Origin of the sequence: Jeotgalicoccus sp. S0W5 (assembly GCF_011634875.1) — a bacterium.
Lineage (GTDB): Bacteria > Bacillota > Bacilli > Staphylococcales > Salinicoccaceae > Jeotgalicoccus > Jeotgalicoccus marinus.
On record NZ_SIRQ01000018.1, the window covers coordinates 115,343 to 173,013 of the forward strand.

The 57,671-nt window shown below is 36.6% G+C and carries 57 protein-coding genes, 1 riboswitch and 1 other annotated feature (2 of these 59 running past the window's edge); of the genes, 15 read left to right on the top strand and 42 right to left on the bottom strand.

The window, feature by feature from the left end; genetic code table 11:
* Window positions 1-265 carry the 5' portion of an ATP-binding cassette domain-containing protein gene (locus tag EYB29_RS10450; protein WP_026867405.1) on the bottom strand. Its footprint begins 668 nt before the window's first position, so only the first 265 of its 933 coding nucleotides appear in the window; it begins with the start codon at window positions 263-265; its stop codon lies off the left edge, out of view.
* Window positions 262-1,305 (bottom strand): ABC transporter ATP-binding protein, encoded by a 1,044-nt coding sequence (locus EYB29_RS10455; RefSeq protein ID WP_166627209.1) that lies wholly within the window; start codon window positions 1,303-1,305, stop codon window positions 262-264. Before EYB29_RS10455 ends, EYB29_RS10450 begins: the two co-directional genes overlap by 4 nt.
* 301 nt (window positions 1,306-1,606) lie before the next feature.
* On the opposite strand from EYB29_RS10455, the gene EYB29_RS10460 reads away from it, so the two are divergent.
* The 3 genes from EYB29_RS10460 to EYB29_RS10470 all read left to right on the top strand — a co-directional run bounded on the left by EYB29_RS10460 (window position 1,607) and on the right by EYB29_RS10470 (window position 5,071).
* Window positions 1,607-1,804, top strand: a complete 198-nt coding sequence (locus EYB29_RS10460; protein ID WP_026867403.1) for a YjzD family protein — start codon at window positions 1,607-1,609, stop codon at window positions 1,802-1,804.
* Between the two features lie 91 nt (window positions 1,805-1,895).
* A complete protein-coding gene (gene glpK, locus EYB29_RS10465; RefSeq protein ID WP_166627210.1) occupies window positions 1,896-3,392 on the top strand; it encodes a glycerol kinase GlpK in 1,497 nt (498 codons plus the stop codon).
* Between the two features lie 23 nt (window positions 3,393-3,415).
* The gene (locus EYB29_RS10470) at window positions 3,416-5,071 is read left to right on the top strand and encodes a glycerol-3-phosphate dehydrogenase/oxidase (protein WP_166627211.1); all 1,656 of its coding nucleotides are present in this window, start codon (window positions 3,416-3,418) and stop codon (window positions 5,069-5,071) included.
* Window positions 5,072-5,126: 55 nt separating this feature from the next.
* Here the strand turns inward: EYB29_RS10470 and clpB are convergent, their stop codons facing one another.
* Window positions 5,127-7,724, bottom strand: coding sequence for an ATP-dependent chaperone ClpB (gene clpB / locus EYB29_RS10475; RefSeq protein ID WP_166627212.1), 2,598 nt, complete (start codon window positions 7,722-7,724; stop codon window positions 5,127-5,129).
* A 152-nt stretch (window positions 7,725-7,876) separates the two neighbouring features.
* Here clpB and EYB29_RS10480 point away from each other — a divergent pair, with 152 nt between their 5' ends.
* On the top strand, window positions 7,877-8,701 hold the full coding sequence (locus EYB29_RS10480) for an undecaprenyl-diphosphate phosphatase (RefSeq protein WP_026867399.1): 825 nt from the start codon (window positions 7,877-7,879) through the stop codon (window positions 8,699-8,701).
* Between the two features lie 92 nt (window positions 8,702-8,793).
* Here EYB29_RS10480 and EYB29_RS10485 read toward each other — a convergent pair whose 3' ends face one another.
* Window positions 8,794-9,090, bottom strand: coding sequence for a metal-sulfur cluster assembly factor (locus tag EYB29_RS10485; RefSeq protein WP_371807504.1), 297 nt, complete (start codon window positions 9,088-9,090; stop codon window positions 8,794-8,796).
* 135 nt (window positions 9,091-9,225) lie between these two features.
* Between EYB29_RS10485 and EYB29_RS10490 the strand changes: the two genes are divergently transcribed.
* From EYB29_RS10490 to EYB29_RS10500, 3 genes are read left to right on the top strand one after another with little or no spacing between them, the layout of a single operon-like run.
* A complete protein-coding gene (locus tag EYB29_RS10490; protein WP_166627213.1) occupies window positions 9,226-10,047 on the top strand; it encodes a Cof-type HAD-IIB family hydrolase in 822 nt (273 codons plus the stop codon).
* Between the two features lie 12 nt (window positions 10,048-10,059).
* Entirely contained in the window at window positions 10,060-10,902 is an 843-nt protein-coding gene (locus EYB29_RS10495) for a DegV family protein (protein WP_026867396.1), read from the top strand.
* 3 nt (window positions 10,903-10,905) lie between these two features.
* A complete protein-coding gene (locus EYB29_RS10500) occupies window positions 10,906-12,249 on the top strand; it encodes a CoA-disulfide reductase (protein WP_166627214.1) in 1,344 nt (447 codons plus the stop codon).
* Window positions 12,250-12,304: 55 nt separating this feature from the next.
* On the opposite strand, the gene EYB29_RS10505 is transcribed toward EYB29_RS10500, so the two are convergent.
* From EYB29_RS10505 to EYB29_RS10595, 19 genes are all read right to left on the bottom strand, one after another.
* On the bottom strand, window positions 12,305-13,159 hold the full coding sequence (locus EYB29_RS10505; protein WP_166627215.1) for an aldo/keto reductase: 855 nt from the start codon (window positions 13,157-13,159) through the stop codon (window positions 12,305-12,307).
* Between the two features lie 153 nt (window positions 13,160-13,312).
* Window positions 13,313-14,725 carry an alpha-amylase family glycosyl hydrolase gene (locus tag EYB29_RS10510; protein WP_166627216.1) on the bottom strand — a complete coding sequence of 471 codons (1,413 nt, stop codon included), beginning with the start codon at window positions 14,723-14,725 and terminating at the stop codon, window positions 13,313-13,315.
* A 127-nt stretch (window positions 14,726-14,852) separates the two neighbouring features.
* Window positions 14,853-15,233 (bottom strand): DUF1516 family protein, encoded by a 381-nt coding sequence (locus EYB29_RS10515; RefSeq protein ID WP_166627217.1) that lies wholly within the window; start codon window positions 15,231-15,233, stop codon window positions 14,853-14,855.
* A gap of 54 nt (window positions 15,234-15,287) precedes the next feature.
* Window positions 15,288-16,178 (bottom strand): fumarylacetoacetate hydrolase family protein, encoded by an 891-nt coding sequence (locus EYB29_RS10520; RefSeq protein ID WP_026867391.1) that lies wholly within the window; start codon window positions 16,176-16,178, stop codon window positions 15,288-15,290.
* Window positions 16,179-16,250: 72 nt separating this feature from the next.
* Complete coding sequence (locus tag EYB29_RS10525) at window positions 16,251-17,333, bottom strand: DUF418 domain-containing protein (RefSeq protein WP_166627218.1); 1,083 nt, start codon at window positions 17,331-17,333, stop codon at window positions 16,251-16,253.
* Window positions 17,317-20,781, bottom strand: coding sequence for a helicase-exonuclease AddAB subunit AddA (addA, locus tag EYB29_RS10530; RefSeq protein WP_166627219.1), 3,465 nt, complete (start codon window positions 20,779-20,781; stop codon window positions 17,317-17,319). The genes EYB29_RS10525 and addA overlap by 17 nt, the downstream gene beginning before the upstream one ends.
* Window positions 20,774-24,244 carry a PD-(D/E)XK nuclease family protein gene (locus tag EYB29_RS10535; protein WP_166627220.1) on the bottom strand — a complete coding sequence of 1,157 codons (3,471 nt, stop codon included), beginning with the start codon at window positions 24,242-24,244 and terminating at the stop codon, window positions 20,774-20,776. The genes addA and EYB29_RS10535 overlap by 8 nt, the downstream gene beginning before the upstream one ends.
* 68 nt (window positions 24,245-24,312) lie before the next feature.
* A complete protein-coding gene (gene lepB / locus EYB29_RS10540) occupies window positions 24,313-24,843 on the bottom strand; it encodes a signal peptidase I (protein WP_026867387.1) in 531 nt (176 codons plus the stop codon).
* Window positions 24,844-24,855: 12 nt separating this feature from the next.
* Entirely contained in the window at window positions 24,856-25,470 is a 615-nt protein-coding gene (locus EYB29_RS10545) for a TVP38/TMEM64 family protein (protein WP_156889182.1), read from the bottom strand.
* A gap of 109 nt (window positions 25,471-25,579) precedes the next feature.
* Window positions 25,580-26,368: a tryptophan synthase subunit alpha gene (trpA, locus tag EYB29_RS10550; RefSeq protein ID WP_035857182.1), complete on the bottom strand. Its 789-nt coding sequence runs from the start codon at window positions 26,366-26,368 to the stop codon at window positions 25,580-25,582.
* Entirely contained in the window at window positions 26,361-27,566 is a 1,206-nt protein-coding gene (trpB, locus tag EYB29_RS10555) for a tryptophan synthase subunit beta (protein WP_026867384.1), read from the bottom strand. The genes trpA and trpB overlap by 8 nt, the downstream gene beginning before the upstream one ends.
* Entirely contained in the window at window positions 27,559-28,173 is a 615-nt protein-coding gene (locus EYB29_RS10560; protein WP_026867383.1) for a phosphoribosylanthranilate isomerase, read from the bottom strand. Before EYB29_RS10560 ends, trpB begins: the two co-directional genes overlap by 8 nt.
* Window positions 28,163-28,939, bottom strand: coding sequence for an indole-3-glycerol phosphate synthase TrpC (gene trpC, locus EYB29_RS10565; RefSeq protein ID WP_026867382.1), 777 nt, complete (start codon window positions 28,937-28,939; stop codon window positions 28,163-28,165). The genes EYB29_RS10560 and trpC overlap by 11 nt, the downstream gene beginning before the upstream one ends.
* Window positions 28,939-29,964, bottom strand: coding sequence for an anthranilate phosphoribosyltransferase (gene trpD / locus EYB29_RS10570; RefSeq protein WP_240921867.1), 1,026 nt, complete (start codon window positions 29,962-29,964; stop codon window positions 28,939-28,941). Before trpD ends, trpC begins: the two co-directional genes overlap by 1 nt.
* Window positions 29,965-30,233: 269 nt before the next feature.
* Window positions 30,234-30,415 (bottom strand) — a binding site (T-box leader).
* Between the two features lie 140 nt (window positions 30,416-30,555).
* Window positions 30,556-31,800: a Glu/Leu/Phe/Val family dehydrogenase gene (locus tag EYB29_RS10575; RefSeq protein ID WP_026867380.1), complete on the bottom strand. Its 1,245-nt coding sequence runs from the start codon at window positions 31,798-31,800 to the stop codon at window positions 30,556-30,558.
* Between the two features lie 60 nt (window positions 31,801-31,860).
* On the bottom strand, window positions 31,861-33,063 hold the full coding sequence (locus EYB29_RS10580; protein ID WP_166627221.1) for an ornithine--oxo-acid transaminase: 1,203 nt from the start codon (window positions 33,061-33,063) through the stop codon (window positions 31,861-31,863).
* A gap of 261 nt (window positions 33,064-33,324) precedes the next feature.
* Window positions 33,325-33,702, bottom strand: coding sequence for a S1 domain-containing post-transcriptional regulator Ygs (gene ygs / locus EYB29_RS10585; RefSeq protein WP_166627222.1), 378 nt, complete (start codon window positions 33,700-33,702; stop codon window positions 33,325-33,327).
* A 179-nt stretch (window positions 33,703-33,881) separates the two neighbouring features.
* Complete coding sequence (locus EYB29_RS10590) at window positions 33,882-34,088, bottom strand: hypothetical protein (protein WP_026867377.1); 207 nt, start codon at window positions 34,086-34,088, stop codon at window positions 33,882-33,884.
* A gap of 202 nt (window positions 34,089-34,290) precedes the next feature.
* Window positions 34,291-34,881, bottom strand: coding sequence for a peptidylprolyl isomerase (locus EYB29_RS10595; RefSeq protein ID WP_026867376.1), 591 nt, complete (start codon window positions 34,879-34,881; stop codon window positions 34,291-34,293).
* A gap of 207 nt (window positions 34,882-35,088) precedes the next feature.
* Here EYB29_RS10595 and EYB29_RS10600 point away from each other — a divergent pair, with 207 nt between their 5' ends.
* From EYB29_RS10600 to mnhG, 7 genes are read left to right on the top strand one after another with little or no spacing between them, the layout of a single operon-like run.
* Entirely contained in the window at window positions 35,089-37,488 is a 2,400-nt protein-coding gene (locus EYB29_RS10600; RefSeq protein ID WP_026867375.1) for a Na+/H+ antiporter subunit A, read from the top strand.
* Window positions 37,472-37,939, top strand: coding sequence for a Na(+)/H(+) antiporter subunit B (locus EYB29_RS10605; RefSeq protein ID WP_051220561.1), 468 nt, complete (start codon window positions 37,472-37,474; stop codon window positions 37,937-37,939). Before EYB29_RS10600 ends, EYB29_RS10605 begins: the two co-directional genes overlap by 17 nt.
* Entirely contained in the window at window positions 37,939-38,280 is a 342-nt protein-coding gene (locus tag EYB29_RS10610; protein WP_026867373.1) for a Na(+)/H(+) antiporter subunit C, read from the top strand. Before EYB29_RS10605 ends, EYB29_RS10610 begins: the two co-directional genes overlap by 1 nt.
* Complete coding sequence (locus tag EYB29_RS10615) at window positions 38,270-39,763, top strand: Na+/H+ antiporter subunit D (protein ID WP_026867372.1); 1,494 nt, start codon at window positions 38,270-38,272, stop codon at window positions 39,761-39,763. Before EYB29_RS10610 ends, EYB29_RS10615 begins: the two co-directional genes overlap by 11 nt.
* The gene (locus tag EYB29_RS10620; RefSeq protein ID WP_026867371.1) at window positions 39,764-40,243 is read left to right on the top strand and encodes a Na+/H+ antiporter subunit E; all 480 of its coding nucleotides are present in this window, start codon (window positions 39,764-39,766) and stop codon (window positions 40,241-40,243) included.
* Window positions 40,240-40,539: a Na(+)/H(+) antiporter subunit F1 gene (locus EYB29_RS10625; RefSeq protein WP_026867370.1), complete on the top strand. Its 300-nt coding sequence runs from the start codon at window positions 40,240-40,242 to the stop codon at window positions 40,537-40,539. The genes EYB29_RS10620 and EYB29_RS10625 overlap by 4 nt, the downstream gene beginning before the upstream one ends.
* Window positions 40,517-40,933 (top strand): monovalent cation/H(+) antiporter subunit G, encoded by a 417-nt coding sequence (mnhG, locus tag EYB29_RS10630; protein ID WP_035857165.1) that lies wholly within the window; start codon window positions 40,517-40,519, stop codon window positions 40,931-40,933. The genes EYB29_RS10625 and mnhG overlap by 23 nt, the downstream gene beginning before the upstream one ends.
* 188 nt (window positions 40,934-41,121) lie before the next feature.
* On the opposite strand, the gene EYB29_RS10635 is transcribed toward mnhG, so the two are convergent.
* From EYB29_RS10635 to EYB29_RS10705, 15 genes are all read right to left on the bottom strand, one after another.
* Entirely contained in the window at window positions 41,122-41,493 is a 372-nt protein-coding gene (locus EYB29_RS10635; RefSeq protein WP_026867368.1) for a PaaI family thioesterase, read from the bottom strand.
* On the bottom strand, window positions 41,486-42,976 hold the full coding sequence (locus tag EYB29_RS10640; RefSeq protein ID WP_026867367.1) for a leucyl aminopeptidase: 1,491 nt from the start codon (window positions 42,974-42,976) through the stop codon (window positions 41,486-41,488). Before EYB29_RS10640 ends, EYB29_RS10635 begins: the two co-directional genes overlap by 8 nt.
* A gap of 12 nt (window positions 42,977-42,988) precedes the next feature.
* On the bottom strand, window positions 42,989-43,312 hold the full coding sequence (locus tag EYB29_RS10645) for a YuiB family protein (protein ID WP_035857152.1): 324 nt from the start codon (window positions 43,310-43,312) through the stop codon (window positions 42,989-42,991).
* Between the two features lie 66 nt (window positions 43,313-43,378).
* Window positions 43,379-44,590, bottom strand: a complete 1,212-nt coding sequence (locus EYB29_RS10650) for an NAD(P)/FAD-dependent oxidoreductase (protein ID WP_026867365.1) — start codon at window positions 44,588-44,590, stop codon at window positions 43,379-43,381.
* A gap of 115 nt (window positions 44,591-44,705) precedes the next feature.
* Entirely contained in the window at window positions 44,706-45,065 is a 360-nt protein-coding gene (locus tag EYB29_RS10655; protein ID WP_026867364.1) for a HesB/IscA family protein, read from the bottom strand.
* A 91-nt stretch (window positions 45,066-45,156) separates the two neighbouring features.
* Window positions 45,157-45,396 (bottom strand): DUF1450 domain-containing protein, encoded by a 240-nt coding sequence (locus tag EYB29_RS10660; protein WP_026867363.1) that lies wholly within the window; start codon window positions 45,394-45,396, stop codon window positions 45,157-45,159.
* Between the two features lie 57 nt (window positions 45,397-45,453).
* Window positions 45,454-45,696, bottom strand: coding sequence for a NifU family protein (locus EYB29_RS10665; RefSeq protein WP_026867362.1), 243 nt, complete (start codon window positions 45,694-45,696; stop codon window positions 45,454-45,456).
* Between the two features lie 103 nt (window positions 45,697-45,799).
* Window positions 45,800-46,330, bottom strand: coding sequence for a biotin transporter BioY (locus EYB29_RS10670; RefSeq protein ID WP_026867361.1), 531 nt, complete (start codon window positions 46,328-46,330; stop codon window positions 45,800-45,802).
* A gap of 89 nt (window positions 46,331-46,419) precedes the next feature.
* Window positions 46,420-47,178 (bottom strand): TIGR01457 family HAD-type hydrolase, encoded by a 759-nt coding sequence (locus EYB29_RS10675; protein ID WP_026867360.1) that lies wholly within the window; start codon window positions 47,176-47,178, stop codon window positions 46,420-46,422.
* Window positions 47,168-47,593, bottom strand: coding sequence for a DUF86 domain-containing protein (locus EYB29_RS10680; protein ID WP_026867359.1), 426 nt, complete (start codon window positions 47,591-47,593; stop codon window positions 47,168-47,170). Before EYB29_RS10680 ends, EYB29_RS10675 begins: the two co-directional genes overlap by 11 nt.
* A gap of 60 nt (window positions 47,594-47,653) precedes the next feature.
* The gene (locus tag EYB29_RS10685; protein WP_026867358.1) at window positions 47,654-47,977 is read right to left on the bottom strand and encodes a YutD family protein; all 324 of its coding nucleotides are present in this window, start codon (window positions 47,975-47,977) and stop codon (window positions 47,654-47,656) included.
* Between the two features lie 49 nt (window positions 47,978-48,026).
* Window positions 48,027-49,610 (bottom strand): Na+/H+ antiporter NhaC family protein, encoded by a 1,584-nt coding sequence (locus tag EYB29_RS10690; protein ID WP_166627223.1) that lies wholly within the window; start codon window positions 49,608-49,610, stop codon window positions 48,027-48,029.
* Between the two features lie 72 nt (window positions 49,611-49,682).
* Window positions 49,683-49,846: riboswitch (Lysine riboswitch) on the bottom strand.
* A 41-nt stretch (window positions 49,847-49,887) separates the two neighbouring features.
* Window positions 49,888-51,207, bottom strand: coding sequence for a bifunctional metallophosphatase/5'-nucleotidase (locus EYB29_RS10695; RefSeq protein WP_166627224.1), 1,320 nt, complete (start codon window positions 51,205-51,207; stop codon window positions 49,888-49,890).
* Window positions 51,208-51,219: 12 nt separating this feature from the next.
* The gene (locus tag EYB29_RS10700; RefSeq protein WP_026867355.1) at window positions 51,220-52,047 is read right to left on the bottom strand and encodes a sulfite exporter TauE/SafE family protein; all 828 of its coding nucleotides are present in this window, start codon (window positions 52,045-52,047) and stop codon (window positions 51,220-51,222) included.
* 13 nt (window positions 52,048-52,060) lie between these two features.
* The gene (locus EYB29_RS10705; protein WP_026867354.1) at window positions 52,061-52,909 is read right to left on the bottom strand and encodes a DUF72 domain-containing protein; all 849 of its coding nucleotides are present in this window, start codon (window positions 52,907-52,909) and stop codon (window positions 52,061-52,063) included.
* A 51-nt stretch (window positions 52,910-52,960) separates the two neighbouring features.
* Between EYB29_RS10705 and EYB29_RS10710 the strand changes: the two genes are divergently transcribed.
* Window positions 52,961-53,863 carry a DMT family transporter gene (locus EYB29_RS10710; protein WP_166627225.1) on the top strand — a complete coding sequence of 301 codons (903 nt, stop codon included), beginning with the start codon at window positions 52,961-52,963 and terminating at the stop codon, window positions 53,861-53,863.
* Between the two features lie 42 nt (window positions 53,864-53,905).
* Here the strand turns inward: EYB29_RS10710 and EYB29_RS10715 are convergent, their stop codons facing one another.
* The 4 genes from EYB29_RS10715 to sufB form a co-directional block, all read right to left on the bottom strand.
* On the bottom strand, window positions 53,906-54,454 hold the full coding sequence (locus EYB29_RS10715; protein WP_166627226.1) for a thioredoxin family protein: 549 nt from the start codon (window positions 54,452-54,454) through the stop codon (window positions 53,906-53,908).
* 65 nt (window positions 54,455-54,519) lie between these two features.
* Window positions 54,520-54,915: a hypothetical protein gene (locus EYB29_RS10720; protein WP_166627227.1), complete on the bottom strand. Its 396-nt coding sequence runs from the start codon at window positions 54,913-54,915 to the stop codon at window positions 54,520-54,522.
* Window positions 54,916-55,038: 123 nt separating this feature from the next.
* Window positions 55,039-56,460 (bottom strand): YfcC family protein, encoded by a 1,422-nt coding sequence (locus EYB29_RS10725; protein WP_166627228.1) that lies wholly within the window; start codon window positions 56,458-56,460, stop codon window positions 55,039-55,041.
* 124 nt (window positions 56,461-56,584) lie between these two features.
* Window positions 56,585-57,671: the 3' portion of a Fe-S cluster assembly protein SufB gene (gene sufB, locus EYB29_RS10730; RefSeq protein WP_166627229.1), read on the bottom strand. It continues 311 nt past the right edge of the window; the window shows 1,087 of its 1,398 coding nt (coding positions 312-1,398); the start codon falls outside the window, past its right edge — the gene reads right to left on this strand; it ends in the stop codon at window positions 56,585-56,587.

The window sequence follows — 57,671 nt, forward strand, 5'->3', positions numbered from 1 at the left end:
AATTTTTAACTGATTTCCCATTTCCACTGATCGTTTTACCGTTAAAGAGAATTTCTCCCTCTGTGATGTGATTTAGACCAATGACTGCTTTACCAGTTGTCGTCTTACCTGAACCGGATTCACCTACGAGTCCATATGTAGTCCCTTCTGGAATATTTAGTGATACACCGTCTACCGCTTTCACGTGGTCTTTAACTGTGTTAAAGAATCCGCCACGAATTGGGTAATGTACTTTGAGATCTTTAATTTCAAGTAAATTACTCATTCTGTCACCTCATCTGCTTCTGCCATTTGTTGTGCTTCAATTGCCATACCTGTCGTTGCATCAGATTTCAAATAGAAATTCTTATAACAAGTACAACGTACGAAATGCCCTGGACTAATTTCTCTTAGTTCAGGATTATGTTCATGTTCTTTTTCATCAATCCATGGAATTCTTGGTGCAAATCGACATGAATCTCTTTCCATCTTATTTAATGGTGGCACAACACCTTCGATAACATGCAGTTTCGATCCTTGTAGTTCCTCATTTGGTAAGGAATTAAGAAGTGAACGAGTATATGGATGTTTTGGATTTTTAAACAATTCTTTAACCGGTGCAATTTCTACAATTTGTCCTGCATACATTACGGCAACTCTATCTGCCATCTCAGCAACAACACCTAAGTCATGAGTAATGAGCAGTACACCAGAGTTCAAATCATCTTGCAATTCTCTAATCAAATCTAGAATCTGAGCTTGAATCGTTACATCTAAAGCAGTTGTTGGCTCATCAGCAATGAGTAATTTTGGTCTGTTAGCTATGGCAATGGCAATTACTACACGCTGTCTCATTCCACCAGATAATTCATGAGGGAAAGCATTCCCCACTCTTTCAGGTCTTGGAATACCCACACGACTTAATAATTCAATAGCATAAGCTTCACGTTCATCTCTGTCTTTTGTTTTATGAATTTTAAGCGTTTCCATAATTTGATGCTTTATTTTCATTAGTGGGTTTAAGGCTGTCATTGGATCCTGGAAGATCATCGCCAATTCCCCACCACGGATTCTATTCATCTTAGTTTCTTTTACTTTCATTAGATCTTTGCCTTCAAAAAGTACTTCTCCTTCTATTCTTGCAGCACGGTGTAACTTCATTAATGAAAATGCTGTCGCACTTTTGCCTGATCCCGACTCCCCTACCAAGGCCACAACCTCATTAGGTTTAATGTCGAGGGAAACATCGTCCACCGCTGGGTAATATTCACCATCGATCTTAAAGGATGTTGTTAAATTCTTAACACTTAGAAGATTTTCTCCCACTTATAATCACCTTAACTTTCCCTTTGTTTAACAAAATCCCATTTGTTATTAAAGTTAATCTTTCATATGAGCTATTGTATATATTCTGTCACAAAATGACAATATAAATTTTCTTAAAATTTACAACTTTCTGTACAGAATTTATTATTATGCAGTTATGTATAAATGACTTATCCCAATTCTAGAAAACATCGTTCTATTTTGCAAGCGTTTTCAAGAAATAATTTTTACTACTATACTTTGTTTTACTTTTCATGTAAAATAAATACTATAAATATGAGTTATCGGAGGCTTTTCGACGATGAGATACATCATTACTTTTTTCTGGGCATTTTTACTTACTCAGATGGTAAACTTTATACTTAACAGTCTCGCTGGCGGTGGTCCATTAAACTTCTGGATTGGTGTTATTTTAGCAGTGATCATTACATTAACTGTATTCGTTTTAGATATTCTGACTAAGATGTCAAGAGACACTCAATCAGGAAACGAGAATTAAACCGGATTTCTTCATGAAATCTGGTTTTTTTATGCATTTTATTTCTGGGTATACACATATTAAAAGTATTTTTTGTATTAGGAGGAAACCTATGAATAAATATGTGATGTCAATCGATCAGGGTACGACGAGTACAAGAGCGGTCCTCATCAATCAACAAGGTAAAATCATCGCCTCAAGTCAAAGGGAATTCAAACAGATTTTCCCTCACTCTGGTTGGGTCGAACATAATGCAAATGAAATCTGGAGTTCAGTCCTAAGCGTAATCAGCAGTGTACTCATTGAACACAATGTAGGTGCAGATGAGATTGACTCAATTGGAATTACAAACCAAAGAGAAACAACTGTCGTATGGGATAAACACACAGGTTTACCGATATATAATGCGATCGTTTGGCAATCAAGACAAACAACGGATATTTGTAACACCTTAAAGCACGATGGTTATGAAAAATTAATTAAAGACAAAACTGGTCTATTAATAGATCCTTATTTCTCCGGTACAAAGATAAAATGGATCCTCGACAATGTCGAGGGTGCAAGAAAAAAAGCTGAAAACGGAGATTTATTATTTGGGACGATTGATAGTTGGTTAATTTGGAAATTCACTGAGGGAAATATTCACGTCACAGATTACACTAATGCAAGCCGGACGCTCTTGTACAATATATATAATCTACAATGGGATGATGAGCTTTTATCGATACTTAATGTACCGAAATCAATGTTACCAGAAGTAAAATCTTCTAGTGAAATTTATGGTCATACAACGAGATCTCATTTCTTTGGTCATGAGGTGCCAATCTCTGGTATTGCCGGTGACCAACAAGCCGCCCTATTCGGTCAAACTTGTTTTGACAAAGGTGAAGCGAAAAATACCTACGGCACTGGATGTTTCCTTTTATTAAATACAGGTGAGGAACCGACAACGAGTGACAATGGACTACTTACAACTATTGCAGCTGGTGTCGATGGTAAAATCACCTATGCACTTGAAGGTTCAATCTTTGTTGCAGGTAGTGCAATTCAATGGCTAAGAGATAGTTTAGAATTTTTTCATGACTCTAAAGAGAGTGAAGATTATGCAATGACACTTGACTCTTCTGATGGTGTCTACGTTGTTCCATCATTCACCGGACTCGGTGCACCGTACTGGGACGCAGAGGCAAGAGGTGCGATATTTGGTTTAAGTAGAGGCTCGACCAAGGCACATATTAGCCGAGCAACCCTAGAGGCTGTTGCATATCAAACTAAAGATGTCCTTGATGCGATGCAAGTTGATGGGGCAACTAAAATTGATCGTTTAAGAGTGGACGGCGGTGCAAGTGCCAACAATTTCTTAATGCAGTTCCAAGCTGACATTTTAAATACGACGGTTGAACGTCCAAAAATTGTGGAATCCACTGCCTTAGGTGCTGCTTATCTTGCGGGTCTTGCCTCAGGATTTTTTGAATCCCAAGAAAAACTGAGGGAGCTCAGTGAAACTGAATCAGTTTTTGAAGCGAAGATGGAAGAAAATAAGAGAAATCAATTGTACAGTGGTTGGCAAACTGCCATTAAAGCAACTCAAATGTTCAAAACCAACTAAACATAACTAGTAGGAGGGAAACAATGTTAAACGCACTGACAAGAGCACACCAAATTGAGCACATGTCTAAAACAGAATATGATTTACTCATCATCGGTGGTGGTATCACTGGTGCTGGTATTGCTTTGGATGCAACAATGCGCGGTTTAAAAGTTGCCTTAGTCGAAATGCAAGACTTCTCTGAAGGTACATCGAGCCGAAGCACGAAACTTATTCATGGTGGTTTAAGATATTTAAAACAACTTCAGATTGGTGTTGTTAAAGAGACTGGTAGAGAAAGAGCAATCGTCTATGAAAATGGCCCACATGTTACCACGCCGGAATGGATGCTACTCCCTTTTAGAAAAGGTGGTACTTTTGGTGAATTTACAACTAACATAGGGCTAAAGGTTTATGATTCTTTAGCTAAAGTAGAAAAAAATGAGCGTCGTCATATGCTTTCTAAAAAGGAAGTTTTAGAACGTGTCCCAAATATTAATAAGAAGGCCCTCCAAGGTGGTGGCTATTATGTTGAATATAAAACTGATGACTCAAGACTTACTATAGAAGTGATGAAAAAAGCAGCTCAGTATGGTGCAGATTTAGTGAATTACCTTAAAGCAGATGGCTTCATCTATGAAAAAGAAACAATTAAAGGATTAAAAACGACCGATCAATTAAGCGGTATCACACATAATATACTTGCCAAAGCTGTCGTTAATGCTGCTGGTCCATGGGTTGATGAAGTGAGAGCATATGATAAGGATGAACCTGTTTCAAAAAAACATCTCGTGCACACCAAGGGGGTACACCTCGTTTTTAAACAAGAGGATTTCCCGCTCACACAAGCAGTCTACTTTGATACAGAAAGTGATGGCAGAATGATCTTTGCCATCCCAAGATCCGGTAAAACCTATGTAGGTACAACGGATACTTTTTATACGGATGATAAGAAGAATCCTGTTGCTGATGCTAAAGATAAGGCTTATCTAATTGAAGCCATCAACTTTATGTTCCCTTCACTCAACCTAACACATGATCACATCGAATCATCTTGGGCAGGTATTCGCCCTCTTATACAATCATCATCAAGTAAGAATGCATCAGATATTTCAAGAAAAGATGAGATTTGGCACAATAATAGTGGCTTGATAACCATTGCTGGTGGCAAATTAACAGGCTATCGTCACATGGCTGAAGAAATTGTTGATGAAGTATCACTTTATTTGAAGAAAAATTATAAGATGCACATTGCTAAAGTGTCTACTAAAAATGAACCGATATCAGGTGGAGACGTTGGTGGCTCAATCGGTTATCATAACTTTGCAGACAATATTAGTCGAAAAGCACAAAGCTATGGACTCACTTTAGAAGAAGGCCATATGCTTGCACTTAAGTACGGTTCTAATGCAGAAACGGTATATCAATACGCAGGTATTACTAACGACTCAGAAGAAAAGTACGGCTTACCAAAAGCCCTCTACGCAGAAGTAATATACAGTATTCTGCATGAAATGGTTGTTAAACCGACAGATTTTCTCATTCGTCGTAGTGGTAAGTTGTACTTTGCAATTGAAGAAGTCATGCAATATCGTCAAGGCATTGAAAAGCTTCTATCTGATACCTTTAGTTGGACTGACAGTCAGTATGAACAGTATGTCAGTGAACTTGACCGAGCGATTGCTGACACAAAACATTAATAAGTAAAAAACTGGACCATTGATTATAAAATCTATGGTCCAGTTTTTTATAAAATTATTCTTCTTCGATATTAAATACTAATTCATCATCTTTTATGTCAGCTTTTATTCTTAACCCCTCTGACATATCCGCTTCAATCAACTTACGTGCAAGCGGTGTTTCAATATTTCTTTGGATAAACCGTTTCATTGGACGTGCACCAAATTGTGGTTCATAAGAGCTTTTTGCTACCCAAGTTTTTACTGCATCAGATACTTCAATTTCCATGTGTTGATTTCTTAAGCGTGTATTTAAATCACTAATCATACGGTCAACAATGGCACCCATGTCTTTCTCAGTTAATGGACTGAACATGACAATATCATCCATACGGTTGATGATTTCAGGTTTAAAGTATTTATGCACTTCTGACATGACAATCTCTCTTGTTTGATCTGTTAACTCCCCACCTTGTACAACTGTATCTAGTAGATGTTGGGAACCGATATTTGAAGTCATAATAATGATAGTATTTTTAAAGTTAATGATACGCCCCTTAGAATCTGTTAGACGACCCTCATCTAAAAGTTGAAGTAAGATATTAAAGACATCAGCATGCGCTTTTTCTACTTCATCTAAGAGGATAACTGAATAAGGCTGACGTCTAACCGCTTCAGTTAATTGTCCACCCTCTTCATGACCAACATAGCCTGGAGGTGCACCGATTAATCTTGAAACAGAATGTTTTTCCATGTACTCAGACATATCGATTCTGATCATATGTTTCTCAGAGTCAAACATTGTTGAGGCTAAGGCTTTAGCGAGTTCAGTTTTACCGACACCCGTAGGTCCTAAAAATAGGAAGCTCCCGATTGGACGATTCGGATCTTTAATACCCGCTCTTGCTCTAATTACTGCGTCAGCAACTAAATCGACAGCTTCATCTTGACCGACGACACGTTCATGAAGAATGTCCGATAATTTCAAGAGTTTTTCCTTTTCAGTTTCAACAAGTTTTGTAACCGGAATACCTGTCCATTGGCTCACGATAAAACCAATTTCCTCTTCGGTCACAACTTCTCTAATAATTCTATTGTCAGATGATTCTTCTTGTTGCATTTCTTTTTCATATTCTTCGAGTGCTTTTTCTAACTGTGGTAATTTACCATGTCTAAGTTCTGCCGCACGTTCAAGCTCATAATTGTTCTCTGCGTCTTCTAATTCCTGACGTACTTTGTCAACTTCAGCTCGTTTGTCATTCACTCTTTGAATTTGTTCTTTTTCTTTCTCAACTTTGTTTTGAAGTGTAGACTGGCTCTCTTTCATATCCGCTAATTCTTTTTGGAGTTCGGATAGACGCGCTTGTGAAACTTGGTCATCTTCTCCTTTTAAAGCTTGTTCCTCGATTTCAAGTTGCATTACCTTACGATTAATCTGATCAAGTTCAGTTGGGTTCGATCCCATCTCTGTTCGTATCGTCGCACTCGCTTGGTCCATGAGGTCAATTGCCTTATCTGGTAAGAAGCGATCTGTAATATAACGGTCTGATAGTTCTGCAGCTGCAACAAGGGCACGGTCTGTAATTCTTACACCGTGGTGCACTTCATAGCGCTCTTTTAGACCGCGCAGAATTGAAATAGTATCCTCTACATCAGGCTCTGGTACTTGAACCTTTTGGAAACGTCTTTCTAAGGCAGAGTCTTTTTCGATATACTCACGATATTCGTTTGTTGTTGTTGCCCCAATACAGTGTAGCTCACCTCGTGCAAGCATAGGCTTAAGCATATTGCCTGCATCCATTGCACCATCAGTTTTACCAGCCCCAACAAGCATGTGGATTTCATCAATAAATAGAATAATTCTTCCTTCAGATTCCTTAATTTCTTTAAGCACAGCTTTTAATCGTTCTTCAAACTCACCACGGAATTTCGCACCCGCAACTAGTGAAGTAAGATCGAGTTCAAAAACTGTCTTATCTAAGAGACTATCTGGAACATCCTTACGTACAATTCTTTGGGCAAGTCCTTCGACAATTGCCGTTTTACCCACACCAGGTTCACCAATTAGTACTGGATTATTTTTTCTCTTACGACTTAAAATTCGAATCGTATCTCTGATTTCTTCATCACGACCAATGACCGGATCTACCTTACCATTTCTGACTTCTTCAACAAGGTCACGCCCATATTTTTCTAATACTTCATATTGATTTTCAGGATTTTGACTCGTCACGTGGTTACCCCCTCTTATTTTCTTCACTATTTCTTTAACAACTTCATCCTTATTACCTACAGCACTGCTTAAAATATCATCAATTTTTAGCGCTGCTAGAAATATGTGTTCCTGAGAGATATAATCATCTTTCATATCAACCATAAGTTTTTCTGCTTCATTATATAACTGCGAAAAACCTTGCGACATATAGACACCATATTCTATATTATCGCCACTTACCTTATTGTATTTTGCTAATTTTTCATCATAACGTTTAATTATATTATCAATGTTGATGTTTGCTCTTTCTAGAATGTCAGCACTCATGCTATCTTCAATCAATAGCATTGCTTTTAGTATTGACTCTAGCTCAATTGCCTGAAGTTTAAGATCAACTGTCAGACCTTGAGCACGTTCAACGATTTGTTGAACTTTAACTGTCATCTTATTTATATCCATTTAAACCACCTCTAATCAATAAATTAAAGTGTTTGACCAAATTTGACCATAACTTAATTATACACTTTAAGAAGATTAAATCAAGTAATTGATAGCAATTTAAGACAATTTGTCTTATATTAAATGATGTACATTTTAAGGAGGATCACCTCATGGAAATCATTACTATTATCAAATATGCTTTTCTTGGTTTATTACAGGGCATTACAGAACCAATTCCCGTATCATCTAGTGGTCATTTAGTCATTGCCAGGGAGCTATTCAATATCGAAGCACAAGGTCTTTCTTTTGAAATATTTTTAAATACGGCTTCCCTTATTGCAATCTTGTTCATCTATCGAGATGATATCATTAGTATCATCAATAATTTGTTTAGATATTTATTTAAAGGCGCGAGAGACGATGATGCAATTACTGATTTTAAATATACGATTTGCCTAATTATCGCGACGATTCCAGTTGGTGTTGCAGGGCTACTGCTTAAAGATGTGATCGGTGATAATATTTCTGTTGGCTTCGTAGGACTTATGCTGCTTGTAACAGGTATTGCACTTTGGTTTATTAAAAATAAAAGAGGCGATAAGAGGGATGGAGACCTGACAATTAAAGATTCTATAATAGTTGGTCTATCTCAATGTATAGCATTAACACCTGGAATTAGCCGCAGTGGTGCAACAATTGTTGGTTCCATTGCAGTTGGTCTTAGCCAGAAAAACGCACTAAGATTTGCATTTCTTCTTTATATTCCAGTATCTCTTGGTACAGCTTTAATATCCGTTGGAGATATCGTTAACGACCCTAACATGGATACACTATGGTTAGCATATTTAATTGCCTTTATTATTACACTTATCGCAACATATTTTGCAGTTAAATGGTTACAAAATGTGATGGAAAAAGGTAATTTGATTATCTTCGTTTACTACTGTTTTGCTTTAGGCGCTTTTTCAATCCTATATCAGTTTATTTGGGCATAATAATTCAATGGATCCAATCGGTTAACAACCAAATTCACCACAATACAAAAAAGCTATGAGAAGATAATTCTTCTCATAGCTTATTATTTATATTAGCTTACACCAAGTGCAATTTTAGCGTAACGACTCATCTTGTCTTTGTCCCATGGTGGATTCCAGACGATGACTACTTGAACATCATTTACCTCAGGTAGTTCTGAAAGTACGTGCTCAACTTGACCAATAATTTGTGGTCCCATTGGGCAACCCATTGAAGTTAAAGTCATTTCAACACCTGCTGTACCTTCGTCATCTAAATTTACACCATAAACTAAGCCTAAGTTTACAATATCTATACCGAGTTCCGGGTCAATGACATTCTCTAGCGCACCGTACATGCTTTCTTCCATTGCTTTATCCAACATAATCACTCCTCACCTAGTATATGTAATACTTACTATACCAAAAATTATACATTCGATAAATATAAATGCTATTATTGAGAAGAAACATTATTCTTACATACTGACAAAAGGGAGATTTATATGGATAAGCATTTAGTTTGTTTAGACTTAGACGGCACACTTTTAACTGATGAGAAGAATATCAGTCCTTACACAAAGAAAGTGCTGACAACGTTGAAACAACAGGGCCATGAGCTAATGATTTCAACTGGCCGTCCGTATCGTGCCAGTGTACCCTACTATAAGGAATTAAAAATGACGACACCTGTTGTAAACTTTAACGGTGCTTTCGTCCACCATCCTACAGATTTTGACTTCCAAATCATGCATGAAACATTGGATAAGGAAGTTACAAAAGAAATTGCTAAAAAAGTTCCTGAATTAAATATTAAAAATATTGTCGCTGAAATTAAAGATAATATTTATATCCACTATCACGATAGCGTCCTATTCGACGCCTTCACCATGGGCAACCCTAAAATAAGTGTTGGCGAACTTCAAGATACAGTTACAGAGGACGTTACTTCTATTCTTGTTCAGGCAGAAGAGAGTGAAATGCCTCATATTCGTAAGACTCTAGATGAGTTATTTGCTGAAGTAATCGAACAACGTCGCTGGGGTGCGCCTTATCCTGTCTTAGAAATAATCAAAAAAGGTATTAATAAGGCGGTTGGTGTGGATTACGCCAGAGAGTATTTGGGAATTCCACAAAGTAGAACAATCGCTTTTGGAGATGAAGACAACGACACTGAAATGCTACAGTATGTTGAACATGGTGTCGCAATGAAGAATGGTATCGACGATATCAAAAATGTGTCTAAATATATTACAGAATATAACAATAACAATGACGGTATTGGACATTTCCTTAATGAATTTTTCGATCTCCGTCTTAAACCATAGGGAGGGTTATCTATGAAATTATTTATTGATAGTTGCTCAGATTTAAGCTTAGAACGTGCCAAGGAGTTAGACATTGAAGTGCTCCCTTTGAAGATTCAACTCGACGACAAAAGCTACCTAGACCAACTCGAGATAACTAGTGATGAAGTCATCACAGCAATCAAGGAAGGTAAAAGACCATTAACAAGTCAACCAAATCCCGAAAGTTATTTTGAGTTGTTTGAGGCATATGTAAAAGAAGGTACACCAATCATATACCTTGGCTTTTCAAGTGAACTTTCCGGGGCATTCCAAAGTTCAGTCATTGCACGTGATAACATCCTAGAACAACATCCTGAAGCTGATATCACATTGATTGATTCATCTGCTGCAAGCTATGGGCTCGGAATGCTAGTCGAACGTGCAGCATCTTATATTAAAAACGGTGACGACAAAGATAAAATCATTAAAAATATTGAAACAGATGTCGCTATGATCAGACACTTGTTTACAGTTGATGACTTAAATTACTTAGCCAAGGGTGGACGTTTATCGAAAGGGTCAGCATTTTTAGGTGGCTTATTAAATATTAAACCCCTTCTACACGTAGAAAACGGTCAATTAGTACCTGTTGAAAAACACCGTGGACTTAAAAAGGTATTTAGACGTATGACAGAACTCGTAAAAAATGAACGTGCAACCGGACTCGCTCACATTACTCATGCTGATGCCAAAGAAAATGCAGAGTTATTAAAAGCACAAATTCTAGAAAATACAGATATAACAGAAGTTAAGATTTCTAGTATCGGACCGACAATTAGTTCTCATACTGGCGCTGGTACCGTCGCCTTATTCTACTTTCAAGACGGGCGCTAAGTTATGGTAAAAATTGCTGTTGTCGGTGGGGTCGCAGGTGGTGCCACTGTAGCCTCTCAAATCCGACGACTTGATCCAAATGCTGATATTACAATTTATGAGCGTAATAACGAAATAAGTTACGGGGCATGTGGAATGCCCTATCACATTAGCGGTGAGGTAAAATCTAGGGAAAGCCTCATTAACATGACACCGGAGAAATTTCTAGATAAAGATATCAAAGTGTTAATTAATCATGAAGTCACAAAAGTTGATTCTGATAACAACACTTTAACCGTACTTGATAAAGATAATAATGACTATAAGACGGTCATTTATGACTACTTAATCTTATCACCGGGTGGCAGTCCGAAAGTCCTACCTGCCTTAAAAGATGTACCTCAAAGTTTCCCACTTCATAAGATACAAGACCTAGATGCTATCATGGCTTACATTGACAAATATAATATTAAAGAAGCCGTCCTTGTCGGTTCAGGTTATATCGGACTCGAAGTAACGGAAAACCTAAGTGAACGTGGCATTAAGGTAACGATGTTACAACATGATGAAAGAATTTATAAAAAGATTGAAGCTGACATGAATCATGTCATACACCAAGCTATGGAAGATCACCACATTGATCTCAGACTTAACGCTGAAATTAAAAGTGTCGAAGGTGAAACCTTGACACTTAACAATGGTGAAGAAATCCATGCGCCATTGATTATTAGCGGTATAGGTACACAGCCCAATACAGTATTCCTCAAAGGTTCAGGCATAAATCTAACTGATAAAGGTCTGATCTCAATCGATTCAAGTGGCCGAACGAACCTAGACAATGTCTATGCACTTGGAGATGTGATTGAAACAGTTTACCAGCATGTGCCAGATGTGAAAGTTCAATCATTACTGGCTTGGCCAGCGCATCGCCTGGCACATATAATTGCCAATCAAATCGCAGGTGATGAGAATATAAGGCACGAAGGTTTACTAGGGACAAATATTGTGAAATTTTTTGACTATGCGATTGCATCAACGGGCCTGAGTGAAAAAGAAGTCATGAAATTCCCTCACCTAGTTGTCGACCAAAAACAAAAAAATAAGTCAGGCTACATGTCTACAGCTGAACCTATTAATATCAGAGTCTACTTCCATAAAGATACACATCAGATTTTAAGAGCAGCCATTGTCGGTACAGAAGGTGTCGATAAACGTATTGATGTACTTGCAACACATATACGTTTAGGTGGAAGTGTCTTTGACTTAATTAATATAGAAATAGCATACTCTCCCCCGTTCTCTAGTCCAAAAGACGTCATTAATATGGTCGGTTATAAGGCGATTGTTAAAGCAAATGAAGCTCAATAAAAATATCCATCCTAAGTGGATGGATATTTTTTACTATATTTTTCTTTGACTTTGTTTATACATACTCATGATATTCATAAGGGTCTTGGCCTTCAACACGGCCATCCTCACCTTTATCAAGCGCATCAATTTTTTCTATATCTTCTTGGCTTAGGTCAAAATCAGTCGCCTCTATATTCTCTTTCTGATGCTCTGGATCAGCTGATTTCGGTATGGCCATGACACCCGCTTGGTAGTTCCAATTGATAATAATTTGAGCAGGTGTCTTATCATATTTAGCTGCAATTTCTTTGATTGTTTCATTTTCAAGTACATCGTTTAGATATCCTCTACCAAATGGACTCCATGCTTCTGTTAAAACGCCTCGTTTTTTATTCTCTTCTACCATGCGTTTATTATTGAAATAAGGATGACGTTCCACCTGATTTGTAGCTGGAGTCACGCCCGTTGCATTGATAATATCATCTAGGTGATCCGGTTCAAAGTTAGATACACCAATGGTTCTAATTAAACCTTGTTTTTGGGCATCTACTAGCGCCTTCCAAGCTTCAACGTATTTGCCGTCATCTGGATTTGGCCAATGAATTAAATACTTATCAAAGTATTCCAATCCAGCACGTCTCAACGATTCTTGAAGAAAGATAAACGCCTTATCGTAGTCGTGGTGTGAACCCGGTAATTTTGAGCTCACTAATATTTCTTCACGGTGTAGTCTAGAACGTCTAACCGCTTCACCAACAATGCCTTCGTTGTTATAGTTTGTTGAAGTATCGAGAAGACGGAAACCACTATTTAGTGCATTAAGAATTTCAAACGTTCCCTTATCTCCTACTAAATCAATTGTACCTAGACCAACGTACGGCCAAACCGTCTTGTCATTGAGTACAAATCCTTTTTCATTTATAGTCAAAATCTCATCTCCTTATAATTTCTTGTTAAAAGATGACTAAATAACTTATCTGATATCCACTATATAATATTTCCGTTTCGATACAATTTTAAACATTTCCATACGAAAAGACCTCGGTTGGTCACCGAGGTCAATGTCTAACAACTATTCGTTTTAAAATTTGCTATTTTTTCGTTTCTTAGAGCGTGAAGCTGCTACCCAAACAAAGATTGCAAATAAGCCGAAGATTAAAATACTTGCATAAAGATATCCATTGTTAAAACCTGCCTCTTCGATGATTGAATACAGTTCAGTTTCTTCTCTATCTAATACTGTAATAAATTCACCTTCATGCGGGCGAATCATATCACCTATTAACATCCCGCTATAGACTTTACCATCTTCACTCGCCGTTTGCTCAAAAGTGTTACTCTGAGTTTCAGAAGTATTATTCATATTAAAGACGAAATCTACATCGTTTGTTTTGTATCTTACAATATATTGCCCTGCTTCATTTAGTAAGGTCTCTGTTTCACCTGCAGCCATTACCTGATGTCTGTCATATATCATACTAATGTTCTCTAAATATTCTACAACTTCTTTATCTGTCCATAGGTCCATCTGCGGGTGAATTTCCGGGTAAGAATCACCATTAAATGCAACTTCTGTTCCATAAGTCATGGCACTTGCACCTTGATAAGCATACAGATAGTTTGCTAACTGTTGAACTCTCGTTCCTGGGAACATATTGTGACTTGCAGCATGATGTGTATAACGTTCTGAGAACCAGTGATCTGCAAGTACTAATTCATTGTCAGTTGGAAACTCTGGTATTTCAATATCAACACCACCAAGTGCATTCGCAATGCTTGATCTGAATTCATTATGAGACACGTGATCGAAACCTTCAGCTGTCATGCCATCTATCGTTAAAATGCCATAAGAAGCTATATTATCTGGAAGAAAATCATTTCCATTTAATCCATCTTGGTTTAAGAACATACTAATACCATCTACATCATAAGTATCAACGAAGTTTTGCACCATATCTTTATATTGACTCTGGTTATCAGCATCACTTAGATCAATGATTTCACGGTCGATGTCTTCGTAATATGCTGTTTCAATGTCATTGAATGCTGGATTTTCCAGTGCTGTATAGTCCTCAGTTGCTGTCGTTGGCATGTCTACAACGATTTTCATATCCTGATTATGTACTGAATCTATAAAATCCTGAAATGCTTCCGCCCCACCATAAGCTTCTGAAATCTTATCATAGGAAGTGACGTCATAACCCAAATAGTCATCTTCAGCACGTTCTGTAACAGGAGATAACATGATTGTATTAAAGCCCATATCTTTTATGTATTCTAAATGTTCTTCTATACCAACGAAATCACCACCAAATGGTTGGTCATTATCAGGATCTTCATGAACACCGATATCATTTGATTTATCATTGTTTAAGAACCTGTCGACTGGAATCATATAGATTTTTTCTTCAGCTTGTTCTTCAGCAGACGATGGATTTACCATCGTAAAGAACAAAGCGAAGGCAGTAAACAAGAGTGCAATCATTCTTTTCATATAATATCCTACCTTTTTATCTTATAGTGCTAAGTATACTAAAGTTCACTTCAAATTTTCTTTCTTTCACGAATTGTTCATAAAAATATTTAAAAAAGCTGGAAACCAACCGGTTCCCAGCTTAGTTTTAGAAGCTTAAAATACCTAGTGGTAATGTCGCTCCCATAATAACTGTTGCAATAATGAGAATTAAAGCAGCAACCATTGGCCATACTGTCGCACTTTTCTTCAATCTAACAATTGCCATTTCCATAAATCCAATAGATAGAAGTCCTAGGAGTACTTTAATACCGTACTGCATATGACCGTCCATATTAGAAATACCTTCCATGTTGCTAATGTAAACGACTAGACCTGAAATCACTACGATAACATAAAACAATCTAGCTACCATGTGCAAAATTTTTGCCGGCTTATTGTCTGGTGAATTGTTTGCCTTATACATGAAGAAGACAACAAGGAACAAAACAGCAGATATAACAATGGCCGTTAAGTGTAAATGTAGCATAATTCGCCCACCTCTTATTTAAAATTTACCCATGGCATATTATAACATGAATGATTATTCAATGTGTGTCGTTAATGTTCCAATTCCATCGATAGAAACACGTACTGTATCACCAGATTTAACAAAGCCTTTAGGGTCCATTCCTGCCCCTACACCGGCTGGTGTACCTGTAGCAATAACATCACCAGGTTCTAAAGTAACGTATTTAGATAGTTCACTAATTAGGTCGTCAATTTTTCTAACCATAAGTGCTGTACTACCATCCTGACGAATCTCATCGTTAACTTTCGTTACGATTTGAGCATCCATTGCATTAGGAATTTCATCTTTAGTAACAATGTATGGACCCATCGGTGTTGCTAGACTTTTAGATAAGAAAGCCTGCTTGTGAGATTTTTGAAGGTCTCTTGCAGAGATGTCATTAACAATTGTATAACCATAAACGTAGTCATAAGCCATAGAGCGATCAATATTACGTCCTGATTTACCAATCACAACACCAAGTTCACCTTCATAGTCTAACTCTGAAGTAATATCGCTAAATGATGAGATTGTCGCTTCATCACCGACTAGGCTAGAGTTCGCTTTAGTAAATACATATAATTCTACTTCATTATTTAGCTCTTGTGCATGTTCTTTAAAATTACGACCGAAACTAATTGTATTATTTGGTGGCTTAACTGGTGCTAATATATTAATTTCATCAAATGGTGCTTTATATTGATCAGCATTCTCTGATACTTCAGCACTTTCGACTAATTTTCTCACTAATTCTTGGAAATCCAATGTATGGTATTCAGTAATTCCTTCCAATAATGTACGTGGATAATCTTTAACATCACTAAAATCCTCAAATAGTAGCGGAAGAATCCATGCACTATCTTCACGTTTTACTTTAACACCGTAATAATTCTTTTCTTTGTACTCAAAAGTTAAAAATTTCATTGGACAAGCTCCTTTGTTTGGTTTAATTCAGTATAACAAAAAATATTTATTTATTCTTGTGAATCGATATTTTTATCTGAAAATTGCTTCTATTAATTTAAGCTTTCTAATACTTAAAAAGTTTAAGAGCAACAGTAGCAGGCAGTACAAGCCGAGGACAATGAATAACAGTACCTGCACTGATATTTGTCCGTATAGTGCTAAGCCAAATCCAAAGAAGATAAACATCATCAACACATTGAAAAGAATATAGGCACTTAAGGACTGTCGCCCTAAATTGACAAATCCTTTGAAAATAGCCTTTGGTACATGTGAACCGGCATACATTAGTAATAAGAAGTAGCCAAGGGCGAGTACTGGCCCTCCAAACCCTTCACCGAGCGTCTCACCAGTAATATTACCCAGGAGTAAAATCTGAATGAGCTTTGTCAAAATGCCTCCAGTTAACAATACAATTACCATTGCGCCACTGAGGTATGGGCTGTCTTTCATAAAAGTTTCTAGGCTAAGTTGATGTAGTCCAACACCAATTAAAAGCCACGGTAAAATCATGAACAACATTAATATAATAGTGCCTGTTATATCACCTGTTAAATAATCTATGTTTTGATTAATAATAGCCAAGTAGTCACTACTTCTATAGATGCTGATGTACTCATTAACTTGTTGTATACCAGAATAGACGTGTTGAATATTTGAATTGAGTCCTCTAATGATTTCCAAGACGACATTGAAAAGTAAGTGTACAGCGAAAAGTGCAATACCTGCTGCAAATGTTATCACCCATGGCCGTCCGACAAAAATCAATGTAACAAAAGTCATTAATACTAGAAATAGCATATTATCAAATGGAAAAATTAATACAGATGATAGACCAATAATGCCTAAAATGATCGCTAAGTATTTAGCAATTTGCCTTTTTTCTACAGTTTGATATTTACTTAAGATATATCCAACAATAAGCGCGATTAAAGGTATCACTGACCCGCCTGTAAATATGTTAATGATATTGTAGATATTTAAATCTGCTCCGAAAAAGTACTCAAATGGATTGATATCATTTAAAGGCAACATAAAGTACAAGCCGCTATAAAGAAATAGTGAGAAAATCGCTATGCCCGCTGTAAAGTAAATTGTGTTATTTGTATGTTTCAAGTGAAATCGCTCCATAATCAAAATAGTATAGGACCGCATCTACAGGTTTATTCAAAACAACTTCTGCAGATTTTTTATAGATGTCCATTTGTGTCTTGTACCTATCTCTTAAGTCTTCTGGGCTTAACTGTGTACCATTCACCCTGTCTGTCTTATAGTCAATAATGATGTAATGATCTTCGAATACTAAGAGACAATCAATGATACCTTGAACCAATTGATAATCGTGTTCACCATATATAATGGCTTCTTGATTCATAATAAACGGTAACTCAGTATATATCCCGATTTGCTGATTTAACAAGTTAACCATATAGTCATCGTTAAAAAATCTCACTGCATTTTCTTTAAGCTTACTAATGTGTAAATCACTTAACTGCTCGTAATTCACAACATAATTATCTATTAAAATATCTATAAAGCCCGCTTTTTCCTGTTCATTCATTACACTTAAACTCTGCCATTGATTCATAATTCTCATCATCATCTCATGCATAATTGTACCGAAGATTGGTGCTTCTACAGAAGACGCTAAGAAGTTCGGCACTTTTAAAGAAGGTTCATTCCTATGACTAACATCCGTCGCCATATCCGGAATCGTCTCATTTCTTCTCTTTATAGAAGTCACAGATTCCTTTGCTGCAATTTCAGTGTCTTGTTGATTTGGATAAGTGTAAAACAAGCGATCAGCGACTTCAGGGTTAATATCAGGAACGAGCACCTTTATATCATCTAAATCCGCGGACTGATGTGGGTGTTGGCTCGCTTCAGATTGCTCGCTTACTTCCTTGATTTCAATTGCATCATGTTGACTTTCAAGTAAAATCGGGGCAATGAAGTCCTGAGTAGACTTAAGATTTGAGCGAACTTCAACTGAAGGTTTTTTAAGCTGGTCAAAAGTATATAGGAAATTGATGTCATCCTTATACACTAGCGGAAGGTAGAGTTTCTCCTCAGCACGTGTTAAAGCTACATATATTAAGCGAAGCTCTTCACTAAGTTGCTCTAATTTTAAATACTCATTCGCGACAAAAGCATGAATGCTATCACTTGTTAAGTTCAGTTCAGGTTTAAATTGATTAAAGACCACACCGAGCTTTGCATGCACTAGAACTTTAGAAACTGTGTCCATTGTGTATTGCTGTTTTAAATCAGCATATATAACATGTTTAAACTCTAATCCTTTAGAACTATGGACTGTCATGACTCTAACAGAATCATCTACACTTTCACTTAGCGATTCTTCACCAAAATCCTTATTTTCCTTGATTAAATAATCAATGTAAGAAATAAATTGATAGAGGTTTGAATTGTTCATTGCTTCAAATTCCAAAGCTTTTTCGATTAAACCATTTAGATTCGCCTGTCTTGTTTTCCCTCCAGGAAGACCACTGAAAAACTCAACAATATTTAACTCAAAATATATTTCGTCTATGAGTTCCGAAACACTTAGAAACTTAGAATGTGCTTTTAATTCGTCATAAGTACTTAAGAAATCTTCAATTCTTCGAACGATTGCTTCATCTTCATTAAATTCTAAAAGGGCTTCGTATAAATACTTTTCATCAGAATTTGCGCGTATTCTTGCCAGAGCTTCTTCATTAAAACCAAACATTGGTAATCTTAAAACACCCATTAGATGATCGTCTTGTAAGGGATTATCTAAGAGTGACAAGATACTTCTCATTGTCATGATTTCAAACGTTTCAAAATAACCTTTATTCACATCAACACTAATTGGTATTTCTGCCTTTTGAAATTCGTAGCGGATTTTATCTGGTGAAAAACGGTTGCGATTTAATATGACGATATCACCATAAGGCACCCCGTCATTGTATAGTCGGTTGACCAAACCCACTAATTCTTTAATCTCTATTTCATCCGCTTCATCTGCTGTGGTTTCCTTCGGCGTGATGATGGGTAGGACTTCAACCTTAGATTCATCCCCGACTTCATCAGTTCCCTTGATCAGTTTCTCTTCATCGGTATAATCAATTTCTCCGATTGTCTCATCCATAATATTTTCAAATATGAGATTAGTCACATCGAGTACTTCTTGATGGGACCTGAAATTTCGATTTAATTGGATGAGTTGACCAGCCTCGCCTTTTTTAAAACGATGGCTTTTATCTATGAATAAATCAGGAGCAGCTTGCCTAAAACGATAAATAGACTGTTTAACATCCCCAACCATAAAGAGGTTGCCATTCGCTTCATCTCCAGATTTTAAGAGTTGAATAATTGCTTCTTGCACGCGGTTGATGTCCTGGTACTCATCAATCATTACTTCTTTAAACTTATCTCTATACTCCTGTTGCACTTCACCATCATTTGCAAGGAGGATATCTAAAGCAAAATGTTCATAATCATTAAAGTCCATTTCACTTGCCTGTTGTTTTCTTCTTTTATAGTTATCAATAACGGACTCTGTTATTTTAAGAAGCTGATTATTCATGCCATTTAAAGGTGATAATTCTTCCCTTACATCACTTAAGCTGTAGGCTTTTAGGTTATATAGTTCTTGGTAGGCATCATTAACCGGTTTATTATGTTTTTCTATAAAATCATTATTTTGTGCATTAGCCGCTTTGATAAATGCATTCCTACCATTGGATAGCTTTACTTCTGCTAAGGAAAATTGTCCGTTGTCATGAAATAAAGCTAGCGCATTGACAACATTCTTTTGCATGATGTCTAAATTATCATAAGCATCTTTAATCGCTTTTTCCTTTAATTCTTCAGGTCGCTCAATATGGTCATACTCGACTTTCAACAGACTTAAATCTTCATCCAATTTCTTTAATTTTCTATAATTAATTGCTTTATACGCATCGAGTATTTCATTTAGACGGTCATCGTTTATATATTGATCCTTTAGACTGTCGAGAAATACTTTAGGGTCTTCAGTCGCTATCGCGGTATTATATAGCCGTATAATCAATTTGTGAAGCTCAGTATTATCTTTTAGACTCGACACAAATTGATCCAGATGTAAAAAGTCCTGATCCTTATCTGTATAAAATTGCTCAAGTACTTCACTGATTACACTGTCTAGCTTTATTTCTGCTTCTACTTGACCAAGCGTACGCATATCAGGTGGTAATCCAATCGCATTATAGTGCGTTTGAATCAGATGCAAACAAAAACTGTGTAAGGTTGATATATGCGCGTCATTTAATTTAATGATTTCTTCATTAATTCTTTTATCCTTCGTCTCATTATAGATTGCTCTCAAGGCGCGCTCGATTTTGTCTTTCATGTCTTTTGCACTCTTATTGGTAAAAGTGGATACAAAAACCTCATCAATAGAGTAATTTCCACTGATAATATTTCTTTTAATACGTTCTACAAGCACTGCAGTTTTACCACTACCTGCTGCAGCGGATACTAATATATCTGAGCCTGTGGCCTCAATGGCAGCAAGTTGTGCGTCAGTAAAATTAACCATTGTTTACCTCGCTTTCAAACGCTTCAATATCTTCATCTGTAATTTTATTTTTCCTGTAATCATGTTCATTGATTAATTTATCGATGTGACAAGCCGCTTTAAAATCACAAAAAGCACAAGGTAACCTATTGTTATGTTCAAGAGGATTCGCAAGTGTTCGCCCACTATATATTTCATCAGTTGCCGTTTTAAATTGCTCCATTACAAAGTTAGAGTAATGTGCAAACATCTCTGATGACATTGTTCTTTTCGCTGAATTTTTGTCTAAACTACCATCTTTCTTTAATTTTAATGGTAGATACTCACTGAGTTTTTCTTCTTCTATCATATGATCCATACCAGTATTACTGCTAAGATCATTACCATCGATAACAAATAAACCATCTGGTCTAAGTTTATTCTGTTTTAGTTTCAATGCCTCTTCTTCATCGTCCACTCTCACCTTAGGTTCATTCACATGGTAGAACATCATTGCATTAGGTACGATGTCTCCACCGAGTTTAGTTTTTGCACGATTCATAAGGACATACATATAAGTAATAATTTGTAGCTCGACACCATTTAACACATCTTCTTTTTTCAACTTCCGATCACTAGACTTATAGTCAATGATATTAACATAGACATTTGAAGCATTATTGTAGGTATCAACTCGGTCGATTTTACCTCTCAAGTATATTTTTTTACCGTTTTCGCTTTCTAAGACTAATTCCCCGAGATCATCTGATTTTTTTCCAAATGTTGCTTCGATTAAGCTGATTTGATAATCGCCTAGATACTCTAAATCCTTCATAAACATCAAGGTGGTCGTAATGGCAGAGATAGCTTTTTCTTTTAACGATAAGAAATATTCTGAGCGTTCAAAAATACCGTAAGAAATGGTTCGTAAAACATTATCAACCGAATTGACTACTGCTTTCTTAATCACTTCATCGTCATGTTTTAAAGTCATATCTAAACGCTTTGTAATTTGCTCTAATGCATTGTGGTAAAGGTTCCCTATTTCTAGTGGTCTAACAGTATAATTTTGTCTCACATTCAGCTTCATTCCGTAATTAGAGAAATGCTGGAAATGACACGAGAAATAGGACTGGAATCTAGATACACTTGCTCTCATCTCATCACCATATAATTTAATGGCCGTTTCTTCTCTAATATCTTCAGCTCTATTTAAATAAGTTAAGTTTCGGTTAAGACGGTTTAATACCGTATGATTTGTTTTATTTTTCAGCAAATGATAGACACCTATGAAGTTATTGTACTGTGGTAATCGAACTAATCTTGTAAATTCTTCTAAATCATAAGTCATCAAGGTTCTCAATTTATGGTGTTCGAGCGCCTCCATGCTTCTTACACTCGAAATTAAGCCTAGTGTATTATGAAGTTCATAGTGGGCAGTCTTTCTATAGCTATAATTTAATACCAGACTTTCATCCATTGGTAAAAATGCTTCGACAAATGGACTTAATTTAGTCACTTCTTTATTTTGTAAAGTCGTCGACCAACTAATAAAGAGATGGTTTGTCGGTTGACTTATTCCCATGTAAAAGACAAATTTCTCATCACGGCTAAGCGTACGTGCACTCGGAGAAAGTATAATACCTCTGTCTTCCAGCACTTCTTTTTCATCATCTGTAACGATGGCTGTATTTCTAGACTCTTGTGGCATAACGTTGTAATTCATACCCACTATAAAAACATATTTTTTATTTTCAACTTTAGCAAGATCTAGAAGCCCGATAATCACCTGATCTACAGCAGCTGGTCGTGTATTGAAAGTCGCTCGTTTTAATCCTTCTGTAAAAGTATCGTAAAAAAGGCTAAATTCAATTTTTTCATCTTTAAAAACGGTGTAACTATCATCCAATAATCGAATAAATAAATTATAGGCTTGCTCTGTTTCATTAGCGAGTCGAATATTGGTATCCGTTAATTCTTTTATTTCATTTGCAACTTTCTCTTCAATGCCTTCATCTACAATATACTGGTAAATCGTTTCTACAAAATCCTGTGCAGTCTCACCTTGATCAAGTTGATTGAACAACCGTTGTAACTGGTGAAGTTTACTATTCTTATATTGAATCATCTCACTCAAAGCTTCTGTATTATCTATAGTCTCTATGTCACCTTCAATACCCAGTTTATATTCAATCGTAAAACGCTTATCGTCAAAGAGCTCACCGCCAGTAAGTCCACGTTCTATAATGATATTTTCAAGGTGCATGACAAGCATTTCATCATGTTTCGTTCTATTTAAATAGCCCGTCTTTAAGACATTGATAAAGGCAGACCTTTGAAATCTACTCTGATAGCAATCTAATAAGGCAATGACCAATTCTGTAAAAGGATTGCAATGCATAAAATGATCCATATCCATGTGATAGGCAATATTAAACTGTTTAAAAATAGACTTGAAAATATTTTCATAAGATTGATCACGGTACAGAATACCGATATCAGCATATCTCGCTTCATTGTTTCTAACTAGGGTTTCTATATTTCTTGCGACTTCTCTTATTTCCTCTTCTGGTGAAGGTGACTCAGTAATCGTAATACCATCATAATTTGTCATCGGTTGACCCGTTGTTATAAATAATTCTAATTGACTTAATCCAGAATTTTTTGCACGCAAAAACTCCTGATTAAAATGTCTGAAGTTCAAGTAATTTTCCCCAAACAATTCCTGCAATCGACTGATTACCGCTTCAGTTTTTCTAAACAAATCGATATCTACTAAACCTTGATATCCATCAGACTTTCTGTGAGTTAATAATAGATTGATTTCCCCAACCTCTTGTTCAAGCGCATAAATAAGGGCAAACTCACTTTCTGTAAAGTTATGAAAACCGTCAATATAAATTACAGCATCCTTAAGTGTTCTTAAACTATTCGCTTCTTTTATACTCTCAATAAAATGCGGAATCATATTTAAGTCTTCAACTTTATATGATTCAATTTCCTCTTGCCAACGCTGATAAATAATTGCTAAGTCCTCATACTTTTCTGTCGTTCTGCCTTTTGAAAATTTTAAGTCTAAGAGATGTTTTGGTTCTATGTTATAGGCCTTAAATTCAGTAATTTGATCTAACACTTTCTCAGAAAATTTTATGTAGCCTTGTGAAGTATGATAGTACTTTAGCTTATCCTTTATATCATTCATCAGCTTATGAATCAGCATAATGTGTCCTGCTTCAGACAAGACGTTTTTTGTAGGTTGGCCAAGCTCATTATATACGTGCCACATCAATCTTGAAAAACTGTAGACACCTGTACGCATACTTCCGCCAGCCATACCATCTTCTTGTCTGGCAATCAATTGTTCATATGTCAGTGTATTTTGAGTTGGGGTAATAATATAAATTGAAGATCCTAGTGGATCATCTTTTGTTTTCTTATAAATCTCTTCAAACATAGTATTCGTTTTACCTGTACCACTTGTACCTGTCCATATTGTTATCGTCATAGAACCATACCTCACTTTAAATAAAGGAGATATTAGTTAAACTAATATCTCCTTTTCTTAGATTCGACTTAAAAATCAATTGCTATTTCATTAAATGGCCAAAATCTTAATTGAACTTCGCCGATGATATCTTCTTCAGTAATCAGTCCAAAATCTCTAGAATCACGGCTAATCGGTCGATTATCACCGAGCACTAAATACTGCCCTTCTGGTATCGTTTCTTCTTCTACTCCAAGTGACTCAAGCGTAAAATTATCCATATATGTCTCGCCTTGATGGACAACATAGTCTTCCTCAATAGGTTCACCATTGACGTAGACTACTCTATCTCTCATTTCTACATTATCACCGGGTACACCAATAATACGTTTAACGTAGGCTGCATCATTATGAGAATCGAAGACTACAATGTCGTCTCTTTCTACATCAGCAATATCATATATAAACTTATTTACAATTACCCTGTCTCCTTCTTCAAAAGTAGGATCCATACTTAAGCCATCTACTGAGTAAGTAGTGAATAAGAACATTCGTATTACAACAACCACGACAAGGGCGATAGCTATAGCAATTAACCATTCACGTATTTCTTTTAACACTGATGCCACCTCTTATTTTTCCTTCTTCTCTTTATTAATTTTTTTCTCTAGATACTTTTGATACCATTTTGATAGTACATAGAGCACTACTAAAAAGGCTAATGAAATTATAAGTTTCACTGGCGAATCAAAGAACGAGGTTACATCGTAACCGACCAATGTCATCGATAAAATCATTATAAATTTTGCTGCTAATAATATATATAAGTATACATCTCTTCTAATGTTAGATAAAGCAGTGATTACGTTGATAATAGACGAAGGTGTGAACGGTAAACACAGCAATATAAATAAGAAGCTAAAGCCTCTATCATCCACAAACTTAAGCATCTTATTCAAACGATCATGCTTTTCAATATAGTTTTGAGCAGGTTCCCGAAAGATGTGTCTAACGATTAAAAAGACCAGATAGGAACCAGCAACGGATGCAGTATAGCTGACTAAAAAACCGACTACAACACCATATGAATTTATAGTTAAAATGACGATAACAACTAACGGTAAAAATGGTAAAAATGCCTCAAGCATGACAAGAAGAAAACCAAAAAGAATACCAAGCTGTTCAAATTGATCAAATAGTCTTTCAATACCTTGCTCTGTCGTTAAAAGTTCTATAATATCGTTCACGTTCAAATCTCCATTTTAAAGACTAAGAGACTATATATAATATATAGTCTCTTAGTCTTGGTATTAAATTATTTTGCTTTATTATAGCATTTATATCCAAATTATTTCTCTAATTTACACTTGAAATATACTTTTCAGGAATTAAATTCTTAATCTCTTCTGTCTTTCCATTATGCAGAAGTTCTACAATTTTTGAACCGACAATGACACCATCACAGTACCCGCCTAAGGCCTTTGCATTCTCTTTATTAGATATGCCAAATCCAGAACAAACAGGAATTGTGGCATATTTCTTAATTCTTTCAAGATAATCATATACTTCCTGACTATAGCCCACTCTTTTTCCAGTTATACCATTGACAGCTACTGCGTATATAAAACCTTCTGCCTCTGAAACTATCTTTTTCAATCGCTCATCCGACGTAGTCAAGGTTACTAACCTGATGATGGCTAAGTCGGAGTCAACAAGTGCAGATTTAAGTTCAGCTTCTTCATCTAACGGTAAGTCAGGAACAATCAATCCACTTACACCTGCTGCAACTGCAACTTCTTTAAAAGCTTCAAGGCCATATTTAAAGATTGGGTTGTAATAAGTCATCAGTACATATGGTATATGGATTTCATCCTTGATTTCACTTAATTTGTTTAAAATATCGTTTAAACTAATATTTTTTTCTAATGCACGCAGTCCTGCATCTTGAATGACCGGGCCATCTGCCGCTGGGTCAGAAAAAGGCACACCAATCTCAATTAGATCCACACCAGAATCTTCGAGGATTTGAATTTGATTTAATAGTTGATCTAAGCTACCATCTCCAGCCATTAAATAAGCAATAAAAGCTTTATTCCCATCCATATCAAGCTGTTTAAAAGTATCTCTTATTTGATACTTAGTCATTTTTATTCATCCCTTCTAAGGCGTCTTTAACGAGTTGTACATCCTTATCCCCTCGACCTGATAAGTTAACAACAATAATTTCATCTTTTGCTAAAGTTGGGGCAACTCTAATTACATATGCTAAAGCATGGGAACTTTCTAGAGCAGGAATAATACCTTCAGTTCTAGATAATTCTTGAAAGGCAGCTAGGGCTTCTTTATCGTTTGCATATTCGTATTTAGCTCGACCTATCTCATGCAGATAGCTGTGTTCAGGACCGATTCCTGGGTAGTCTAGGCCTGCAGAAATGGAATGTGTGCCTAGGAGTTGGCCGTTGTCATCTTGTAACATATGCATTTTTGCACCGTGTGCAATGCCGACTGAGCCCTTGTTAATTGCAGCCGCAGTTTCATCTGTATCAATCCCTTTACCCGCAGCTTCTACACCGATAATTTCAACTACCTCATCTTCGATAAAGTTCGTAAACATGCCAATTGCGTTACTGCCTCCACCTATACAGGCAATGACTTTGTTTGGCAAGCGACCTTCTTTTTCTAAGATTTGTTCTCTTGCTTCTTTAGAAATAATACTTTGGAAGTCACGGACAATTTCTGGGAATGGGTGTGGACCTAAGGCTGATCCAATGACGTAATGCGTATCTTCCATATGTTGTACCCAGTAACGCATAGCTTCATTGACAGCATCCTTTAAGGTCTTCGTCCCTTGTTCTACCTTGATGACTTCTGCACCAAGAAGCTCCATTCTAAATACATTCAATTCTTGTCTCGCTGCGTCTTTGGCACCCATAAACACCTTACATTCTAAGCCTAATAGTGCTGCAATTGTTGCAGTGGCAACGCCGTGTTGACCCGCACCAGTTTCTGCAATGACTTTTGTTTTCCCCATGTATTTAGTCAAAAGACCTTGTCCGATTGCATTGTTAATCTTATGTGCACCAGTATGATTTAAGTCTTCCCTTTTTAAATATATTTTTGCGCCACCTAGTTTTTCAGTTAAGCGCTCAGCATAGTATAGTGGGTTTTCTCGTCCTACATATTCCTTCATTAAATAGTCAAATTCCTTTTGGAAGTCTGGATCTTGTTTGGCCTTTTCATAAGCAGCTTCCAATTCTTCTAGTGTTGCAACAAGTGACTCTGCGACGTAGGCGCCACCGAACTGACCAAACTTACCCTTGATTTCTTTTATAGCTTCATTCATTTTCTACACCTCTTATATTATTTATAAATTCTTTTACTTTTCTTAAATCTTTCTCACCATTTGTTTCGACACCACTTGAAACATCTACCAATGTGGGTCTTGCTGCTTTAATTGCCGCTTTGATATTGCCTGGATTTAAGCCACCTGCGAGTGCAAACCTGTCTTTGTCTATTTCAGCTTGAGGTAAGCTTGACCAATCAAAGGCAACCCCACTTCCACCGTAGTGAGTCTTACGTGGACTATCGATTAAAATATAATCAGCTGGATAAGAAAATTTTTCTTTATAAGTGATTACGGAATCAGATGGAAAAGCTTTGATTGCTCTCTCTTTGTATTTTTGTACCAAATCAACTGATTCATCACCATGAAATTGTATATAATCCAATCCACTTGCTAAAGCTAGCTCAAGCTCTTCTTCAGTCGGATTCACAAATACACCCACTGTTTTAGTTGAATAACTTTTTAAAGCTGATGTGATCGATTTGGCTGTTTCAATATTAATTTGTCGTTTACTCGGGGCAAATACCATACCTATAAAATCTGCTCCAGCCTCAGTTATCGCTAGAGCCTCTTCTGTATTTTTAATGCCACATATTTTAACTTTCACGTAGTTTGCCTCCTTTTAGTTCTTCGACTTTGTCCACAATATTATCTGCTTTCATTAGAGATTCCCCGACTAAAATACCTCTTGCACCGGCCACTAACATTGCACTTGAATCTTTTCCGTTTTGTATACCACTCTCAGCAATAAAATGAATATCCTTACGTCCACTTTTAGCAATCAAATTTTTAGAATTGTTGATATCTACTTTAAAAGTCTTTAAATCCCTGTTGTTTATACCAATAATTTCTGGAGAAATTTTAAGAGCACGTTTAAGCTCTGTTTCATCATGTACTTCAACAATGACACTGAGATCTAAGGATTTTGCATAATCATAGAGTCCCTGTAATCTTGCATCATCGAGAATTGTGACAATGAGGAGAATTATATCAGCACCATTGTTATAAGCAGTTGCAATTTGACGCTTATCGATGACAAAGTCCTTATTAAGAATTGGCTTTTGAATCACTTTTGAAATTTCATACATATCATTGTATGTGCCTTTAAAGTATTCTCTTTCCGTTAAGACACTGATAGCATCAGCCCCACCTTCAACATAACTTTGTGCTTGTTCTATGGGATTCATTGTTGAATTGATTTCACCTTTTGAGGGTGAAGCACGTTTAACTTCTGCTATTAGAGCGATGTCATCTTGAGTTTTAAGTACGTTCACAAAGTCGACTGGTTTTTCTCTTTTAATTACTTCTACATGTTCTGGGAAATTTTTTAATGCCTTCTTTTTCACTTCGACTAATGTATCTAGGATTGTCATTACGCTAACACCTCATGATTTTTTCTAACTGCTTCGAGCGTTTGATATGCTTTACCACTTTTTATAATTTCATTTGCTAACTCAATGCCTTCGTCGATCGACTCAACTTTTTCTGCTACATAGAGTGCAATGCCTGCATTTAAGGTAATGGTTTCTGTCTGAGCTTTTGTACCTTTATTGTTTAGGATATTGATTAGAATCTCTTTATTCTCCTCACCATCGCCACCTTTGATATCATCTTTAGAACATAGTGTTAGTCCATATTCTGTTGGGTCGAGCTCCATTTCTTTAAACTCGCCATCTTTTAAGAAAACGAGATGATTCTTCCCAAGTAAGGTTGCTTCATCCATATTCCCTGCACCGTTAATCACAACTGCATTTTTTCTACCGAGTCGATTGAGTACTTTAGCAATTGTCATCAATTTACTCTGGTCAAATACACCTAAAAATTGATAGCTAAGATTAATGGGGCTAATACATGGACCAATGAAATTAAATACTGTTGGTGTCTTAATCATTGATCTTACTTTCATAATCTGTTTCATTTTGGGATGTACATGTGGTGCACTTAGGAATGAGATTCCAACATTATTTAATTCACTCGCCACTCTTTCGCTGTCGAAATTCAAATCAACGCCAAGTTGTCTAAGTACATCCGAGCTACCTGTTTTACTTGTTATGCTCTTGTTGCCATGTTTGGCAATAGTGACTCCGGCGCTCGCCAATACAAAGGCTGATGTGGTTGAAATATTAAAGCTCTCCGAGCGATCTCCACCAGTACCACAATTGTCCATTGCCTGTCCGTTAAAGTCCGGAATATCTTTTGCATGACTTATCAATACCTCTGCAATTGCTGTGATTTCATCTTCCGTTTCACCTTTCTCACTTAAGGCTACAATGAATTGTCTTAGTGCTTCATCTGAAACTTTTCCATCGAGTATTTCTGTGAATAATTGGTACATTTCGTCATATGTTAAATCTAATTTTGCAGATACTTTGTTTATTGCTGTAGTTATCATTGTCATTTTTACTTCCTCCTTAAATTAAAAAAAGTCCCCATGACAAAGTCATGGAGGACGATTAACACCGTGGTACCACCTCAATTGAAGCTACGCTTCACTCTAATGGATAACGGCATGACCCGAACAGTATTGTTTAGATTCCACTTCGTCAGTAAATCATGTTACCGGTTTCCACCATCCCGGTTCGCTGTTAACAACAAATTACTGCTACTATATCTAACTGCTAATATTTAATTAACACAAAAAAGCTCTCCGCACTTAATATATATAATATTAAGGACGGAGAGCCGCGGTGCCACCTATATTGACCGATAGAATCGATCCACTCGTTTAGTTATAAAATTTAATAAAGTTTGTTATTATTCCAGAAGTCCATTCGCATAAGCGATTTACCGGTTCTCACCACCACCAGCTCTCTTAAAAATCGGTATATGTTACTTATCTTCTGTTAATTTGATTATCATACTATCAACTAATTTTTGATTTGGCAAGTATTAAAATTAATGTTTTTTTTAATAGATATAAAAATAGTCCGTAAACTATACTTACATCAACAAAGTTAGCTACGGACTTTAATAATTATTAATTTATTAATTACGCCCAACCACGGTAGCGTGATGCTTCTGCTGTACGTTTTAATCCAACGATATAAGCTGCTAGTCTCATGTCGATTTGGCGATTTTCATGGAGTTCATAAATTTCGTTAAAAGCTGAAACTAATTTTTCTTCCATTTTTTCGTTTACTTCTTCTTCAGTCCAGTAATAACCTTGGTTATTTTGAACCCATTCGAAATAAGATACAGTAACGCCACCTGCAGACGCAAGTACGTCCGGTACAATAAGTACGCCTCTATCAGTTAGAATGCGCGTCGCTTCTGTCGTTGTCGGTCCGTTTGCAGCTTCACATAAAATTTTAGCTTTAATCTTATCTGCATTAGCTTCTGTAATTTGATTCTCTATTGCTGCTGGAATAATAACATCACAGTCTAATTCGAATAGTTCAGAGTTTGATAGGACATCATCAAATAAGTTCGTCACCATACCAAAACTATCACGACGTTCTAAAAGATAGTCAATGTCTAAACCATCTGGGTCATGTAAGGCACCGTGTGCATCGGAAATTCCTACGATTTTCGCGCCTCTATCGAAGAGGAATTTAGATAAGAAACTCCCAGCGTTACCAAAGCCTTGAATGACAATGCGAATATCATCAATCTTCATATCACGTTTTTTCAGCGCTTCTTCAAGACACACAACAACACCTAGGGCTGTTGCTCTGTCACGTCCTTCTGATCCGCCTAAGACAAGCGGTTTACCTGTAATAAATCCAGGTGAATTAAACTGGTCAATCGCACTGTACTCGTCCATCATCCATGCCATGATTTGAGAGTTTGTAAATACGTCTGGCGCTGGAATATCTTTTGTCGGTCCAACAATTTGAGAAATCGCACGAACATATCCACGTGACAATCTTTCAACTTCATCCATACTCATCTCACGCGGATCACAGATGATACCGCCTTTACCTCCACCATAAGGTAGGTTAACAATACCTGCTTTTAAAGTCATCCACATTGATAATGCAGTTACTTCGTCTTCAGACACACCAGGGTGGAAACGGACCCCACCTTTTGTTGGTCCTACAGCATCGTTATGCTGTGCACGAAAACCAGTAAATACTTTAACTGAGCCATCGTCCATCTTAACAGGGATACGAACTTTTAATGAACGCATTGGCTCCTTGATTAATTGGTACATATCATCGTTATAACCAAGTTTATCTAACGCTTCTTTAATGACACTCTGTGTTGATTCAACTAAACTGATTTCTTCTGACATTTTATCCGCCTCTTTTTGTAACTGTTTTCATACAATTGTATTGTATCATAAAGAAATATTTTAGAAAGCATCTTCCGAGAAAACTTTTTTCACTTTTTCTACTGCCCAGTCTAAATCCTCTTTTGATACGACTAAAGGTGGCGCGAATCTAACGACAGTACCATGTGTTTCCTTACAAAGGACACCTTCATCTTTTAACAATTCACAAAAACGACGCGCTGACTTATTTAATTCTAAGCCTATAAATAGACCCTTACCTCTTAGGTCCACTATGGCTTCATGATCGATTTCCTTTAACTTGTTAAGCAGGTACTCACCGAGTTCCTGTGAACGCTCTGGCAATTTCTCATCAATTAAAACATTCAAGGCCGCTTGAGACACTCGTGCTGCCAGAGGGTTTCCTCCGAATGTAGAACCGTGTGACCCTTCATCAAGCACACCGAGGACTTCATCGTCACCGAGAACAACTGATACTGGTAAAACGCCACCGCCTAAAGCTTTTCCTAGAATATACATATCAGGTACAACTTCATCCCAGTCAGTCGCAAACATTTTACCTGCACGGCCAAGACCCGCTTGAATTTCATCGGATATGAATAAGACATTATTTCTATCACATATTTCTCTAACTTTCTTCAAGTAACCTGCAGGTGGAATATTAACGCCTGCCTCACCTTGGATTGGCTCGAGTATTACTGCTGCTGTATTATCAGTAATCGCATCTTCTAGTGCCTCTGGGTCACCATAATTAACGATTACAAAACCTTCACCCTCAGGACCGAAATCCTTTCGGTAAGCTGCTTCAGAAGACATGGACATTGGAATAAGCGTACGTCCGTGGAAGTTACTCTTCATCGCTATAACTTCTGCTTGATTTGATGCAACCCCTTTGACTTGATAAGCCCAGCGTCTTGCCACTTTGATTGCAGATTCAACAGCCTCAGCCCCTGTATTCATCGGTAACACTCTGTTTTTACCTGATAATTGGCTAAGTTGCTCATACCATTCTCCCAAGCAATCTACATGGAAAGAACGTGAAGTTAAAGTCACCTTATCTGCTTGATCCTTAAGTGCTTGAATAATCTTAGGGTGACGATGCCCCTGGTTTACTGCAGAATAAGCGCTTAGCATATCTAAATACTTATTACCTTCAGGGTCTTTTACCCATGAACCTTCTGCCTCTGAAATTACTATCGGTAGTGGTTTATAAATATCTGTATCGTGTTTTTCTGTCGCCTTAATAATATCTTGTGTTTTTGTCATATTAATCCTCCTTAAATGTTTAAAATCTCTCATAATATACAGAATTTTTACATCTCTTATTTACATAATGAATGTGATTAACATATTTAGCAAGCTTTTTATTTACTCAGTTAAGTGCTTATAAAACAACGTTTGAAAACGTATACATTCCAACGATATTTTATACTTTACCAAAGCATGTTAATAAACGAATTTATAAACAAACTGTGTATAAATATTCTAAAAATAAAAAGGACCTGCATAGCAGATCCTTAATATTACTTATTCGTTCATGCGGGCTAATGCATCGTTAATCCAACCTGGCATTCTCTCTTCAATAGATTGAAAGCCGTACGCTTCGGTATCTTTAATCTTCTCCAATACTGAACGCTTATCTCTTTTTTTCTCTTCGTTCTTAAAGTATTCATTTTCTTTCAACGATAAACTAATTTTTCCATTGTTATCGATGCTAACAATTTTCGCTTTAACAATCTGTCCTTTAGACAGGTATTGATTCACATCGTGAACATAATCGTTCATCACTTCAGAAATATGGATCAGACCATCGCGATTATCAGGAGTTTTGACAAAAGCACCGTACGACTGAATACCAGTAACTTTGACTTTTACGAACTGGCCAACTCGGTATTTTTTTGCCATGATATCCCTGCTTTTTCTGTATTAATCATAATCATCTTAACACAAGTATTTAAAACAACCAAAAAAACCGTGTAGAAATCTTAAATTTAAGATTTTTACACGGAACGCGCCACTTCCGAGTCTAATATCGCTCGAAGTCGTATCATATGTAAGTCACTTCAATATTTTTAAGGACGGAACTAGTTCTTGTTGTTTCTCTCCTGCTCTTCGTGTTCTAGTCTTTCAAGAACTTTTTCTTCAAACTCTTTCATTTTTTCCTCTTCATTACGAGAATATTTTTTGACGAGTTTATAGACGATAAACGCCAAGAGCATAAATATTAAGAGCATTATTAGTGCAGGAATATATTCTGTTTTATCTTCAGGAAAATATAAGAATGGCATCATCTTTAAATCACTCACCTTCACATTGCTTAGTATATCAGAGTGATTTATTAAATAAAGACAATAATAATGACTAATTTGTGATAGTTTTTTCTACATTTTATTAACGCGCTAAATTAAAAAAGAAGACCTTAGTACGCCTTCATTATTGAAGAGCTATACTAAGATCTAAACTTTAAATACTTATATATTTTAAAAATCTACCTTACTCTGTGATTTCAATCGTTTCAATAACGACATCTTCGACAGGCTTATCTTGTCTTCCTGTTTCAACAGCTGCAATTTTTTCAATTACATCCATACCTTCAATAGCATGTCCAAAAACAGTGTGACGGTGGTCTAACCAAGGCGTCCCACCATTTAAACGGTAGCTTTCTATAATTTCAGCAGGATAACCTGCGCCTTCTAATTGAGATAGCATGTCTGATGGCACATCTTTTAATTGAACAATGAAGAACTGAGACCCATTTGTGTTCGGTCCAGCATTCGCCATAGATAATGCGCCGTATAAGTTGAATGCTTCCATTGAAAACTCATCTTCAAATGGTTGACCCCAAATACTTTCTCCACCCATGCCTGTACCAGTAGGGTCGCCACCTTGAATCATAAAGTCTTTGATTACTCTGTGGAATATTAATCCATCATAATAATTGTTTTTTGCATGAGTTACAAAGTTTTCTACTGTTTTAGGAGCGACATCGTTAAATAATTTTACAGTGATGTCACCCATATTTGTTTTGATAACAGCTTTTGTTTCACCTTCTAAAATTTCACTCGTTAACTGTGTGTACGCCATAAAAAGGCCTCCCAATAAAGTTTTATAAATTTCAATTACAGTGTATTAAAAATGAAATTATTTCACTTTCGTTTTTAAGCGTTTTTCTAATTCCATCCATATATACAGTATAAAGTACTTATTCATAATTTCAAACGGTATGCGTTTATTTTATATAATTATTATTGTATACTAAGTTAATATAATATCGTTTGAGGAGGATACACTTTGACATTTATACACATAGCTATATTTTTGCCTGTCATAGCAGCAATTGCGATTGCTATTATCTACAGGTATGTTAAAGATGTACATCTCGGCTGGTTTGTTCTACCTGTTCCTGCTGTGATTGCTGCATATTTATTTTCACTTATACCCACAGTGTCAACTGATGGACCAATTCATCAAAATTTAAACTTGATGCCAAGAATCGGTATGAATTTTGATGTATACATAGATGGACTTGGACTATTGTTCGCCATTTTAATTTCTGGTATAGGTGCACTAGTGGTTTTATATTCAATTGGTTATTTGTCAAAAGAAGAGAAGCTTGGCAATTTTTACGTCTACCTTCTTATTTTTATGACTGCCATGCTAGGAATTGTCTTAAATGACAATGTCTTAATGCTTTACTTCTTTTGGGAGCTAACGTCAATTTCCAGTTTCCTATTAATTGCATTCTGGTACACGAAAGATAAGTCAATATACGGGGCACAGAAGTCCATGTTGATTACTTTCTTTGGTGGATTTATGATGCTTGGTGGTTTTATTGTTCTGTATATTATTACAGGCACCTTCAGCATTAGAGAAATGATTGGCAATGTCGATCTAATAATCGATAGTAATCTCGCACCCTTTGCAGTTGTTTTAATCTTACTTGGTGCCTTTACTAAATCAGCTCAATTTCCATTTTATATCTGGTTACCAGATGCCATGGAAGCACCGACTCCAGTCAGTGCCTACCTCCACTCAGCAACCATGGTTAAAGCAGGTCTTTACCTTGTTGCTAGGTTTACACCAGTGTTTGCCTTTAGTGAGCTTTGGGTGTGGATCATATTACTCGGCGGACTGATTACACTGGTTTGGGCGTCGTTCAACGCTATCAAGCAAGATGATCTTAAAGGTGTGCTTGCCTTTTCTACAGTCTCTCAGCTCGGGCTTATAATGAGTTTACTCGGTGTGGGTGCACTTGCAGTAGCGACCGGTGCAAATGAGGAAATATTTACAGTCGCTGTCGTTGCAGCTGTTTTCCACATTATTAACCACGCAACTTTCAAAGGTTCTCTGTTTATGGTAGCGGGTATTCTCGACCATGAAACAGGTACACGTAGCATTAGAAAACTTGGTGGTCTATTAACACTCATGCCAATATCATTTACGATGACCTTGGTTACAGCACTTTCAATGGCTGGTATTCCACCATTTAACGGATTTTTATCGAAAGAGTTATTCCTAGAAGCGATGTTTGAGATTAGTCATGCAAACTTTAGCGCCTTAGCTGATTGGAGTGTACTATTCCCAATCCTAGGAATTGTAGGTAGTATCTTTACATTCGTTTATTCACTTAAACTCATTCATGGTGTCTTCTTTGGAGATAGAAGTTATGACACTCCAAAAGAACCACACGAAGCACCAGCTTTACTCTTAATTTCACCAATTATCTTATCTGCTTTAGTGATCATTTTCGGACTATTCCCAAATATCCTATCAGGTACGATTATTGACCCAGCAGCTATGAGTATTTTAGGTACAGATACGGCCTTAAACACACAAATTTCACATTGGCACGGTTTTAATAACCCGGCCTTATGGGCAACAGTCGCTATTATCGTCATCGGTGGTGTCATGTACATCTTTAGAAATAGCTGGATGTTCATATATGACTACCATAAAGAGCATTTCACTCTTAACTATTTATATGACCAAGGACTACTGTATAGTCAACTGGGTTCTAAAAAAGCAACCGATGGTGTAATGACTGGTTTCTTTAGAGATTATATGGTTTATATCTTTGGATTCTTCGTTCTATTTAGTATCATTACAACATTCTTTACAGGTCTTCCAATCACATTCGATGACTTTGCAGATGTTGGTATCCAGGATATGGTTCTCGTGATCATTATCTTGATTTCTTTAGCTATCATTATGATGACGCGTTCACGCATGGTTTCAATCATCATGTTAGGTGCAATAGGCTTCTCTATGGCCTTATTCTTTGCCTTCTTTAGAGCACCGGATCTTGCCCTGACGCAGTTATCTATAGAAACAGTTACGACGACCTTATTCCTAGTATGTTTCTATCATTTACCGAAAAAGTCTAAGCATGAAGAAACGATTAAATTTAAATTCACTAACTTTATTATTTCAGTTGGTGTTGGTGCTGTCGTTATCCTCTTTGGATTATCAGCTTACTCAAACAGGTTGTTTGAATCTATCAGCCAATTCCACATTGAAAACGTTTATGAGCTCGCCGCTGGCGGTAACATGGTCAACGTTATTCTTGTTGATTTCCGTGGTTACGATACCCTCATGGAAACATTAGTATTTGGTATTGCCGGCATCGGTATATATGCATTAATGAAAGCAAAAGTAAAAGGAAAGGATGATAATAATGAAGAGCACGCTTAAGAGAGCTGGCTACAGTAAGGTCCAACGTCAGATGAACGATGTGTTCATTCAGTTTACGGGCAGAGTAATATTTTTAATCATATTACTCTTCTCAGTAAACATGTTCTTAGCTGGACACTATGAACCAGGCGGCGGCTTCGTCGGTGGTTTGCTCGCAGCTTCAGCAGTCATCCTTCTATTGATTGCTTTTGATTTCGAGACTGTAAGAAAAATGATTCCGATAAACTTTCATTTAATCATCAGTATCGGTCTATTTCTAGCTATTGCTGTACCGACAGCCTTGTATTTCTTTGGAGTACCGTTCTTCACCCATCAACATACGTATATCGATGTTCCTATATTCGGGGAAGTAGCACTACACACAGCTGTCGCTTTTGATATTGGCGTATTTATGACAGTAGCTGGAACAGCACTGTTAATCGTTTCCCTAGTTGGGGGGATGGATGACTAATGGAACTTGTTACTATAATCTTGTCTGGCATATTAATTGCTAGTGCAACATATTTAATATTGTCTAAAAGTGTTTTAAGAATAATTATTGGTATATCAATTCTTTCACATGGTGTGCATTTAATGATTCTAACTATGGGTCAACTGAAACGGGGTAATGTTCCTGTACTCGATGACTCTGTCTCGACTTACACAGATCCACTCCCACAGGCCTTAATACTGACAGCCATTGTAATCTCATTTGCACTGACATCATTTAGTCTGATCTTGCTCTTAAGAAACTATAAAGAGCTCGGTACAGATAACACAGAAGATATGAAAGGAGTTCCTCATGGCGACTAACATTTTACCTATGCTCCCAATCATTCTTCCATTCTTTGCTGGTGTCATAATGTTGTTCATGGGCAAACGTCCTATTCCACACAGAATAGTCTCAGCAATTACCAGTGCCCTAATGGTTGGTATTAGCGCATATAGTATATATTATGTATACAAGAACGGTGCGATGGTGACCTTTATAAGTAATTGGTCCGCACCATTTGGAATCAGTGTTGTCTATGACATGGTCGCTGCTTTGTTAGTACTGACAACATCGATTATCTTATTTTTCACAGTTGTTTACTCTTTCCAGTCCATAGGCTATGAAAGAGAAAAATATTACTATTATCCCATGGTCATGTTCATGATCACAGGTATTATTGGTGCGTTTACGACAGGTGATATCTTCAATATGTTCGTCTTCTTTGAAGTATTCCTTTTAGCATCTTATGTACTTATTACACTCGGTAATAGAAAGATTCAATTGCAGGAAGGGTTTAAATATTTCGTTGTTAACGTTGTATCTTCAAACTTCTTCTTAATTGGTTTAGCTTATCTCTACTCAATCACTGGTTCATTGAATATGGCTGATATTCAGATAAAGCTATCCAATTATGATGGTAATTTAGCTGTCATGACCTTAGTTGCAGTAGTATTCATATTTGTTTTTGCAACAAAAGCAGGACTTTTCCCGCTTTATTTCTGGATGCCAGGTTCTTATAATGCACCACCGATTCCTATCATTGCTTTATTTGGTGCACTATTAACTAAAGTTGGTATTTATGCCATTGCTAGAACATTTTCACTGTTCTTCCAACACGATGTCGGTTATACCCATCAAGTGCTACTATTACTTGCCTTGTTGACCATCATCGTAGGTTGTATTGGTGCTTTAGCTTACACTGATATGAAAATGGTCATCATCTACAACATTATGATTGCCGTCGGTGTTATCGTTGTTGGCTTTGCTATGATGGATGAAGTTGGATCAATCGGTGCGATGTATTATCTAATACACGATATGATCATTAAGGGCGCCCTGTTCTTACTTGTTGGTTTCATCATCTACAGAACTGGTAAGAATAATTCAGAAGATATAGGTGGTTTAATTAATAGTCACCCAGTTGTTGGTTGGACATTCTTTATTGCTGCCCTATCACTTGCTGGTGTGCCGCCCTTACCAGGCTTTTACGGTAAGTTGTTCATCGTAGAGTCAGCTTTCCTTAACGACCACGTTATTGCAGCAATTATCGTCTTATTATCAAGTCTGATTGTCCTATTTAGCATTATGAAGTTATTCATCAATGTATTCTTTAGAGAACCAAGAGAAGGTCTTGAGCTTAGAGATATTAAATCAGATAAACTACTCTTCTCAGCAGTCGGACTTGTAGTCGTTTCAATCGTGTTTGGTTTATCAGCAGATTTTCTTTACCCAGTATTTGAAATGGCTGCCGAATCATTCTTCGATCCGTCATCATATTCTAACTACTTGATGGAGGTGGAATAAATGTCATTTCAACTATTAGTAAACATCATTTTAGCTTTTCTATGGATGTTCATGAATGCTGACATGTCTGTTGGAACCTTTGTCACTGGTTACTTAATCGGCTTGGTTGCAGTATATTTATTTAGAAACTTCTTACCAGGTAGATTCTACTTACGCCGTTTGTACTTAATGATTAAACTACTGTTTATCTTTATAATAGAACTTGTCAAAGCGAATATTGATGTTGTAAAAATTGTGATGTCACCAAAAATTGACATCCATCCCGGTTTCTATGCCTATCCGAGCGATTTAGAAGAAGAATGGGAAGTTGCTTTACTTTCGACATTAATTACCTTAACTCCAGGTACAGTCGTTGTTGCGATATCAGATGACTACTCCATTATTTACATTCACGGCCTAGATATGGATGATGCTGATGAAGAAATTGATAACATTAAAGCTGCTTTTGAAAATGTTATAAAAGAGGTGGCTCAACCATGACATCATTTGTATATATTATCGTAATCTTTTCAATTATCGTATTTGCTATCACCATGCTTGGTATGTTGTACAGAACAATTAAAGGACCAACACTACATGATAGAGTCGTCACGCTCGATGCATTTGGGGTAACCTTGATGGGAATGATTGGTCTATTATCCATCGTCTTAGAAACAACCTATCTCTTACCAATAATTATGCTAATCGGAATGGTTGGTTTTATCGGTACAGTTGGCTTTGCTAAATTCCTAGAGAAAGGTGTGATCATCGAAAATGATAGAGATAATAATAGTTAGTCTCATTACAATCTTTCTAATCGGTGGTGCCTTTTTTACAGCAGTAGCAGCCATTGGCGTGATTCGTTTACCTGATACCTATACTAGAATCCATGCCGCTTCGAAAAGTTCGACACTAGGTGTCGGTATGACATTGATCGGGGTATTTATCTACTTTGCTTATTATCAAGCAGAAATCGAAACCCAACTGATATTAGCGATTATATTCATCTTCATATCTGCACCTGTTGGTGCCCATATGATTGCCAGAAGTGCCTTTCACTCCGATGTTGAACCTTATAAACTCACCATTCTCAATGAATTGAAACGTGATGAAACAGGTTCCGAAATCGAAACAGAAGAGCATGTCAGACTGAAAATCGAACGCAGTAAAGACAAAGAACTCGATGATTAAATGATATACCTGTATAACATCTTTACAGATGTTATACAGTTTTTTTATTTACCAGATAGATTGGTCGGGGCTCATTTACCGGTAAACACAAAATACAGGCAGATGCCCTGGCTCATTGTCCAGTAAACACAAAAAAATAACTCCTTAGCTGTATCTATACAGCTAAGGAGTTATTTCAATCTTACGTTTTATTTTTGTCTTACTGCCATGGTACATCTAGAAACTGCAACTAAATCATCTGCATCATCTGTAATATCAATTTCCCAAACCTGCGATGATTTACCTGCATGTCTCAACACTGCTTTAGCAATTAAAGTGCCTTGTCTCTTTGCTTTTAAGTGATTAATATTAAGCTCCATTCCGAATGCAATTTGATCATCTTCAATTTGATGACTGGCACCTATACTGGCAGCAGTTTCTGCAAGAACGGCATTAATTCCTCCATGGACAAAACCAAATGGTTGTAGTGCATCTGATGTAATTTCCATATCGATACTACATGTCCCGTCATCTACTTCTAAGACATTGATGCCAAGAAGTTCAATCAATCCTCTACTCATATAGTGTCCCTGACTCAATTAAATCAACAATTGTTCTAATCATTACACCAGTTGAACCTTTTTTTCCAAATGGTGTCACACTAGTACTATTACTTGAACCTGCAATATCAAAGTGAATCCATGGTGTGTTTTCAGTGAATTCTTTAATGAAGGCAGCAGCAAATGATGCGCCGCCTGGTTTAAAGTCGGCATTGATTAAATCAGCTATATCTGACTTTCTCACACGTTTTTCTTCATGCTCTGAAAGTGGTAATTGCCATACATCTTCACCTGTGACTTTACTACTGATTAACAAGTTATTCATCACTTTTCTATCGACATCCGTAAATATTCCTGTACGATATTCACCTATGGCTTGGACAACGGCACCTGTTAAAGTTGCAAAGTCCATCATTACTTTTGGCTTATACTCTTTTGCGGCATAATAAACAGCATCAGCTAGTACTAAGCGACCTTCTGCATCTGTATTTGAAACCTCTACAGTTTTACCTGATAAAGATTGATACACATCGTCAGGACGCATGCCATTACCATCTACCATGTTTTCTGCTAACGCAAGTACTGCGACAACATGTACTGGTAAATCGAGTTTGGATACAGCTTCAATCATCCCCACTACATTTGCAGAACCACTCATATCGTATTTCATTGAACGCATGCCATTACGACTCTTCAATGAATAACCGCCACTGTCATAAGTAATCCCCTTACCGACTAATACTATTGGTGCATCAAATTTTGCATCCGGGTGCTTATATTCAATCGTGACAAGACGAGGTTTTCTTTGTGAAGCTTTACCTACTGCTGTCAATAAGCCAAAACCTTCTTGGGTTAAGGTGTCAAAATCTTTTACCTCACCCTTAACATGGGGGTGATTTTTAAAGTTATCAGCTAAATAATCCGCATAACTTTCTGGATATAGTAAATTCGGTGGCATCGTCGCAAAGTTTCTAGCTAGGTTAATACTAGAACCCACTTTCTCACCATGTTCGAAGTATTTAGTGACATCGTGTTCTGTAACAAGTGTGAGCGTTAAACCTTCACTGAACTGTTGTTTACTGTCTGAAGTATAGCCGACTGGTTCGTAGGTACTTACCTTTGCCATTAATCCGATAGCATCTGCAACTTCAGCAGCTTCGAAAGCGAATGTGTCCAAAATAATTTGAGCCTTATTATCCTTTTCTTTTTCCATGAACTGAAATACATTACCAAGTGCTTCCTGGACTTTTAGCACCGTCAATTGACTAGCATCACCGAGTCCAACTGCAACAACTTTTCTGTATTCTCTTTGAATTGTTACGCCTGTCGTTGTTACCTTATTCAACTTAGTTGATAGCACATTCGATGTGATAATTTCCTTAGTTAATCCGTTTAACAAAGTATCGAGTTCTGCAAAATTTTTCATTTCTTCAACATTTTCTGGTAAACCAATGACAATTACTGAATCATCAGCCACATAACTCTCTTCAAATTTCACTTTCATAAAAAGATCCCCCTAGAACATTTGATAACCTGCTTTTCTTAAATAACGAATCGTCATCCCTGCAAGTATGATGCCGATTAAGCCTGAACCTAAGATGATGATATCGTAAATAGAGATGCCAATAATATTACTCCAAAGCGTATTAAACGATTCTCCCGGACTACTTATGTAATCAAATAATGAAACTCTACCTATAATCCAAAGAACAATTACAGGATAAACAACCGCCATAATCCATGTCATTTTTAAAATCATGTTCAGTATAAAACTAATTCCGTAAAATAAAACGAAATATAGTAATACAGATATAAATAACTGAACGACATTCATTGCCATATATGTTTCCTCCAAAAAAATAAGCATGGGCATTATATATACCCATGCATAATGCTAACTTTTAACTTACATGAATTTACCTTTAGTCGCAGCCAGTGCAAGGCCACCGATTTTGAACACTGCACGTGTGTCGATGACTTTCTTCATGAAAGCAGCTGGTTTACCTTTAATTTCTTTACCCATAACAACACCGATACCATCTTTAGAACCTAAAGAACATACAGTACCTTTGTCATCGTATACAAACGGTTCTTTCTTATCACCATCTAAACTCAATTTAATGTTCTTAGCAGTGTGTTCACCTAATTGCATAGCGATTTGAGCTGTTGTTGGGTAAGGACGTGCATCCTTACCTGTGCCGTTCATTACCGCTGCAACGTCACCGATTGCATAAATATTGTCATATCCATCTATAGTTAAATCGTTATTAACTACAATTCTTCCACGTTTCACACCTTCAAACGATTCTTCCATTAATTTAGAACCACGTACACCTGCAGTCCAGATTACGCTTGAAGCTTCAATTTGCTGTTCTTGATCATTCACTTTAACAACAAAACCTTTATCATTAGCAGCAACAATCGCTGTACCAAGCATGAATTCAACACCACGTTTTTCTAAGAAGTCAACTGCGTGCTGAGTTAACTCATCAGAGAACATTGGTAACATTGTAGGCATTGCCTCAACACAAGTAATCTTGACATCATTGTAATCTATACCGTGTGCTTTACATAATTCAGGTAGAGTTTCGACAAGTTCACCTAAGAATTCAACGCCAGTAAATCCAGCACCACCCACTAAGATAGCGAGGTCTCTCTTATCTTGACTCGTCTTATAGTTGATGAAGTTTTTCTCAATTTCTTCACGAGCTTTTACTGCAGATTGAGGACTGACGATAGTTTCAGCATATTCATCCATGCCTTCAATACCAAATGACTCACTTTCAAAGCCAAGTGATACAACTAAAATATCAAAGTCAAATTCACCTTGGTTCGTTTGAACAACTTTGTTATCACGATCAATCTTAGTCACTTCTGCAGGCACAAAACGTACTTTCATATTATCAACAACTTTAGCAATCGGATAAACTCCGTCTTCCCAGTTCATTGATCCCGCTGCTGTTTCATGCAACCAAGTTGATTCATAATGATATTCATTTTTGTTGATTAATGTGATATCAGCTTCTTGTACACTGAGTAGTTTTTGTAGTTTAGTTACAGTTGATAATCCAGCGTAGCCCGCACCAAGTACGAGAATTTTTTTTCTTTCAAAACTCATTTTTATTTTCCTTCCTACAAGCGTAATTTGTTGTGCAAGAATTATTTATATATATCATGCATACCAGTTACAATATTAGCACTATACCGCAATAATTCAAGCGTTTTCCTTGATTTTAGCAGTCTGCTGGCGCACCCGCATTCGTCTTCGTTCTAAAGGAAGATCCGCAGCCACAAGACAAGCTCGCATTTGGATTTTCAATCGTAAATCCGCCGCCGACTAACGATTGTTTAAAGTCGATTACGGTACCATCTACAACAGGTAAATCGAATTTATCTACAAGCATTTTCACACCGTAGTATTCGAATACTTCATCTCTTTCTCCTATATTCGTTTCAGCAGCCATTCCATAAGTAAGCCCTGTACAACCACCACCCTGTACTTTAAAACGGAGGTAGCCGTCAGCCATATCATTAGCTTCTAGCATATCTTTAACTTCATATGCCGCACTCTCAGTCAATGTTACTGTGGACATAAAATCACTCCTCTTTAAATACTATTACCACAAGTTTTTATAATTTAATTATACTACAGTCATTTTAGCTACACCAATCAACCGTTTATAATTATAGATCTCTATTATTCTTCTCTATTCTTTTATATGCCTTTTCTAACAACTGCTCTTTAGTTTTAGCAGAGACAATCTCTCCATCTATCAAAACAAAGAATGTCTTAGAACATAAGCCGCAATTGTTTGTGCACTCATAATCCACCACATCAATTGCAAGATCCTGGTCTAAAGCACGATAAACATCCTCAGTTCCTTTTTGCATATTTGCATTACAAAATTCTGCTATTGTAAACATAAAAACACCTCACCATACAATAAAAAAACTGGAGACACGAGCGTCTCCAGCTGCAAGTTAAAATACTTGTTCGATCTCTACAAAGCCTGGTACTTCTTCAAGTAACGCACGTTCGATACCCGCTTTTAGAGTAATCGTTGAGCTAGGGCATGTCCCACATGCACCAAGCAATCTAAGCTTAACAATACCATCTTCTACATCAACGAGTTCAACGTCTCCGCCGTCACGAAGTAGAAATGGACGCAATTTATTCAGTACCTCTTCGACTTGTTCGTACATAGTATCTTGACTGACTGTCATATAAGTTCACTCCAATCAATTAATAAGCCTCTCCTACTAGTCACTATTATAAGGGATTTACTCATAAAAATCCATCAATTGAAAGTCTGAATTTTTTATCTTACTATGCAAGTCTTAAGCCTCGATTTTCTAATGTCCGCGCTAAGGCGACTGTTACAATCGCTAGGGCAATGTCCTTAATTAGGAAAGGAATCACCGTAACGAAAAGAATTTCAAGAAATGCCATCGGTGTATTTAGAACGACACCCATAACAAAAGCAAAGTAAGATGTACCAAATAAGAAGACTACTGCCATCCCTAAAAGCGTCCACATAAACATAGTTATAAATGATTTTTCTTTAGCCAGTCCAAAAATTAACACTGCGGGTATATACCCTAAAATAAATCCAAATGTTGGTGAAACAAAGGCGCCTAAACCTGCAGCTCCCGCAAAAACAGGTACACCAAGTAGACCAATTAATGTATATATAATCAAACTAACGACGCCTGTTTTTGTGCCCAACAATAAGCCACAAAGTATCACCATAGGCAACTGTAAAGTAAAAGGCACTGGGCCAAGGGGTATTTTAATTTGTGCAGCAATTGCAATGAGGCCAACAAATAGAGCAGCCTGAACAAGTTGTTTTGTCTTCATTCTATTTTCCTCCACCTATATCGATAGAGTTAGTTTATCAGAAAAAAACGCTAATGTTAACCCTTAATTTTAAAGGTTAACATTAGCGTTTATAACTGCCATTCACTTAAATTATCTATTAGATGTGTCGGAACTTTATTACGTGATTTAACATCTTTTGTACTATGGACACCTGTGTTCACATGAATCGTATCTACCCCGCCATTGATACCTGTCAAAATGTCGGTATCATAATTATCCCCAATCATCGCGACATCTTTTTTATTAAGTTTGAGTTGAACCAAGGCACCTTCTAAAATAAATTTTTCAGGTTTACCGATAATCGTTGGGTCTACACCTGTTACATCACTGACTAGTTTCACAAAGGCACCATTACCAGGTGAAAATCCAAAATGGCTCTTGATTTTCTGGTCAGGATTCGTCGCTAAAAATTTAGCACCATTTTGAATTAACCTGCATGCTTGAATAATCTTGTCGTATGTAATCGTTGGATCAAGGCCCATTACAACCACATCGACTGCTTCATCTGTCAGCTCTGCAACTTCTTCTAGTGTAGCTTTAAAGCTATCTGTACCAATGACAAATACCTTAGGTGCTTTATAATGTTCCTCTATATATTTCGCCATCGCCATAGCAGAAGTATAAATATGATGCGTAGAGGTTTTAAAACCCAGAACATCAAATTTTTCTTGCAATTCATTTTTACTTCTCGTCGCATTATTTGTTAAGAATAAGTAAGGCAGTTTTTCTTCATTCAAACGATCTATAAATTCCCTTGCACCATCAATGACCTCGTCTCCATTAAACATCGTTCCATCAAGATCAATCAAATAACCCTTATACATCATCTGTCGAAAAAGCTGTTACAGCTTGAGGATCAGTTTTTCTGAAGTGTTCAAAACTTGCCTTAAAATTTTTGTAGGCATCAATGTTATCAAGGAAATCAAGTTTCATACTTTGATGGTCAATATCCGTATAATTTCTAGTTAACTCTGTACGCCATTTTAAGGTATTTTTAAATTTCAATGCATCATTACTATCGATGACTTTCTCTTGTTCCATTATGTCAATAACATCCTGATAGCTACCAGGATCTCTTAAGATAAAAGCATCAATGATCATATTCCCGACATCAACAGTCGCTTCAATCAACATCTGACACGTGCGTTCCAAGGCAAGTTTGTCGTCTGTGTCTACTAATTTCGACATCTCTTCAATATAAGCTAAACGCTTATTTAATAACGTTTTATCTACAAAATACATAAGTCACCTCATCTAATCTATTCGTATTAATCATATCATAGAAAAAGAAGAAGCTAAGGTTTACACCTCCGCTTCTTCACCATTTTCTTCATTCTGTGTCTTCAATTCTGCCTTAGTTACTTTTCTTAAAATAAAGTAAGCACATCCAAAGTTGCAGTATTCATTTAAATATTCTTGGATTGTGTCTGCTCTTTTATCCGGCTCTATTTTACGTTTAGAAGATCGATAAAAACCAGCAAGCCTTAATTTTTCATAACCAATATCGCCGACGATATAGTCATATTTATTTAGTAGTTCACTATACTTTTCAACAAAGACCTCTTCATCAAATGCATCGCGGTAATTTTCCACGAGTTCAAAGTTCATATGACCAATGGTAATCACATTGACACATCCTTTACCTATAATAACTCTATTTTACCACAGTTATTTCTTATGTGGTTTCTTTAGATACAGGTCTGTAGATGAATTTTACAACAATAAATACGACGATTAAACATGCAAGTAAACTTAGTAGTGCTAGACCAACACTAAGTGTTGTCCCGAGTACAACAAAGGCAACTAGCCCGATAACAGCTGATAAAATGGCATAAGGTAACTGGGTCATTACGTGAACGATATAGTCCGCCCCGGAGCCAGTTGCTGATAGAATTGTCGTATCAGAAATTGGTGAACAGTGATCACCAAATACCGCACCAGCTAGTACAGCTGCAATTGATGGTAATAATAAATCAGTTGCATTTAATGAAATCATAATTTCGCCTGCAATTGGAATTAATATACCGAATGAACCCCAGCTTGTTCCCGTTGCCATAGCCATAATACATGCAACAATAAAAATGACGGCAGGAACAAGTGAAACGGGCAGGTTAGAACTTTCAACCATACCTCCGAGCACATCACCTGTTCCGAGTTCAGTAATTAAACCACCAATCATCCAAGCGAAAGTTAAGACTAACATTGCTGGAAACATTGCAAGGAACCCTGTTTTAATTCCTAAAAGTACTTGTTTAAATCCAAAGTTATCATCGTTCTTTGTATGTCCAATATAGTAAACTAGAGCTAAAGCTAGCCCTACAAGACCACCAATTACTAATGAGTGGGTAATCATCATATTCTCCAACATATCGATTAAGGTCCAAGAACCAGCCGCAATCCCCCCAGAGATGAACATGCTTGCAATAACAGTTATTGCTAAACCGATGATTGGTACTGTTAATGCTTTAGCACTGGAGCCTTCATGAACTGGGAGGTCGTCTTCTTCAGTTGCCATATCAGGTACCTTATCCCTTAAAATACCTTCGTTAATGGCTAAGTCTTCTTGTTTTCTCATCGGACCAATATCGAACTTAAAAATAATAACGAAAAGCATAATTGCCATTGCAGCAATGACATAGAAGTTCATTGGCACCATATACATAAAGCTTTGGAAAGGAGAAATATGTTCTAGACCAGCACTGACTAACAATGGAGCTGTCATACCCATAATACCCGCACCCCAACTTGAAATTGGAACCATTATAGATACTGGAGAAGCTGTTGTATCAACCAAGTATGCAAGCTTTGCTCTAGAAATTTTAAATTTGTCCGTGATGGGTTTGGCAACTTGACCAACAATTAAAGAACTAAAGTAATCATCTATAAAAATAATAACGCCTAAAAGTCCGGTAATAAGACCCGCTCCATGTCTAGTTTTAACTTTCGTTAAGGCCCATTCCGTAAAGGCTTTTGCACCGCCTGACATGTTCATAAATGCAGTCATAATACCAAGTAATGTTAAAAATATTAAGATGAAGGCGTTCCATGTGTTTAAACCACCATCTTCAATAAATATTGCTAAAAATGAGTCGATTAAAATTTGGAAGAACTCACCAAAGTGCCCACCAGCAATAACGAAAGCAGCAGTCACAATTCCGGCACCTAAACTGATACTGACTTTTCTAGTTAAAATAACTAAGATCAGTGTGAGTAAAGGTGGGACCAAGGGCATGTATTCCCAACTTAAAAAAGATTCCATATGTATTTCCTCCTAAAAATTTCAAATAAAAAAAACCATAAACACGCTATTATGTACGCATTTATGATTCCAATGTACTGTAGCGCATCATATAACTGACAGTCCTTAGTCTCTTAAACTAAGACCCAGAATAAGTACCCGCCGGTCTTATTCTTCGGCGTCTTTCCCTTTCGATATTCCTAATCGCATGCCTGCTAGAATATTTACTGATAAAAAACGCAACCTCTACTTTTTTTATTCAATTGTTTTTCATTATAACACAAGCTTTTATAAATGACTATAAGCATTTTAAATAGTTCTTGATAATGTCGCGGAGTAAATCTGGCATCATATAATCTTTTTTTGAATATCTAAACTGTGGGAAAATACGACCAAATGTATACATATCTAAAGTACCAAGTGAATATGTACGTCCATCATCAATTAATTCATTGCCGATGTAATACTCTCTCTCAGATTGAACGTACGATATATTATCCATGACAAAGGCACCAAATATATCACCTCTAAAACCGAGGCCCCTGACAATCTCATCCTTATACTCATGACGATTTGCTTCTGTAAAAACTTCTTTCATTTCTCGTCCTGTCAACTCGATTTTCACAGCATTAATCGCGTGTGGTAATACTTTGTGTAAAGCATACTCTGTCAATTCTCCACCTTCAAACGGACTCGCCACTAGACCAGTATGAATAAGACCTACATCACTGTCTGTAAAATCTCGTATCATATAAGCTAGTAAGGATGCAAAACGAGAGGCAGAATACAGTCGTCTTTCAATCGGATAGGCGTCACTTTTAATCACTGTATTACTCAGCATTTCTTTACCGAGTTGATAATAATTGTTTTCTTTAGGTGCAAGGAAGTCGGCCTCAATCAATTTTGCATTTTTACCGATCAATTTTTTACCTTGAAAGTTCAAGGTCACTTCTCCAATATACTCACCGTATCGACCAGCGGCAGCTAAGAGTACGCCATTAATGCGCTCGCCATAATCAAAGTGGTGATGTGTGTGTGAAGATAAAATCAAATCAATCTCTGGAAAGCGGTTCGCTAAATTTTCATCATCATACATACCAAGATGGCTTAGCATAACAATGACATCCACCTTACCCCGAAGTTCAGCTAAATATTTTTCAACCCATGAGAATGCATCTGCAACTTCCCAGTCTAAGGCTAAGTAAAATGGGGTAAATTCAACAGTCGCCGCTATAAAACCAATCTTAACACCCTTCACTTCCTTAATAGTGTAGGGTTTAAAAAATGGATTATCCGCACCAACCTCTCTTAAGTTTGTACAAATAACATCAAAGTTCGCATCATCATAAAGGTGTTTCAATTGATCTTTTGTAAGGGTAATACCTTCATTATTCCCTATCGTCGCAACATCGCATGTCGCTTCGTTTAATAGTTCAATATTTCCTTTACCGAGCGTTGCCTCAGTGTATGGATGTGAGCGGTCAACATGATCACCAATGTCCACATATACCATGTTATCTCTGTATTGGTGTCTTTTATCGTTAAGAAAACTAGTAAATTTCACATAGTTATCTAACGCACTGTGAATATCATTTGTGTGATAAATCTTCACTTCCATACTATACACTCCTTAGAAAAAAGTTTGAGAAATTAAATATATACCCAGTAGGAATAGAACAGAACGTAAGATGATAACGAGACTGTTTGAGTTGAATTTCTGATTAATCTTAACACCTATATTCGCACCTAAAATAGCAGCAGGCACAAGTAAGAGTATATACATAAAGACGACATTCCCTTGTAGTATATGACCTGAGGCAGAGGATAAGCCAGAAAAGAAGACCATCATCATACTTGTACCAATGGCAATAGTCGGTGGCATACGAAAGACCATCAACATGAGCGGCGTCATCAGTACGCCACCACCAATACCGAAGAGCCCCGTTACAAAACCAACTAGAAACGTAATTGCAATAGCCAGATACGGTGGGAAACCATAGTGATAGACATTCCCCATATTGTCTCTATGAGGCTTCATATATTTAGGATTTTGAAATATTTTTAATGGTTTAATCTTGTTTCTAACGACCAACAAAATAGAAACAAAAATTAGGAAGACACCAAAGTATAAATTGAAACTATCCACTGTAAAAAGACTACTCGCATAAGAACCTGTGAAGGCTCCAGGAATTAGTCCGATTAAAAATAGCGTACCATTTTGTCTATCAACTTGATTGTTTTTTGCATACGACCACATCGCACTTAAGCCTGTGAAAATTAATAGCATACTAGATGTACCGACAGCTGTTTGAGGTGTTATCGCAGGTAAGAGCCCTAAAGATAGTCCGAAATACATTAGTGCAGGCACAACAATAACACCCCCGCCAATACCGACGAGTGATCCTAAAATAGAAGAGAGTAACCCGATTAACATCAGTATAATGACAACTGTAATCATGTCGTCCAGCCCCTTAGAATAGTTTCAATTGTTTAGGAAATAGCCCGCTATATTCAATATCCATTAAATCTATAAAAGTCTTGGCATTTCCTGCAGCATGGCCACCGGAATTATTATTAAAGACGATATATATATGTTTCGTTTTATGTTTTAGAATATCCACTTGTCTTTTCAACCAAGCGAGCTCATCTTTGTTATAATCATATAGATAACGTACCTCACGCCACTCATCAGAAGTTCGATTTTGCTGGGTCCAACCATGTACGTTACGACCATGTAGTCTAATAAAGGCAATATCATCAGTGACTCTGTTAACAAATGGTATTGACCCGATACCAGCATTGGGTTCGTCACAAATACTGTGAATCAATTCTGAGTCATGTAAAAAACTAAGCGTTTCTTCTTTATACTCATCTTGAAACCATGTTTGGTTACGAAATTCTACTGCAATTTTGTATGGTTTTAATAATTCTGTTGCAAATTTTACATATCTTATATTTTTACTTGTACAATCAAACCACGGTGGAAATTGTAGTAAGACAAAAGCGAGTTTATTTCTTTCTTGCATTGGTTTTAACATATCTTTAAATGCTATAAAGACATCTTTAATTGAATCATAGTAATCACGATAATCACTATGCCCTGTCATAAATTGATGTGCCTTAACAACAAATTTAAATGACTCTGGTGTCTCCTGACACCATTTTTCTATTGTAGATGTTCTTTGTATGGCATAATATGTAGCATCGAGTTCTACAATTGGAAAATGTGAAGCATAAGTCATCAATTTATCTTTTTTGTTTGACAGTTCTGTATATAGTGAATCATGGTCACCCCAGCCTGTCAGTCCTATAAAAATCATTCAATCACCTTACTTCATTTTACCACATTTAATAAAGGAGGTATGCCAACCATGAAAAATGAAAATCATATCAAAGGTTTAATTTTTGTTATAATCGGTGCCTCTTTATGGGGAATTGGGGGTACTGCATCAGATTACATATTTACGCATACACCGACTAATGTCTCTTGGTATGTCACTGCGAGATTATTAATTAGCGGTGTGATTTTACTGTCCATATACACCTTATTTTTTAGAAAAAGACATCGTACTGTTTGGACAAAACATACTACTCTAATGTTTTTAATCTACTCGATTTTCGGAATGACTATGGTTCAATATACATTTATGGCTGCCATCGGTTATGGAAATGCTGCCGTAGCAACTGTCTTACAGTGTACGGGGCCAATATATATTATCCTTTACGCCATCTTTAAGAAATATAGACCATGGACTAAATTTGAAGCGATAATAATACTTGCGATGATCATAGGTGTATTTTTAATTGCTACAAATGGCAACATTGAAAGCCTATCAGTACCACCACTTGCTTTGGCATTCGGTCTCTTATCTGGTATCGCACTTGCTTACTACACCATTCATGCACCAGTATTAATGCAATACTTACACCCACTTCAACTTGTAGGTGGGTCAATGCTAGTCGGTGGTATACTAATGAATTTTATTCATCCGATTTGGGAATTTGAATATCAATTTGATTGGACCTTTACCCAAATTCTTATTTTGGTGCTATCCATTTTACTCGGTACAACACTCGCCTTTTTCTTATATATCACAAGTACAAAATATTTAAGCTCTACAGAGACAGGTATACTAGGTTTACTAGAGCCTGTATCTGCAGTGATTACATCAGTATTACTTTTAAATGTGAGCTTAGGTATTTACCAATCCATCGGAATCATAATAATTCTAGCTGTTGGAATATTTATCAGTACAAGAAAACAGAAGGCCTAATAAAAAAGACTTAGAAATCTGTATGATTTCTAAGTCTTTTTGTTACGAACTTAATACTTGTTTTAAATCCGTTTCCACTGCTTGCCACAGTTCTGGTGATGTAGAGAATTTTTCTCTCATCTCTTTTTTAACACCTTCAAAGGCCGCCTCATATTCAGCTGTGCCTTTTTCTGGCATGTCTTTCATTAAGTCTTTTTGAATTAAGTCAGTCATCGGTGCTTTTGGTCCCCAAACTGCTACTTCTTCATTTGAATTGTTAAGTGCAATAACCTTAGGAATGACTCTATTACCATTAGTTAAATATTCATCCATTAATTCTAGATTTTCATCTCTTAAGGCAACTCTAACATCCGTTTCCGCTGCTTCTGACAATTTAAACAAAATTGCAAGGTTTAACATGCAATGTGCACACCAAGGTTCAGCAATGACCAATAATTTTCTGCCACTCTCTTTTAAGCGTTCAAAATCTGAATCCTGTTGAACTTCGTGTTCATCGTAAATTTTATCGAAACCGGTTTTTAAATCTGAAAGAGTCTGACGATATGCATCCATTGTAAGCCCTGAATCATAATATGCTTTTAAGTTAACCATTTAACTTCCCGCCTTCATTTAGTGATTACTTCCATTATAAAGGCACATCTCGGTTCCTCCAAATATTATACTTTTTGTTCGTAGTTTGAAGTATTAGATTCTCTTAAATTTAAGAATAAATTGATCCCGAATAAGATAATAGCAATGAGAAACATTGGTCCACCTATAAAAGTGAATATATGCGCAACCCCTGGATTGACTTGTACATAAAAAGTACTAAAGATAAATAAAGGTACACCAATATGGTATAGCCAAAACGTTGCTATACCTAATTTATTCTTCGCCAAATGAGGATAAACACATAATACAGCACCTATACCAAGCGTTGTTAACCAACCAACAACATTCGTGTGTGCATGTCCTGCTGCCCAGTTTAATTGAATCGTATACGACATAAATAAACCAACTGATATCCCGATAACTAAATACAACACAGCTAACTTAAGCCAAGTCGGGCCCATGAAATTCCTCCTTATATTTGTATTTATTTCCATCATATCACCTAAATATAATTGTGCAAATTTTCTGTACATTTATTAAAGTAAAAAAAGAAACTCAAACTAAAGTCTGAGTTTCTGACATTATTATTGCAAGTGAATTAAAGTCGCTACAACTAAAGCAATTGCTGCAATGACTAACCATATCAATGTTAACTTCCAAATAAATTTGACCCATTTAATATATGGTATACCTGCGACAGCTAAGACACCCATAAGAGATGCAGATGTTGGGATAATACTATTTGTAATTGCATCACCATACTGATATGCCAGTACAGCTACTTGTCTAGGTATCTCTTGTAAATCAGAGATCGGCACCATAACAGGCATTGTTGTCATAGCTTGACCTGAGCCTGATGGAATAAAGAAATTAATAAACACTTGTACGATAAGCATACCGACTGCGGTGAGAGAGTTTGGTACAAGGTCTAATACAGAGCTCATACTATAAATAATCGTATCTATAATTAGTCCTGACTCAAGGACTACAAGTATCGCTCTAGCGAAACCAACAATGATTGCACCATAAACTACGATTTTCATACCATCTATGAAAGAATCAAAAATGTCATTAAGTTTTAATCCACCAACAAAACCAATGATTATACCTACTACAAAGAAGTTTGCGGCAAGCTCTGTTAAGAACCAGTCGTACTGAAAGATACCAAACACATTAATCGCAATTGTCAAAGCGAATAACACAACGATAACGATATGTCTCTTTGACAATTCAAATTTCTCCATGTCCGCATCGGTGAAATTGAGCTGCCCTTCTTGTCCTTCGTTGTAAACAAGGCTTTTAGTTGGATCATTTTTAACTTTCTTAGCATAGCGCATTACATACAAAATTCCAGCCGCTAAAACAATAATATAAACAACAGTTCTAAAGCCCCATCCCGAGAATATTGGTAACTCCGCAATACCATGGGCGACACCAACAGTAAATGGATTAAACATCCCTCCTATAAAACCTGATGCGGCTCCTAAGGTAACCATTGCAGTCCCGACCATAGCATCATAACCGAGTGCTACAGCTAACATGATACCGATGGGTACAAAAATAATTGCTTCTTCGGACATACCGGTTGTAAATCCTAGTACAGAAAAGATGAACATGACAACAGGTATTAAAAGCACTTCATTATTACCAACATTTCTCATTACTTTTTGAATGATTGCTTCAATCGCTCCTGTAGAACGTATAACTCCAAAAGCGCCACCAATTAAAAAGATATAAAATACAATGCTTGATGCTTCCATCAAACCATTCGGTATCGCCATAAATAAATCCATCAAGGAAACTGGACTTTGCTCCACAGCATGATAACTATCACTGACAACTTCTACACGGTCATCAACTTCTACACGGTCGTATTCCCCTGCTGGAATTACGTAGGACAATGCAGCACCGATAATGACTATAGCAAGTAATATCGCATAGGTATGAGGAAACTTACTCGAAAAATCTTTATTACTTCCCTTTGTTTGATTTGTTTCTTCCTTCACTAAAAACCACCCCTAAATGTATATTAGTTCTAATACCCTCATTCACAAATAATACACATTTATAGAAAAATAAAAAAAGACTTAGAAATCAAGTTGATTTCTAAGCCCTTAAAAATTTTATAGATTAACCGATTGAACCTTCCATCTCATAAGAGATTAGGCGGTTCATCTCAACGGCATATTCCATTGGAAGTTCTTTAGTGAATGGTTCGATGAAGCCCATAACGATCATTTCTGTCGCTTCTTCTTCACCTAAACCACGACTCATTAGATAGAACAATTGCTCTTCTGATACTTTAGAAACTTTCGCTTCGTGTTCTAATGAGATATTGTCATTTAATATTTCATTATATGGAATCGTATCTGAAGTTGATTCATTATCCATAATTAACGTATCACATTCGATGTTTGAACGCGCACCATGTGCTTTTCTACCAAATCTTACTTGACCACGGTAAGATACTTTACCGCCACCTTTAGCTATCGATTTAGAAACGATTGTAGAAGATGTGTTCGGCGCTAAGTGAATCATTTTAGCACCAGCATCTTGAAGTTGACCTTTACCAGCAAGTGCGATAGAAAGCGTCATACCACGAGACCCTTCACCTCTTAGGTAGATTGAAGGATATTTCATCGTAATCTTAGAACCAATGTTACCGTCAATCCATTCCATCGTACCATTTTCATCAACAAAAGTACGTTTAGTTACTAGGTTATATACATTATTTGCCCAGTTTTGGATTGTTGTATAACGGCAGTATGCATCACGTTTAACAATGATTTCTACGACAGCTGAGTGTAGTGAATTCGTTGTATAAACAGGTGCCGTACAACCCTCTACATAGTGAACACTTGAACCTTCATCACAGATAATTAGTGTACGTTCGAATTGACCCATGTTCTCAGAGTTAATACGGAAGTATGCTTGTAACGGTGTATCTAATTTAACACCTGGTGGGCAGTAAATGAATGATCCACCAGACCATACAGCTGAGTTTAAAGCAGCAAATTTATTGTCTGTAATCGGCACTACAGTAGAGAAATACTCTTTGAATAACTCCTCATTTTCTCTTAGTGCAGAGTCAGTATCTTTAAAGATTACACCTTTTTCTTCTAGATCTTGTTCCATGTTGTGGTATACAACTTCTGATTCATACTGTGCAGAAACACCTGCGAGGTATTTTTGTTCTGCTTCAGGAATACCTAATTTA

Coding starts and splice junctions, on each gene's coding strand:
- EYB29_RS10460 (WP_026867403.1), top strand. CDS start 1,607: ATGAGATACATCATTACTTTTTTCTGGGCATTTTTACTTACTCAGATG.
- glpK (WP_166627210.1), top strand. CDS start 1,896: ATGAATAAATATGTGATGTCAATCGATCAGGGTACGACGAGTACAAGA.
- EYB29_RS10470 (WP_166627211.1), top strand. CDS start 3,416: ATGTTAAACGCACTGACAAGAGCACACCAAATTGAGCACATGTCTAAA.
- clpB (WP_166627212.1), bottom strand. CDS start 7,724: ATGGATATAAATAAGATGACAGTTAAAGTTCAACAAATCGTTGAACGT.
- EYB29_RS10480 (WP_026867399.1), top strand. CDS start 7,877: ATGGAAATCATTACTATTATCAAATATGCTTTTCTTGGTTTATTACAG.
- EYB29_RS10485 (WP_371807504.1), bottom strand. CDS start 9,090: ATGGAAGAAAGCATGTACGGTGCGCTAGAGAATGTCATTGACCCGGAA.
- EYB29_RS10490 (WP_166627213.1), top strand. CDS start 9,226: ATGGATAAGCATTTAGTTTGTTTAGACTTAGACGGCACACTTTTAACT.
- EYB29_RS10495 (WP_026867396.1), top strand. CDS start 10,060: ATGAAATTATTTATTGATAGTTGCTCAGATTTAAGCTTAGAACGTGCC.
- EYB29_RS10500 (WP_166627214.1), top strand. CDS start 10,906: ATGGTAAAAATTGCTGTTGTCGGTGGGGTCGCAGGTGGTGCCACTGTA.
- EYB29_RS10510 (WP_166627216.1), bottom strand. CDS start 14,725: ATGAAAAGAATGATTGCACTCTTGTTTACTGCCTTCGCTTTGTTCTTT.
- EYB29_RS10515 (WP_166627217.1), bottom strand. CDS start 15,233: ATGCTACATTTACACTTAACGGCCATTGTTATATCTGCTGTTTTGTTC.
- EYB29_RS10520 (WP_026867391.1), bottom strand. CDS start 16,178: ATGAAATTTTTAACTTTTGAGTACAAAGAAAAGAATTATTACGGTGTT.
- addA (WP_166627219.1), bottom strand. CDS start 20,781: ATGGTTAATTTTACTGACGCACAACTTGCTGCCATTGAGGCCACAGGC.
- EYB29_RS10535 (WP_166627220.1), bottom strand. CDS start 24,244: ATGACGATAACAATATGGACAGGTACAAGTGGTACAGGTAAAACGAAT.
- trpA (WP_035857182.1), bottom strand. CDS start 26,368: ATGACTAAGTATCAAATAAGAGATACTTTTAAACAGCTTGATATGGAT.
- trpB (WP_026867384.1), bottom strand. CDS start 27,566: ATGAATGAAGCTATAAAAGAAATCAAGGGTAAGTTTGGTCAGTTCGGT.
- trpC (WP_026867382.1), bottom strand. CDS start 28,939: ATGACAATCCTAGATACATTAGTCGAAGTGAAAAAGAAGGCATTAAAA.
- trpD (WP_240921867.1), bottom strand. CDS start 29,964: ATGACAATGATAACTACAGCAATAAACAAAGTATCTGCAAAATTAGAT.
- EYB29_RS10575 (WP_026867380.1), bottom strand. CDS start 31,800: ATGTCAGAAGAAATCAGTTTAGTTGAATCAACACAGAGTGTCATTAAA.
- EYB29_RS10580 (WP_166627221.1), bottom strand. CDS start 33,063: ATGACAAAAACACAAGATATTATTAAGGCGACAGAAAAACACGATACA.
- ygs (WP_166627222.1), bottom strand. CDS start 33,702: ATGGCAAAAAAATACCGAGTTGGCCAGTTCGTAAAAGTCAAAGTTACT.
- EYB29_RS10590 (WP_026867377.1), bottom strand. CDS start 34,088: ATGATGCCATTCTTATATTTTCCTGAAGATAAAACAGAATATATTCCT.
- EYB29_RS10595 (WP_026867376.1), bottom strand. CDS start 34,881: ATGGCGTACACACAGTTAACGAGTGAAATTTTAGAAGGTGAAACAAAA.
- EYB29_RS10605 (WP_051220561.1), top strand. CDS start 37,472: ATGAAGAGCACGCTTAAGAGAGCTGGCTACAGTAAGGTCCAACGTCAG.
- EYB29_RS10610 (WP_026867373.1), top strand. CDS start 37,939: ATGGAACTTGTTACTATAATCTTGTCTGGCATATTAATTGCTAGTGCA.
- EYB29_RS10615 (WP_026867372.1), top strand. CDS start 38,270: ATGGCGACTAACATTTTACCTATGCTCCCAATCATTCTTCCATTCTTT.
- EYB29_RS10620 (WP_026867371.1), top strand. CDS start 39,764: ATGTCATTTCAACTATTAGTAAACATCATTTTAGCTTTTCTATGGATG.
- EYB29_RS10625 (WP_026867370.1), top strand. CDS start 40,240: ATGACATCATTTGTATATATTATCGTAATCTTTTCAATTATCGTATTT.
- mnhG (WP_035857165.1), top strand. CDS start 40,517: ATGATAGAGATAATAATAGTTAGTCTCATTACAATCTTTCTAATCGGT.
- EYB29_RS10635 (WP_026867368.1), bottom strand. CDS start 41,493: ATGAGTAGAGGATTGATTGAACTTCTTGGCATCAATGTCTTAGAAGTA.
- EYB29_RS10640 (WP_026867367.1), bottom strand. CDS start 42,976: ATGAAAGTGAAATTTGAAGAGAGTTATGTGGCTGATGATTCAGTAATT.
- EYB29_RS10645 (WP_035857152.1), bottom strand. CDS start 43,312: ATGGCAATGAATGTCGTTCAGTTATTTATATCTGTATTACTATATTTC.
- EYB29_RS10650 (WP_026867365.1), bottom strand. CDS start 44,590: ATGAGTTTTGAAAGAAAAAAAATTCTCGTACTTGGTGCGGGCTACGCT.
- EYB29_RS10655 (WP_026867364.1), bottom strand. CDS start 45,065: ATGTCCACAGTAACATTGACTGAGAGTGCGGCATATGAAGTTAAAGAT.
- EYB29_RS10660 (WP_026867363.1), bottom strand. CDS start 45,396: ATGTTTACAATAGCAGAATTTTGTAATGCAAATATGCAAAAAGGAACT.
- EYB29_RS10665 (WP_026867362.1), bottom strand. CDS start 45,696: ATGACAGTCAGTCAAGATACTATGTACGAACAAGTCGAAGAGGTACTG.
- EYB29_RS10670 (WP_026867361.1), bottom strand. CDS start 46,330: ATGAAGACAAAACAACTTGTTCAGGCTGCTCTATTTGTTGGCCTCATT.
- EYB29_RS10675 (WP_026867360.1), bottom strand. CDS start 47,178: ATGATGTATAAGGGTTATTTGATTGATCTTGATGGAACGATGTTTAAT.
- EYB29_RS10680 (WP_026867359.1), bottom strand. CDS start 47,593: ATGTATTTTGTAGATAAAACGTTATTAAATAAGCGTTTAGCTTATATT.
- EYB29_RS10690 (WP_166627223.1), bottom strand. CDS start 49,610: ATGGAATCTTTTTTAAGTTGGGAATACATGCCCTTGGTCCCACCTTTA.
- EYB29_RS10695 (WP_166627224.1), bottom strand. CDS start 51,207: ATGGAAGTGAAGATTTATCACACAAATGATATTCACAGTGCGTTAGAT.
- EYB29_RS10700 (WP_026867355.1), bottom strand. CDS start 52,047: ATGATTACAGTTGTCATTATACTGATGTTAATCGGGTTACTCTCTTCT.
- EYB29_RS10705 (WP_026867354.1), bottom strand. CDS start 52,909: ATGATTTTTATAGGACTGACAGGCTGGGGTGACCATGATTCACTATAT.
- EYB29_RS10710 (WP_166627225.1), top strand. CDS start 52,961: ATGAAAAATGAAAATCATATCAAAGGTTTAATTTTTGTTATAATCGGT.
- EYB29_RS10715 (WP_166627226.1), bottom strand. CDS start 54,454: ATGGTTAACTTAAAAGCATATTATGATTCAGGGCTTACAATGGATGCA.
- EYB29_RS10720 (WP_166627227.1), bottom strand. CDS start 54,915: ATGGGCCCGACTTGGCTTAAGTTAGCTGTGTTGTATTTAGTTATCGGG.